This is a genomic window from Citrobacter cronae (genome assembly GCF_016893685.1).
GTDB classification, from domain to species: Bacteria; Pseudomonadota; Gammaproteobacteria; order Enterobacterales; family Enterobacteriaceae; genus Citrobacter; species Citrobacter werkmanii.
The window spans coordinates 577,564-622,805 of the sequence record NZ_CP069763.1; the positions used below are offsets into that span (position 1 = coordinate 577,564).

The following is a 45,242-nucleotide window of genomic DNA, read 5'->3' on the forward strand; positions in this document are numbered from 1 at the left end:
ATTGATGGATTCACTGCCGGATGGCGGCGCTTGCGCCTGATCCGGCCTACCAACGCACCCTTTCATCTCAGGTACAAACCACTTTAATCGCCAGGCCACCGCGCGAAGTTTCACGGTACTTGTCATTCATATCTTTGCCCGTTTCGTACATGGTCTCGATCACCTTATCGAGCGAAACGCGTGGCTCAGACGTCCGACGTAACGCCATACGCGCGGCGTTAACGGCTTTTACCGCGTTGATCGCGTTGCGTTCGATGCACGGTATTTGCACCTGTCCGGCAACCGGGTCGCAGGTCAGCCCCAGGTTATGCTCCATGGCGATTTCCGCCGCAATGCATACCTGCGCAGGGCTACCGCCAAGCAACTCTGTCAGCCCGGCTGCCGCCATGGAACAGGCTACGCCAATCTCTCCCTGACAGCCCACTTCGGCACCAGAAATAGAGGCATTCATCTTATACAGCGCGCCTATCGCCCCAGCCGCCAGCAAATATCGGGCAATCGAGTTCGCATTCACCGGGCGGCGGAATTTATCGTAATAGGCCAGTACGGCGGGAATAATTCCGCAAGCGCCGTTGGTTGGCGCGGTAACAACCCGACACCCGGCGGCATTTTCTTCGCTCACGGCCAGCGCGAACATGTTGATCCAGTCGATAACGTTCATCGGGTCGCTGGACAGGTTGTCGCTGGAAACCAGCAGTCGCCGCAGCGCCACGGCGCGACGCGGGACGTTAAGCGGGCCCGGCAGGACGCCTTCGGTGTTCATGCCGCGCTCAATCCCGGCGTGCATGACGTCCCAGATGGCGGCAAAACCAGCATCGATTTCCTCTTTGCTGCGCATCGCCAGTTCGTTTTGCATCATCAGGCCAGAAACAGACAACCCGTTGCGCTCGCACAGCTTCAGCAGTTCGCTGGCGGAATGAAAGTTGTAGGGCACGGGTGTTTCAATGTCATGCGCCTGACCAAATTGCTCCTCTTCAACGATAAAACCACCGCCGATGGAGTAATAGGTTTTACTTAGCAGTGTCTCGTTGCCGTGCCATGCGGTAATACGCATACCATTTTCATGGCGCGGCAGCGTTTCGCTATGAAAGAGAATATTTTCGTCTGGCGAGAAATCGACAATATGCGTGCCCTCAGCAACCGGCAAACGTCCGGTACGGGCCACTTCCTGAGTAAAACCAGCGATTGAATCTATATTAACGTTTTGCGGACTGTTACCGGCCAGTCCCATCATGATGGCGACGTCTGTCGCATGACCTTTGCCGGTCAGAGAGAGCGATCCATAAAGATCAACTACGATATGCGTGGTCCTGAAGAGTTCCCCGCTGCTGACCAACAGATCGATAAAGCTTTTACCTGCGTTCATTGGCCCCACGGTATGGGAGCTGGAAGGTCCAATGCCAATCTTGAAAATATCGAATGCGCTAATCATATCCACACCCTCGGATTGCCGTTCAGTGAAGACCAGGTTTCACACTCATTAAGGATCGGGGCGATCCTGCGATCGCCCCGCAAGGGATTACAGCGTATCGCCACGCACGGCGATGGCTTCAATCTCCAGCTTCACATCCTTTGGTAAGCGGGCGACCTGTACGCAGCTGCGCGTAGGGTAGATTGCCTTGTGCTCATCAAAAAACTGCTGGTACACCTGGTTAATGGTGGCGAAGTCGTTCAGGTCAGAAACGAAAACGGTGGTCTTGACGATATCGCTCACCTTCAAACCGGCGGACTCGACGATCGCTTTCACGTTTTCCAGGCTTTGACGCGCCTGATCGGCCACGTGTTCTGCCACTTCACCGGTCTGTGGACACACCGGAATCTGACCTGAGGTCAACACCATACTGCCCAGATCCACACCCTGTACGTAAGGTCCAATCGCCCCTGGCGCACATTCGGTTGCAATAACTTTTCTCATATTCCCTCCGGCGTCAGAGCGCCTGGGTGAAAGTACGTGAAATAACGTCCTGCTGCTGTTCGCGGGTCAACGCATTGAAGCGCACCGCATAACCAGACACGCGGATCGTCAGGTTCGGATAGTTTTCCGGGTGCTCAATGGCATCCATCAACATTTCACGGTTCATAACGTTAACGTTCAGATGCTGCCCACCTTCCACATGCGCTTCATGGTGGAAGTAACCATCCAGCAGCCCGACCAGGTTGGTTTTACGCACGCTATCCTCTTTGCCAAGCGCAGCCGGCACAATGGAGAAGGTGTACGAAATACCGTCTTTGGCATAGGTAAACGGCAGTTTGGCGACCGAGGTTAACGACGCCACCGCACCTTTGCGATCGCGGCCGTGCATCGGGTTCGCCCCTGGCGCAAACGGCGTGCCTGCGCGACGTCCATCCGGCGTGTTACCGGTTTTCTGGCCGTACACCACGTTGGAGGTGATGGTCAGAATGGACTGCGTCGGCACCGCATTACGGTAGGTCGGCAACACCTTAATTTTCTTCATAAAGCGTTCGACCAGGTCGCAGGCAATACTGTCTACGCGCTCGTCGTTGTTGCCGTATTGCGGATAGTCGCCTTCGATTTCAAAATCAACCGCCAGACCGTTTTCATCACGAATCGGTTTCACGCGGGCGTATTTGATAGCCGACAGTGAATCCGCCGCTACGGACAGCCCCGCCATACCACAGGCCATCGTGCGATAAACATCACGATCGTGCAGCGCCATCAGCGAAGCTTCGTAGCTGTACTTGTCGTGCATGTAGTGGATGATGTTCAGCGCGCTGATGTACTGCACGGCCAGCCAGTCCATAAAGTGGTCCAGGCTCTCCATCACCGTGTCGTAATCCAGCACTTCATCCATTAGCGGCGCCGTTTTCGGCCCGACCTGGATTTTCAGCTTCTCATCCACACCGCCGTTGATTGCGTACAGCAACGTTTTGGCGAGGTTGGCGCGCGCGCCAAAGAACTGCATTTGCTTGCCGATAACCATCGGGCTTACGCAGCAGGCAATGGCATAGTCATCGCTGTTAAAGTCAGTACGCATCAGATCATCGTTTTCGTACTGTAAAGACGAGGTGATGATGGACACCTGAGCGGCATATTTTTTGAAAGCAATCGGTAGCTGCTCGGACCACAGTACCGTCAGGTTCGGCTCAGGCGCCGGCCCCATGGTGTGCAGCGTATGCAGGTAGCGGAACGAGTTTTTGGTCACCAGCGTACGGCCATCCAGCCCCATACCGCCGATAACTTCGGTTGCCCAGATAGGGTCGCCTGAGAACAGGGTGTCGAATTCCGGCGTACGCAGGAAGCGCACCATACGGATCTTCATAATGAAGTGATCGATCAGCTCCTGCGCCTGCTGTTCGTTTAAAATTCCCGCTTTGAAGTCGCGCTCAATGTAGATGTCGAGGAACGATGCGGTACGGCCCAGCGACATGGCGCCGCCGTTCTGCGATTTCACCGCAGCCAGGTAAGCAAAGTACACCCACTGTACCGCTTCCTGCGCATTTCGCGCCGGACGGGAGATATCGCAGCCATACTTCGCCGCCATTTCCTGCATTTGCAGCAGAGCGCGACGGTGTTCAGACAGCTCTTCACGCAGACGAATCGTGGCTTCAAGATTCTGCCCCCACTCCAGATTCGACTGAAGATCGGCAAACTGCAGTTCACGCTCACGCACCAGATAGCGGATACCGTACAGCGCGACGCGACGGTAGTCACCGATGATACGGCCACGACCATAGCCGTCCGGCAGACCGGTCAGTACGCCGGATTTACGGCAACGCAGCATATCCGGGGAATAAGCATCGAATACCCCCTGGTTGTGGGTCTTACGCAGGTCAGTAAACAGGTATTCAAAATTAGCGTCCATCTCACGACCATAAGCGTCAAAAGAGCTTTTGATCATGTTGATGCCGCCGAACGGATGCAGGGCACGCTTGAGCGGCGCATCTGTTTGCAGACCGACGATTTTTTCCAGTTCTTGTTCAATATAACCGGCGTCATGCGCGGTTATCGTGGTGGCAATATTGGTATCGAAATCAACCGGCGCATGGGTCGAGTTTTCAATACGGATGCCCGCCATAACTTTTTCCCACAACGCCGTGGTTGCTGGCGTTGCTTCGGCGAGGAAAGATTCATCCCCTTCATAAGGCGTGTAGTTGTGCTGAATAAAATCACGGACATTAATTTCTTCTTTCCAGTCCGTACCTTTAAAGCCTTTCCAGGCTTCGGCATACAGCATATCGCTGGTATCGATATTTACCTTCATGAAAAATAATCTCTCTGCTGAAAATTAATTATGCAAATGCTACTGGGATATTAATTTTGCCTAACGCAATGGCATCACGAGCAATCATTTTCTCTTCATTTGTGGGAATAACCGCACAAATAACACGAGCATCCTTATTAGAAATAATTCTTTCGCCATGGGAATTTGGCAGACTATTCATCTCGCTATCGATATTTACACCTAAAACGGCCAGATGCTCGATAACCAAACGCCGAATTAATACTGAGTTCTCACCGATTCCGCCGGTGAAAATAATGCCATCAAGACGATGCAGCGATGCGGCATGTCCGGCGATATGACGCGCAATACGATGCACAAACGTTTTAATCGCCAGTTGCGCGCGCTCATGCCCTTCGTGCCAGGCTTTTTCTAACGTACGTAAGTCAGAGGACAGACCGGAAATACCCAGCAACCCGGACTCTTTATTCACTACGCGCTCAAGGTCGCCGAGCGTCTGGTTGGTTTCAGCGGCAATCCACGCCATCGCGCCGAAATCCACGTCGCCGCTGCGTGTGCCCATCATCAGCCCTTCCAGCGGCGTCATGCCCATCGAGGTATCAACGCTCTGCCCGTTACGTACCGCACAGATAGACGCGCCGTTGCCCAGATGCGCCACAACCAGACCAGAATCATCATTCTGCAGATCCAGAAGTTCATGCGCCCGTTGCGAAACATAGCGATGCGACGTGCCGTGGAAACCGTAACGACGAACCCCTAACTCCTCAAAATATTTCCACGGTAAACCGTACAGATAGGCTTCTGGGGCCATCGTCTGGTGGAAGCTGGTATCAAATACCGCGACCTGCTGCACGCCTGGGAAAAGGTGCTGAGCAGATTCAATCCCGCTCAGGTTCGCATAATTATGTAGCGGTGCTAATGGCGATACCCGGCGAATATTGTCGATAACTTCCTCAGTAATAATTGCTGATTCGGTAAAGATATTTCCGCCGTGGGCAATGCGGTGGCCAATTAAGGCCACGCTGTCCATTAAATTACGTTTTTCCAGTTCAACGGCAATCGCTTTTAATGCGTCTTCGTAGCTGTGGTGAGCCAGCTTAGCTGGCTCTCCTCCATTAATTGCTATGAACGCATTTTCAGAGTTAATACCGTCTGCAATTCCCGCCATTAAAACTTCACAGTTTGCTGCATCGAGCACTGAGAATTTAATGGAAGATGAACCACAGTTAATAACCAGTACTACCGGAAACTCATTCATTTCACTACTCCGCTCATCCTGAGCTTAAGGATTAAAACAGTTTGTAGACAATGTTCAGGATGGTCAGCAGACCAATCACGGTAACAAACACGTTATCCAGACGGCCACGGTATTTCGCCAGTGATGGCGCTTTACGGATGGCATACATCGGCAGCAGGCAGAGCAGAGAGGCAATAATCGGCGCGCCCATTGCTTCAATCAGGTCCAGGATGTTCGGGTTGGCGTATGCCACAACCCAGGTGGAACCCATGATGAAGATCATGCTGATGGTGTTGAGCTTGCCCATGGAAACTTTGGTTTTATCGCCTTTGTAACCAAACTTCAGCACCAGACCGTTCAGACCTTCCAGCGTCCCCAGATAGTGGCCGAAGAAAGATTTGAAGATAGCAACCAGGGCGATGATTGAAGCACCGTATTCCAGAATGGTGGCGAAGGTAGACTTCGTACCGGACAGTGAAGCGAAGTGGTTCGCCAGGTAAGACAGCACTGGAATGTTTTGCGCTTTCGCATCCGCCATGTTTGCCGGAGAGAGCGTGAACAGGCAGCTAAAGGCGAAGAACATTACCACCGCAACCATCAGCATACTGGCGCGGGAGATGATTTTAGAACATTTCTGCTCGGTGAATTCGCGACCGTAATCTTTCTCATATTCTTCGCGTTTAGAGACGACGAAGGAAGAAACGATTGGCGAGAAGTTGAAAGAGAACACCATGATGGAAATACCCAGCCATACGGTAACCAGGATGCCGTCATGGCCAGTCAGGGCGATATTGCTGATATCAACCTGATCGATAACCGCAGAGTTCCAGTAAGGAATCAGTGACAGAGAGATAAGTACCAGGCTGGCAATGAACGGCCATACCAGGTAGCTCATCACTTTAACCATCAGATCTTTACCAAACCAGATGACGAATGCCATCAGCAGCAATAGAAACAGCGCCACGAAGCCACGGTTCAGCGCGGGCATCTGCAGCTGGTTTTCCCAGAAGGTCATAAAGGTGTTGGTAATGGTGACGCCATAAATCCACAGCAGCGGACAAATCGCAAAGAAGTAGAGGAACGTGATTACCACGCCACCCGTTTTACCAAAGTGCTCTTCAACCGTTTCTGTGATGTTACCGGAAGGGTTAGAACCGGAAAGACACAGGCGTGCCAGCGCACGGTGGCAATAGAAAGCGATGGGGTATGCTAACACCAGCATGATCAGAATGGGGATCAGTCCGCCAAAACCTGCGCGGATAGGGAAGAACAGCACCCCTGCGCCGATGGCTGTACCAAATAAACCCAGTGTCCAGGTGGTGTCCGATTTGCGCCAGGACGACTGCTTTGTCTGGCTGGATACAATGCTATCAGTAGTACTCATATCCTATCCTCAACGAAGTATATTAAGCGTCAACTAAACCAGTAATTTGAGATACACGAGAAAGATCGATATTACCGCCAGAAATAATGCTGACTGTTTTTCTGTTCTGGATATAGCTATCTAATTTCCCGCTTAATAATGCTGCGCATGCCAGCGCACCGGCACCTTCAGTCACAACTTTATTTCGCTGAATTAATGCCACCATGCTGTTGCGAATTTCATCTTCGCTGACCAGGACAATGTCATCTACCAACTCACGAACGATTTCATACGTTAAAGTACCCGGGCGGGAGACGTCACAACCATCCGCCAGGGTGCCGGTCGTTCGGTGCGTGGTTATTTCTCCAGCGCGGAAAGAAGCCGCCATGCCATGAACGTTTTCAGACTGTACGCCAATAATTTTAATGGTCGGGTTAATCGATTTAATTGCCACTGCAATACCTGCAATCAGTCCGCCGCCGCCAATTGGCACAATCACGTTATCGACATCGTACAGATCTTCGAGAATTTCCAGACCAATAGTGCCCTGACCGGCAATGACTTTCGGGTCATCATATGGCGGAATAAAGATACGGCCTTCCGTTTCCACAATCTCGCTAACCTTCGCGATGGTGTCGTTGAAGTTGTCGCCGTGCAGCACAACTTCTGCGGAATAATCGCAGGTTGCCGCCACTTTAGACTTCGGCGCGCCTTTCGGCATCACCACTTTGCCGTCAATTCCGAGCATGGCGCAGGAGAGAGAAACCCCTTGCGCATGGTTCCCTGCAGAGCAAGCCACCACGCCTTTACATCTTTCAGCTTCGGTTAATGAACTGAGCTTGTTAAAAGCGCCACGGATTTTAAATGAACCGGTACGCTGCATGTTTTCAAACTTGAGGAAAATTTCCCCTTTGCAACGTTCACTAAAATAGTTAGAGCGAGGCATTCCCGTTTTATATATTTTCCCCGCCAGTCTTTTTTTCGCTTCGAGGATATCTTCAATTGCAACTGGGAGATCGTATGTAATGTGCATTAGAACCTCTTACCTGGGTATTAAAGTAAATAGATAGCCGTAACCATTGTCAGATATAGACAGATGGCGTTGAGTCCGTGTTAAAACAAATTCAATCTTTAATCAACTTCAACTAATTGCCTTCGTCTTCGACAATTATATGATGAATATTCCTTGGCTAATTCCACCAAAATAGATGCTGCTTTTTTAATTCGATAATTTTTCGACCACACGGCGGCATAACGCGCGACGGGTAACGTCTCTTGTACCGGGATAGTAATAAACTGGTTTGAGCCAAACGGTGTGGTCATGTCACAGGGAATTACTGTTAAGAAATCAGCATTGAGAACAAGATTATAAATGGTGACGACGGAGTCAGTATTAACGATGTTTTCACTGCTGATGCCATTATTTTGTAACGTAGTTAGAAGTTCGCGGTAGTATCCCATATTCGTTTGTGGCAACACCCACTGTTCGTTTTTCAACGCGCTCAGCGAGGTGATGCCGGTGCATGTTCGGGACTTGCTGGCGACCAGTATAAAGTCTGACTCAAAGAGCGGCTCAACATGGAGATCCTGCAGTTTCATCTCATCACTCAGCGTACCGATAGCGAAGTCGAGTCGCCCGTCACGAAGCGCGGGTAAGAACGAGGAGAGCTGCGCTTCGTACATGGAAACCTGCGCCTTCGGAAACACCTCTTTAAATTTTTTAATCATGCCGGACATGATGGTGAAGGCGATCAGTGAAGGAAAGCCAAACGACACATCAACCACTGCGTTACTCGTCATGCTGTTCATCTCATCAACCATGTTTTTCATTTCACGAGTAATGGATTCAGACCATGAGAGCATCACCTGACCTGCCTGAGTCAAGGTAACGCCGGTATTTTTACGCACCACTAACTCAATACCAAAATAAGCCTCAACATCATTAATGATTTTGCTGACCGCCGGTTGAGTTAAACCTAATTCTTTTGCAGCAGAACCGATAGAACCACTTCTAATGACTTCCTGAAAGACCACTAAGTGCTGTGTTTTAGGGAGAGAAATAGTATTCATATCGTCCTGCTCTAATAACTTTGTTGACGGCAGGAAGTTTACCAAATTAAGCAAACGAGGATATGTGCGACCACTCACAAATCCCCTTCCCTTACATTTTGTAAGATTATTATTAAATTGATAATTTCTTATTAATCATAGAGATAGAAAATATCAATCTCACTTAACCCTGACTTTAATCAAAAAAAGATGGGGGGATAACGATTTTTTATGGCTATAACGACATCATTTTTGTTGTTATTTCTTCGAACCACGAAAGGCTATATTTCAATCAATTACAGAGTAATTATCGGTAAAAATGGCGCTTAAATTTAATAAGTAATTTATCAAATATAATTATATTTTATCGTTTATGGTGTTTAAATAACGCCATGCATCACATTTTTTTGCCTTGTTTGTTTATAAAGAAACATTGCATTTATCAATATTTAAATCAATTAAAACAAATGATCACTATTAGCAACATTACATTAACACTGATTTTGCGCATTTTATCAGCAACTAATTTTGTGATGGCGATCGATTACGCGTGATTATTCTCGGTAAAAACGTATCGCGTAGCGTTTTGTGTTACACATCACAAAACAAGAATTATCCCGAGAGACATTTACTCTTATAAAAGAAGTCAGGAATATTAATAAGAACGAAATAAAGATTAGATGAATGGGAAATAAACGCCAGATTCGTGGTAAACCAAKCGCARCGCYATCAGGCATGACAATCTACTCAGAAAGCAAAAACCCCGCCGAAGCGGGGTTTTATAAAGAGTGAAGCTGAMCGATAAGCCGSGTTCTGTCGTGGACAGTCATTCATCTAGGCCAGCAATCGCTCACTGGCTCAAGCAGCCTACCCGGGTTCAGTACGGGCCGTACCTTGTGAACCCCTATTTGGCCTTGCTCCGGGTGGAGTTTACCGTGCCACGGACTGTTACCAGCCGCGCGGTGCGCTCTTACCGCACCCTTTCACCCTTACCTGATCCCACTTACGTGGGCCATCGGCGGTTTGCTCTCTGTTGCACTGGTCGTGGGTTTCCCCCCCAGGCGTTACCTGGCACCCTGCCCTATGGAGCCCGGACTTTCCTCCCCTCCGCCCGTCTCCCCCGAAGAGGACGACGACGAAGCGGCGACTGTCTGGTCAGCTTCGGCGCGCAGTATAGAGGGTTTGCGGGGCAATGTCACCCCGCACTGCGCATTCCTATCGCCAGCGTGGCGGCAATATTCCTTGAAGCACGATAAATATTATCAAATGCCCCACGGAACGCCTCTTCCAGTGTGCTGATACTGGTCAATACGCTAAACACCGCGTCGATACCATATTGATGCACCACCGCCACATCATGCGTCAGGCTGCCGCCAATACCAATCACTGGCTTGTGGTACTTCTTCGCGACATTCGCCACACCTACCGGCACTTTGCCGTGAATACTCTGGCTGTCGATCCGCCCCTCGCCAGTCACTACCAGCGTGCAATCGTGAATATGTTCTTCCAGATTAAGCGCCTGAGTCACAATCTCTATCCCACTGCGCAGATCCGCGCCTAAAAAAGCCATTAACGCTGCGCCCATCCCACCAGCCGCACCGGCGCCGGGAACGTCCTTCACGTCGACCCGCAGCGATTTTTTAATGATGTCAGCATAGTGAGACAGATTACGGTCCAGTTCGAGAATACGTTCTTCCGTTGCCCCTTTCTGCGGGCCAAAGATACGTGAAGCGCCAGTGTCGCCGGTGAGTGGATTGGTCACATCACAGGCCACACGAATTGAACAGGTTTTTAAGCGAGGATCCAGGCCCGAGATATCGATGGCGTTCAGACTCATCAGGCTACCACCGCCGTAGCCAATGTCAGTCCCGTTGGCATCACAGAGTTTCGCCCCCAGCGCCTGCGCCATACCTGCGCCGCCGTCGTTGGTCGCGCTACCGCCAATGCCGATAATGATGCTTTGTGCGCCGCTGTTCAGCGCCTGCAAAATCAACTCCCCGGTACCGCGCGACGTAGTGACTAACGGATTGCGCTTTTCAGGAGGAACCAGCGCCAGACCACTGGCTGCCGCCATTTCGATAAACGCGGTTTTACCGTCCCCGGACATGCCCCAGCAGGCATTCACTTTTTCGCCCAGCGGCCCCGTCACCCACGCGGAATGTTCACTCCCCTGCGTGGCGGCAATCATGGCTTCGACCGTTCCTTCGCCGCCGTCGGCAACCGGAACAGACACATATTGCGCATCGGGAAAAATTTCCCGAAATCCTTTTTCTATTGCCTGAGCCACCTCGGTGGCAGAAAGGCTTTCTTTATAAGAGTCTGGGGCAATTACGATTTTCATAGTTATGTAGCCTGAAAGTGCCGCGCAAGGCAAGAAATACAGGGCGCGCATCCGCGCCCTTCTTGTTAGCGAGTGACTTCCACTTTCGCCAGTTTTTCGTAGTAGCAGGCGAGCGCGCTATGATCGGCGGTGCCCAACCCCTCTGCGCGTAGCGCCTGCATCATCTCCATGACAGCAGCCGTCAGCGGCAACTGAGCGCCAACGCCATGCGAGGTATCCAGCGCATTGGCCAGATCTTTAATATGCAGGTCAATGCGGAAACCCGGTTTGAAGTTGCGGTCCATCACCATCGGCGCTTTCGCATCCAGTACGGTGCTGCCCGCCAGCCCGCCACGAATGGCCTGATACACCAGATCCGGATTCACGCCCGCTTTAGTCGCCAGCGTCAGTGCTTCAGACATCGCCGCAATGTTCAGCGCCACAATCACCTGATTAGCCAGCTTGGTCACGTTGCCTGCGCCAATCTCGCCGGTATGCACCACGGAACCCGCCATCGCTTTCAGCAGATCGTAGTACTTGTCGAAAATCGCTTTATCGCCGCCGACCATCACCGACAACGTACCGTCAATCGCTTTTGGCTCGCCGCCGCTGACCGGCGCATCCAGCATATCCACACCTTTCGCTTTCAGCGCCTCGCTGATTTCACGGCTGGCTAACGGTGCGATGGAACTCATATCGATCAGTACCGTCCCCGGTTTCGCCCCTTCAATGATGCCGCCTTCGCCCAGCGCCACCTCTTTCACGTGCGGAGAGTTCGGCAGCATGGTGATGATCACATCACACTGCTCGGCAATGTCTTTCGCCGTGGCGGCGGTTTCTGCGCCTGCGGCAATCACGTCCGCAATGGATTCCGGGTTACGGTCAGCAACCACCAGCGAGTAACCTGCCTTGAGGAGGTTTTTACTCATTGGTTTACCCATGATACCGAGGCCAATAAAACCAACTTTCATTGTCATGTCTTTATCTCTCTCTACTGTCGATGGTGGTTATTTCTTAAAAGAATCAGCCAGTTTCTGCGTGGCTGAACGGAACACGCCAAGGTCGCTGCCGACGGCAACAAACGTCGCACCCCACTCCAGATAACGCCGCGCATCCGCCTCTACCGGGGCCAGAATGCCGCTTGGTTTACCGTGGGCTTTCGCGCGGGCGAAAATGTGCTGGATAGCTTTCTGCACATCGGGATGGGACGCATTGCCGAGGTGGCCTAACGCCGCAGCCAGATCGCTGGGGCCGACGAAGATACCGTCAACGCCTTCGGTCGCCGCGATTGCATCAACGTTATCAACGCCCTGCTGACTTTCGATCTGCACGATGATGGTGATGTTCTTATTCGACTGCGCAAAATAGTCCGGCACGGTGCCAAACATATTGGCGCGGTGGGATACGGACACGCCGCGAATACCTTCCGGTGGATAGCGAGTTGACGCCACCGCATTCACCGCCTCTTCTTCGGTCTCAACAAACGGGATCAGGAAGTTGTAAAACCCGATATCCAGCAGACGCTTAATGATCACCGGCTCGTTGGTCGGCACACGTACCACCGGCGCGCTGGCGCTACCTTTAAGCGCCATCAATTGCGGGATAAACGTCGAGATATCGTTCGGCGCATGTTCGCCGTCCAGCACCAGCCAGTCGAAACCCGCCAGACCTAAAACTTCAGTGCTGATTGGACTGGCTAATGCAGACCAGCAGCCAATCTGAATCTGCTGCGCCGCGAGGGCCGCTTTAAACTTATTCGGGAAAATCGTGTTATTCATCGCCTATACCTTTGTTTATTTCTGCAATTCCATACGTTTAATGTCACCGACAATAAACAGGTAGCAAACCATTGCCATCAGCGCTGAGCACCCTACAAACATCAGCGCGGCATTAAATGAGTGCAACTCGCTCACCAGATACCCAATCACCAACGGAGTAACAATGGAGGCCACGTTGCCAAATACGTTAAATACGCCACCACACAGACCGACAATCTCTTTCGGCGCGGTATCGGAAATCACCGGCCAGCCCAACGCCCCGAAGCCTTTGCCGAAGAACGCCAGCGCCATCAGCGCGACTACCAGAGCGGTGTTATCGGTGTAGTTACACAGAATAATGGTCGATGCGAGCAGCATGCCGAGCACAATCGGCAGCTTACGCGCCAGGGTGATGCTGGAGCCACGTTTAATCAGATAATCAGAGAACACCCCACCCAGCACGCCGCCAATGAATCCACATAGCGCCGGAATAGACGCCACCAGACCAACTTTGAGGATCGACATACCTTTTTCCTGTACCAGGTAAATCGGGAACCAGGTAAGGAAAAACCAGGTAATTGTGTTAATAAAATACTGTCCGAAGAACACGCCAAGCATCATACGGTTGGTCAGCAACTGCTTGATATAATGCAGCTTAGGACCACCTGACTTCACATCGCCCGGCTTCTTATGGTCCATATCTACGACCGCGCCGTTTTCAGAGATAAACTTCAGTTCTTCTTGCGACATACGCGGGTGATCGGTTGGGTTATGAATAAACTTTACCCATAGCCCGGTGAGCACAAAACCAATCGCCCCCATCACGGTAAAGACGTGCTCCCAGCCCCAGGCGAAGGTCAGCCAGCCGAGCAGCGGCGAAAACAGCGCCAGGGAAAAATACTGTGCGGAGTTAAAAATCGCGGATGCCGTACCGCGCTCTTTGGTCGGGAACCAGGCCGCTACGATACGGGCGTTGGCCGGGAAGGAAGGTGCTTCTGAGAAGCCCAACATAAAGCGCATGATGAACATTGAAATACCTGCCCAGGCCAGCGGGAACATGTCCACAAAGCCCTGCAGGAAGGTAAACAGCGACCAGAAGAACAGGCTCCAGGTATAGACTTTCTTCGAGCCGAACTTATCGAGCAGCCAGCCGCCGGGGATTTGCATCAGCAGGTAAGCCCAACCGAAGGCGGAAAAAATATACCCCATTGAGATGGCGCTGAGGTGCAACTCTTTCGCCACTTCCGTGCCGGCAATTGACAGCGTCGCACGGTCCGCATAGTTAACGGCAGTTACAATAAAAATTATCAGTAATATTAAATAGCGGGTATGTGTACCTTTCTTTTTCTCGACAATTGTATCCAGAATCATTCTATTTACCTCGGGCACATAAAAATGTTTTTATTATTATTTGTTAGCTATCCCTGGTGATAAATTACCGATAATAAAAACACATAATAATTTATCAGACGTTATGAAACCGTGATTTAGTATAATCAGCAGAGCAACGTTAATCATTGTGCAGACGCTCACTAATTACGCATTGTTAAAATAATATTTTGGGCATATGCACACACGCATGGGCGCTAATGCACACATTTACTGATTAATCCCCTTGGTGGTACGGTCCTGCTGAGTTTAAGTGATCATGATCACATTCTTAATTTTAAACTCCTGACATTCTTATTTCACGATACCGAATATTTATTACTGATAATTAGATTCAAAATATAAATACCCACACTATTATTACCACCTTGATGGAGAATACTGGACAATGGCCGACATCGAAATCAGACAAGAATCGCCCTCGGCGTTTTATATTAAAGTTCACGCAACAGATAATGTGGCGATTATTGTCAATGACAATGGCCTGAAAGCCGGGACGCGTTTTCCGGATGGGCTGGAGCTGATTGAACATATTCCCCAGGGTCATAAAGTGGCGCTATGCGATATTCCTGTTCACGGCGAAATTGTGCGTTATGGCGAAGTGATAGGCTATGCCGTTCGCGATATCCCGCGCGGTAGCTGGATTGATGAATCCATGGTTGAGCTGCCCAAGGCCCCGCCGCTGGAGACGCTGCCGCTGGCGACCAAAGTACCGGAGCCGCTACCGCCTCTTGAGGGTTATACCTTCGAAGGCTATCGCAATGCAGACGGCAGCGTCGGCACCAAGAATCTGCTCGGCATCTCCACCAGCGTACACTGCGTAGCGGGCGTGGTGGATTATGTGGTGAAAATCATTGAGCGCGATCTGCTCCCCAAATACCCGAATGTCGATGGCGTGGTGGGGCTTAATCACCTGTACGGTTGCGGGGTGGCGATTAACGCTCCGGCCGCCATTGTGCCGATTCGTACCATCCATAATATTGCGCTGAACCCCAACTTTGGCGGTGAAGTGATGGTTATTGGCCTCGGCTGCGAAAAACTGCAACCAGAGCGACTGCTGGAAGGGACTCATGATGTAAAAAGTATCCCGGTCGACAGCGCCAGCATCGTCAGCCTGCAGGATGAAAAGCACGTCGGCTTTCAATCAATGGTTGCTGATATTTTGCACGTGGCAGAACGCCATCTGGCAAAGCTCAACCAACGCCAACGTGAAACCTGCCCGGCATCAGAACTGGTGGTCGGTATGCAGTGCGGCGGTAGCGATGCCTTTTCCGGCGTCACGGCCAACCCGGCGGTCGGTTATGCCTCCGACCTGTTAGTACGCTGCGGCGCGACCGTGATGTTCTCGGAAGTGACCGAAGTGCGCGATGCTATCCATCTTCTTACCCCGCGTGCGATTAACGAAGAAGTAGGTAAGCGCCTGCTCGAAGAGATGGCCTGGTACGATAACTACCTGGATATGGGCAAGACTGACCGCAGCGCCAACCCTTCACCGGGCAACAAGAAAGGCGGTCTGGCAAACGTGGTGGAAAAAGCGCTGGGCTCAATCGCCAAATCAGGCAAGAGCGCCATCGTCGAAGTATTGTCGCCGGGCCAGCGCCCAACCAAACGAGGACTGATTTACGCCGCGACCCCCGCCAGCGATTTTGTCTGCGGTACACAGCAGGTTGCTTCCGGGATCACCGTGCAGGTATTCACCACCGGTCGCGGTACGCCGTACGGCCTGATGGCGGTGCCGGTGATAAAAATGGCGACGCGTACTGAGCTGGCCAATCGTTGGTTTGACCTGATGGACATCAACGCCGGTACCATCGCCACCGGAGAAGAAACCATTGAAGACGTGGGTCTGAAATTGTTCGAGTTTATTCTCGAGGTCGCCAGCGGGCGTAAGAAAACCTTCTCGGATCAGTGGGGACTGCATAACCAACTGGCGGTGTTTAACCCGGCGCCAGTGACCTGATTGCTGAAAGTGAAATTCGATTACAGGTCGGGGAGTTCGAAAACTTTCCGACCTTTTTGTCAAATACTCACCAGAACAACCTCAATCCCATGCTTACGTAAGCCTTCCAGACTCTCCTCTGGAATATTTTCATCAACAATAATCATATCGATCCGCTGGGTATCAATGATCTTATGCAGACTGGAGCGATTAAACTTCGTCGAGTCGGTAACAACGATTATGCGCTCCGCGACTTCACTCATCCGGCGATTGAGACGCGCTTCATCCTCATTGTGTGTGCTAACACCACGCTCTAAGTCGATAGCATCAACGCCAAGAAACAGCATGTCGAAGTGATAATTTTGTAGCGATTGCTCAGCCTGATCGCCATAAAAGGATTGCGACTGACGACGCAAGTGACCGCCGGTCATCAGCAGCTCAACCCCTTCGGCTTCCAGTAACGCATTAGCGACATTCATACCATTGGTCATTGCAATCACATTGGTATGCTGGCGCATCAGGCGGGCAATTTCATACGTCGTGGTGCCGGAATCAAGGATCACGCGGTGCCCCGGTTTAATCAACTCTGCGGCGGCTCTGGCAATACTGCGTTTTACCGCCGTATTGAGCGAACTTTTGTCTTCAACAGAAGGCTCAACACCAGGCGTAGTGCTATCGCAAATCAGCGCCCCACCATAGGCGCGTACCGCAATCCCCTGTTTTTCCAGAAAAGCGAGGTCGTTACGAATCGTGACCGTGGAGACGCCATAAAATAAGGAAAGATCGTTAACCTGAACGCTTCCCTGCTGCCGTAACCGCTGGATGATCTGCTCGCGCCTTTCGCTGGTGCCGATAACGCGCTTGTCTGCAGAAGACTCGGTGTTACTCATAAGAAATCCTTTAGTTGTCTCTTTCGTTTTATTTCGTTTTGTCTATTAACGCCTTTCTTTTACGCGAATGCAAGCCCCACAAGCAGGGAAGAGTCGAACGGATTCACGCTGAAACCTTTCATTGCGTTTCTTTTGTGAAACAGATCGGAAAACTATTATCTTTCGTTTTATTTTTAAATCACCATGATGCAGTATTAAATGAAACAAAACGAAAGATTGATGTCGCAGTTATCTGACCTGGAGAGGAAAGTGAAACATCTAACTAAAATGGTCGAGCAACATAAACGGGGGAAGGCAAACGGGATTTATGCCGTTTGTTCCGCGCATCCAATCGTACTGGAAGCCGCAATACGCTACGCCCATGCCAATCATACACCGCTATTGATCGAAGCAACTTCTAATCAGGTTGACCAGTTTGGCGGCTATACGGGTATGACACCAGCCGATTTTCGCAGTTTTGTCTGCGGTTTAGCCGACTCGCTTAATTTTTCTCAGGATATGCTGATTCTCGGTGGAGACCACCTTGGACCAAACCGTTGGCAAAATCTGCCAGCAGAACAAGCAATGGCCAACGCTGACGATCTGATCAAGAGTTATGTCGCCGCTGGCTTTAAAAAGATCCACCTTGATTGCAGCATGTCTTGTGCTAACGACCCGGTTCCACTAACGGATGAAATCGTCGCTGAGCGCGCCGCGCGCCTGGCAAAAGTTGCCGAAGAAACCTGTATTGCGCATTTTGGTGAATCTGACCTGGTCTATGTAATTGGCACAGAAGTCCCGGTTCCTGGCGGCGCTCACGAAGCATTAACCGAACTGGCGGTAACAACGCCGGATGCGGCACGCGCAACGCTGCAGGCCCACTATCACGCCTTTGAAAAGCGCGGACTGGAAGGTATCTGGCCGCGTATCATCGCCCTGGTGGTGCAACCCGGCGTCGAATTCGACCACACCCACATCATTGATTACCAACCGCAGAAAGCCGTGTCACTCAGCAAAATGGTGGAAGACTACGACACGCTGATTTTTGAAGCGCATTCTACCGATTACCAAACGCCTCAGTCCTTGCGCCAGTTGGTTAAAGATCATTTCGCGATCCTGAAAGTCGGCCCGGCGCTGACCTTTGCCCTGCGCGAAGCGTTATTTTCATTAGCCGCTATTGAAGAGGAATTGCTGCCCGCAAAAGCCAGCTCAGGCCTGCGACATGTCCTGGAAAGCGTGATGCTTGATCGACCGGAGTACTGGCAGAGCCACTATCACGGCGATGGCAACGCGCGCCGTTTGGCCCGCGGATATAGCTACTCAGATCGGGTTCGTTACTACTGGCCGGACAGCCAGATTGATGAGGCATTCGAACGTCTGGTGCGTAACCTGGCCGACGAACCGATCCCGTTACCGCTGATTAGCCAGTATCTACCCTTGCAGTACGTAAAAGTGCGCGAGGGAGATCTCAGCGCGACACCGCGAGAACTCATCATTAACCATATTCAGGACATACTGCAGCAATATCACTGCGCCAGCCTGGGTGATTCATCCCATAACGCATAACAAGAAAGAGAAAAATACCATGCCAAACATTGTATTAAGTCGCATTGACGAACGTTTAATTCACGGTCAGGTCGGTGTGCAATGGGTCGGATTTGCGGGGGCAAATCTGGTGCTGGTCGCCAATGATGAGGTGGCTGAAGATCCGGTGCAGCAAAACCTGATGGAAATGGTTCTGGCGGAAGGGATTGCCGTGCGCTTCTGGTCACTACAAAAAGTAATCGACAATATTCACCGTGCCGCCGATCGCCAGAAAATTTTGCTGGTCTGCAAATCGCCTGCGGATTTCTACCGTCTGGTCGAAGGCGGTGTTCCTGTTAATCGTATCAACGTTGGCAACATGCACTATGCCAACGGCAAGCAGCAAATCGCCAAAACGGTTTCTGTAGACGCTGCCGATATAGCGGCGTTCAACGGGTTGAAAGCCGCTGGGGTGGAATGCTTCGTTCAGGGCGTTCCAACAGAACCCGCCCAGGACCTCTATAAACTTCTCTGAGGGATTCACAATGGAAATCAGTCTGTTGCAGGCTTTTGCGTTGGGTATTCTCGCCTTTATTGCAGGCCTGGATATGTTCAACGGGTTAACGCACATGCACCGCCCGGTTGTTCTCGGGCCGCTGGTCGGCCTGATTCTGGGCGATCTGCATACCGGTATTTTAACCGGGGGTACGCTGGAACTGGTGTGGATGGGTCTGGCTCCGCTGGCGGGAGCACAGCCGCCAAACGTCATCATCGGTACCATCGTGGGGACGACTTTCGCCATCACCACTGGCGTAAAACCGGAAGTCGCTGTCGGTGTCGCTGTACCGTTCGCGGTAGCGGTACAAATGGGTATTACCTTCCTCTTCTCCGTGATGTCCGGGGTGATGGCGCGCTGCGATCGCATGGCGGCGAATGCCGATACAGACGGAATTGAGCGGGTCAACTATCTGGCGTTACTGGCGCTGGGGACGTTCTACTTCTTATGCGCTTTCCTGCCGATTTACTTTGGCGCGGAACATGCCAAAACAGCTATAGATGTCCTGCCGACCCGCCTAATTGACGGCCTCGGCGTGGCAGGCGGCATCATGCCAGCTATCGGTTTCGCCGTACTGCTGAAAATCATGATGAAAAACGTCTACATCCCTTACTTCATCCTGGGTTTTGTCGCCGCCGCCTGGCTCAAACTCCCTGTGCTGGCGATCGCCGCCGCAGCACTGGCCATGGCGCTGATCGATTTTCTGCGTAAATCACCTGAACCTACAGCTCCCGCAGCACAAAAAGAGGAATTCGAAGATGGCATCTAATCAAACGGCTCTGCCGAACGTTTCCGAAACCGAAGAAACGCTGCTGTCCGGCACGAATGAAAACGTCTATGAAGACCAGAATATCGGTGCCGAGCTGACGAAAAAAGATATCAACCGTGTTGCCTGGCGTTCCATGTTGTTACAGGCCTCTTTCAACTATGAACGTATGCAGGCATCAGGATGGTTGTACGGCCTGTTACCTGCACTGAAAAAGATCCATACCAACAAGCGAGATCTGGCGCGTTCAATGAAAGGCCATATGGGCTTCTTCAACACGCACCCGTTCCTGGTCACGTTTGTTATCGGGATTATCCTGGCAATGGAACGCTCCAAGCAGGATGTGAACAGTATTCAAAGTACCAAGATTGCCGTCGGTGCGCCGCTTGGCGGTATCGGTGATGCCATGTTCTGGTTAACGTTATTGCCTATTTGCGGCGGTATCGGGGCAAGCCTGGCGCTACAAGGCTCTATTCTTGGCGCTGTAGTCTTTATTGTGATGTTTAACGTGGTTCATCTTGGTCTGCGCTTTGGGCTGGCACACTATGCTTACCGAATGGGCGTTGCAGCTATCCCACTGATTAAAGCTAACACCAAAAAGGTTGGACATGCGGCATCTATCGTTGGGATGACGGTGATCGGCGCGCTGGTAGCGACCTATGTTCGCCTGAGCACCACGCTGGAAATTACTGCTGGCGATGCGGTTGTGAAACTACAAACAGACGTTATAGACAAGCTGATGCCTGCATTTTTGCCGCTGGTCTACACATTGACCATGTTCTGGCTGGTTCGTCGTGGCTGGAGCCCTCTGCGTCTTATCGCTATTACCGTGGTGCTCGGCATCGTGGGTAAGTTCTGTCACTTCCTGTAAATGTAAGGGGTTGTAGATGTTAGGTATTATTTTGACGGGTCATGGCGGGTTTGCCAGCGGAATGGAAAAAGCGATGAAACAGATTTTAGGTGAACAGACTCAGTTCATCGCCATCGACTTTCCGGAAACCTCAACCACAGCCTTACTCACCTCGCAACTTGAACAGGCAGTGAGTGAACTGGATGCTCAGCAAGACATCGTGTTTCTGACTGACTTGTTGGGCGGAACACCATTTCGCGTCGCTTCCACACTGGCCATGCAAAGGCAAGGTACTGAAGTGATCACCGGCACCAATCTGCAACTGCTGCTGGAAATGGTACTGGAACGCGACGGCCTGAGCAGCGAAGCGTTTCGTTTGCAGGCGCTGGAATGCGGACATCGGGGGTTGACCAGCCTGGTGGACGAGCTGGGACGCTGTCGCGAGGAAAAACCCGTCGAGGAAGGGATATGATACAGGTGCTACGCGCCAAGCGTCTGCTCACGGAACAAGGCTGGCTGGACGATCATCAGGTGCGTATTGAGGATGGCACCATTAGAGCCATTGAGCCTATCGTCTCAGGCGTGATGGTGCGCGATGCTGAGCTGTTGTGCCCTGCATATATCGATACCCATGTGCATGGAGGCGCAGGTGTCGATGTCATGGATGATGCGCCGGATACGCTCGACAAGCTGGCAATGCATAAAGCGCGCGAAGGGGTAGCCAGTTGGCTACCCACCACCGTCACCGCCCCATTACCCGATATTCACCGCGCATTGAAACGTATTGCCCACCGCTACTATTCCGGCGGGCCTGGCGCGCAGGTGCTGGGGAGTTATCTTGAAGGTCCGTACTTTACGCCACAGAACAAAGGGGCGCATCCGCCTGAGCTCTTCAGGGAACTGGAGCTCAGGGAACTGGATGAACTGATTGCGATTTCCCAACAAACATTGCGCGTCGTTGCGCTGGCGCCAGAAAAAACCGGCGCATTGCAGGCTATCAAACATCTGAAGCAGCGCAACGTACGGGTGATGCTGGGCCACAGCGCAGCCACCTGGGAGCAAACCCGCGCCGCCTTTGATGCCGGGGCTGATGGACTGGTTCACTGCTATAACGGTATGACCGGTTTACACCACCGGGAGCCCGGAATGGTTGGCGCAGGGTTAACCGACTCTCGCGCCTGGCTGGAGCTTATCGCTGACGGACACCATGTCCACCCGGCGGCCATGAAGCTGTGCTGCTGTTGCGCAAAAGACAGACTGGTGCTGATCACCGATGCGATGCAGGCTGCTGGTATGCCGGACGGGCGCTATACGCTCTGCGGTGAGGAGGTGGAAATGCGCAGCGGTATAGTGCGTACCGCTTCCGGTGGCCTGGCGGGCAGCACGCTCTCGGTTGATGCAGCCGTACGTAATATGGTCGAGTTCACCGGGATTACCTCTGAAGAGGCGATCCACATGGCTTCGCTCCATCCTGCTCGCCTGTTGGGAATCGATCGCCAACGCGGATCGTTAGCGGTGGGCAAATATGCCGACATTATCGCCCTCAATAGCGGCCTGCATTTGCAGCAGATCTGGATTCAGGGTCAGGCTCTCCCCCTTTAGACCTTTCATTTTGTCTCGTATTGGCCTGCGGTCTTTGATCGCCGGGCCTTTCTTTTCCTTTCGCTTATAAAATTTTGATCCGCACAATCTGCAAGCGATTCTTTAAAGATCAACAAGATAATTACAGTCTTCGTTCTCACGATCACAAATTTCGTTTTATTTCATTTTGCATCATTGAACTTTCACTTTCTTTCATATAGATTTTAATCAATCGATCATATGAACAAGTGAAACGAAACGAAAGATAGCGACATTTTGCCAGCGTCTTATGTGGAATTTACGAGACTAAGGACTTAAGTTATGCCAGAAACCTACACCCCTGCTCACGCGTCGACGGGCACCTGGACAGAAGAAGAGATCCGTCAGCAACCCGCTAGTTGGATCCGCTCTCTCGCTAATATCGATAATATTCGATCCGCCATTGATAGCTTTCTCGCGCCATTGTTGCGCAAAAACGATCTGCGGATCGTACTGACCGGGGCGGGTACTTCCGCATTTATCGGCGACATTATTGCTCCGTGGCTGGCAAGCCAAACCGGAAAAAACATCAGCGCCGTGCCGACCACCGATCTGGTCACCAATCCGATGGATTATCTGAATCCCGCACATCCGTTGCTGCTGGTTTCTTTCGCTCGCTCAGGTAACAGCCCCGAAAGCGTTGCGGCTGTGGAACTGGCTAATCAGTTTGTACCTGAGTGTTATCACCTGCCAATTACCTGTAACGAAGCAGGTAGCCTGTATCAAAACGCCGTCGCAAGCGACAATGCCTTTGCACTGTTAATGCCTGCTGAAACGCACGACCGTGGCTTCGCCATGACCAGCAGTATTACCACCATGATGGCCAGTTGCCTGGCGGTATTCGCCCCGCAAAAAATCAACAGCCAGACCTTCCGCGACGTGGCCGATCGTTGCCAGACGATCCTGACTTCACTGGGTGATTTCAGCGACGGCGTATTCGGCAACGCGCCATGGAAACGGATCGTCTACCTCGGTAGCGGTGGGTTACAGGGAGCCGCGCGTGAATCGGCACTGAAAGTCCTGGAACTGACAGCGGGTAAACTGGCGGCATTCTATGACTCGCCGACCGGTTTTCGTCATGGGCCAAAATCGCTGGTTGATAACGAAACGCTGGTAGTGGTCTTTGTTTCCAGCCACCCCTATACACGCCAATACGATCTTGATCTGTTAGCTGAGTTACGCCGCGATCGGCAGGCGCTGCGGGTAGTCGCGATTGCCGCACAAACCGATGACGTGATTGAAGCCGGCCCGCATATCCTGCTGCCGCCTGCCCGCACCTTCATTGATATGGAACTGGCGTTCTGCTTCCTGATGTATGCGCAGGTCTTTGCCCTGACACAGTCAATCAGTATCGGTAATACGCCAGATACGCCTTCTGCCAGCGGTACCGTGAACCGCGTCGTACAGGGCGTTGTTATTCATCCCTGGAACGCCTAAAAGGATCGTTTTATGAGCATTATTTCTACAAAATACCTCCTGCAGGATGCGCAAAAAAAAGGCTATGCCGTACCGGCCTTTAACATCCATAACGCCGAAACGATCCAGGCGATCCTGGAAGTGTGCTATGAAATGCAATCGCCGGTGATCCTTGCCGGAACGCCGGGTACGTTTAAACATATCGCGCTGGAAGAGATTTATGCGCTGTGCAGCGCTTATTCCACCAGCTACGGCATGCCGCTGGCGCTGCACCTCGACCACCATGAATCGCTGGACGATATCCGCCGTAAGGTGAATGCCGGGGTGCGCAGCGCCATGATTGATGGCAGCCACTTCCCGTTTGAAGAAAACGTCAAGCTGGTGAAATCCGTTGTGGACTTTTGCCATGCCAAAGATTGCAGCGTGGAAGCTGAGCTGGGCCGCCTCGGCGGCGTTGAAGATGATATGAGCGTGGATGCCGAAAGCGCCTTCCTGACCGACCCGCTGGAAGCGAAACGGTTTGTCGAACGTACCGGCGTCGACAGCCTGGCTGTTGCCATCGGCACGGCACACGGTTTGTACACTAAAACGCCCAAAATCGATTTCCAGCGTTTAGGGGAAATCCGTGAAGTGGTGGATATTCCGTTGGTGCTGCATGGCGCAAGCGATGTTCCTGACGACTACGTCCGCCGCACAATCGAGCTGGGAATATGCAAAGTTAACGTGGCCACCGAACTGAAAATCGCCTTTGCCGACGCGGTCAAAGCATGGTTTGCAGAAAATCCGCAGGGCAACGATCCCCGCTATTACATGCGGGTCGGTATGGATGCGATGAAAGAAGTGGTACGGAGTAAAATTAATGTCTGTGGTTCAGCAAACAAATTGATGGCTACCTGCGAATTATCGTAATCATCATTATATTCTGCGCGAGTGCTATCTGCGTGTTGTCAGGTAGCGCTCATTGTTCGAATAATTAGGCGGGATACACGCCATCATGACATGTTAAAAACGGCTGCTCATCGTGTGATTCGCGGCATACGCCAGGGTAGAAGGACATCCTGAATGCTAAAGAGATCTTGCTACTGATAGCAGCTAAAGCGAAGCACAATGCTTTAGCTGCAACGCTTTCAGATACCGCTCTACGGTGCGAGCTGAGATTTCACACTCTTCAGCGATACTTTTGGCAGATCTGCCCGGCTGGTTCGACAAGATTTGTAGAATACGTTTTCCTTCCATCAGAGCGGTGACTTGTTCTGTAGTCAATGAATTATGCTCAATCGCTAAAGAGGCCTGAATGGTGCGAATACGATTTTCTTTGCGCAAAAGAGGAGATGCCCTACCAGCCATCGCGGCCCAATGCCCCATCAACTCACCAATTTCAATGACTTGATTAAGGATCAATGGAGTGACGACGAAAGGTGGTTGGTAGGTGCTCACTCTTACTCCCCCTGCTGGTCCAGCGCGTACTTATACAGCGCATTCTTTTTCACGCCGTGAATTTCCGCTGCCAGCGCCGCCGCTTTCTTCAGCGGCAGCTCTTTTTGTAACAACGCCAGCGTACGCAGCGCATCAGCCGGGAGGTCATCTTCCTGCGCTTTATGCCCTTCGACAATCAGCACCATTTCGCCCTTACGACGGTTTTCATCTTCCTTGACCCACGCCAGTAGTTCGCCGACCGGCGCGCCGTGTATGGTTTCCCAGGTTTTGGTCAGTTCGCGCGCCAGCACCACATAACGGGATTCGCCCCAGACGGCGACCATATCTTCCAGACTATCCAGTAAACGGTGGGTAGATTCATAAAAAATAAGCGTACGCGGTTCTGCCTCAATGGCTTTCATCGCATCGCGGCGGCCTTTCGATTTGGCAGGCAGAAAACCCTCATAGCAAAAACGGTCAGACGGCAGACCGGCAGCGCTCAGGGCAGCAATCGCCGCGCAAGGGCCTGGCAGCGGCACCACGCGGATACCTGCTTCGCGACAGGTGCGCACCAGATGGTAGCCCGGATCGTTAATCAGCGGCGTTCCGGCATCAGAAACCAGCGCGATGTTTTGCCCTTCTTTGAGCTTTGCCACCAGCGTCTCGGCTTTTTGTTGCTCATTGTGATCGTGTAAGGCAAACAAACGGGCGTTAATCGCGAAGTGTTGTAACAATAATCCTGTATGACGGGTGTCTTCAGCGGCAATTAAATCAACGGCTTGTAAAACTTCGAGCGCTCGTTGGGTAATATCAGCCAAATTTCCGATAGGAGTAGGTACAATAAAGAGTTGGCCTTGAGAATTATCCGCCGATTCGTGTTGTTTCATTGTGTCGTCCGTATTGCCGATTTAATATTGAGCATTGCGTAAAAAAATATCACTGGATACAGTATGGTACCCTCAACATTTTCTCGTTTGAAAGCCGCGCGTGCGCTACCAGTCATTCTGGCAGCATTGATTTTCGCAGGCTGTGGCACCCAGGCGCCAGACCAGAGCGCAGCCCATATGCAGGGCACTGCGCAGGCTGATTCCGGCTTTTATCTGCAACAGATGCAGCAAAGTTCAGATGATAGCAAGACCAACTGGCAATTACTCGCCATTCGTGCACTGCTGAAAGAAGGCAAGAGCCAGCAGGCTATCGAATTGTTCAACCAGTTACCGCAGAAGCTAAACGATGCCCAGCGTCGTGAGCAGTCACTGCTGGCCGTCGAGATCAAGCTCGCGCAGAAAGATGTCGCGGGAGCCCAGGCCCTGCTGGATAAACTCACGCCCGCCGATTTCGACCAAAACCAGCAGGCGCGTTACTGGCAGGCGCAAATCGACGCCAATCAGGGTCGCCCGTCGCTGTCGCTGCTGCGCGCCCTGATCGCCCAGGAACCACTGCTTGCCGCGAACGCTAAACAGAAAAACATCGATGCAACCTGGCAGGCGCTGTCGTCCATGACCCAGGAGCAAGCGCAGACGCTGGTCATCAATGCGGATGAAAACGTACTGCAAGGCTGGCTGGACCTCCAGCGCGTCTGGTTCGATAACCGTAACGACCCGGACATGATGAAAGCCGGTATTGCCGACTGGCAAAAACGTTACCCGCAAAACCCGGGAGCAAAACTGCTGCCAACGCAGTTGGTTAACGTGCAGAGCTTTAAGCCAGCTTCCACCAGCAAGATTGCCCTGCTGCTGCCGCTGAACGGTCAGGCCGCTGTATTTGGTCGTACTATTCAGCAAGGCTTTGAAGCCGCGAAAAACATGGGCACTCAGCCGGTAGCCGCTCCTGTTACCGCCGCGGATGCCTCTGCTGTGACGACCACGGATCAGCCGCAAACGACTGACGGTGTTGCCAGCCCTTCTCAGGCGTCAGTAAGCGATCTGACCAACGAGACGCCTGCGCAGCCAGGAGCTACAGCCCCACAGCCAACCCCACCAGCACAACCAACGATCGCCAGCGCGCCGGCAAATCCGTCCGCTGAGTTGAAAATCTACGACACCTCATCGCAGCCGCTGAACCAGATCCTGGCCCAGGTTCAGCAGGATGGCGCCAGCATCGTGGTAGGCCCGCTGTTGAAGAATAATGTTGAAGAGCTGATGAAAAGCAATACGCCATTAAACGTCCTGGCGCTTAACCAGCCTGAGTCCGTACAGAATCTGGCGAATGTTTGTTACTTTGCCCTGTCGCCAGAAGATGAAGCGCGCGATGCCGCACGCCACATCCGCGATCAAGGCAAACAGACGCCGCTGCTGTTGATCCCACGCAGTTCGTTAGGCGATCGCGTGGCTAATGCTTTTGCGCAGGAATGGCAAAAACTGGGCGGCGGCGTAGTGCTGCAGCAGAAGTTCGGCTCCACGGCTGAGCTGAAAATGGGTGTCAACGGCGGCGCTGGTATTTCCCTGACGGGCAGCCCGGTAGCCTCTTCTGTACCTGCGCAGCCTGGCGTGACGATTGGCGGTCTGACGATTCCGGCAGCGCCCACCGATGCGCAAATCACCGGGGGCAGTGGCCGTGTTGACGCCGTGTATATTCTGGCGACGCCGGAAGAAATCGCCTTTATTAAACCGATGATCGCCATGCGTAACGGCAGCCAGAGCGGAGCAACGCTGTATGCCAGCTCCCGTAGCGCGCAGGGAACCGCTGGCCCGGACTTCCGTCTGGAAATGGAAGGCTTGCAGTACAGCGAAATCCCAATGCTGGCAGGCGCTAACATGCCTCTCATGCAGCAGGCGCTTGGCGCGGTGCGTAACGACTACTCGCTGGCGCGTATGTACGCGATGGGTGTCGATGCCTGGTCGCTTGCCAACCACTTCTCGCAAATGCGTCAGGTGCAGGGCTTCGAAATTAACGGCAACACTGGCGCATTAACCGCAAATCAGGATTGTGTGATTAACAGGAAGTTATCATGGCTCAAATACCAGCAAGGACAGGTCGTCCCCGCCAGTTAACGAACAAACAGACCGGTGACGCGTGGGAAGCTGTTGCGCGTGACTGGCTGCACAGCAAGGGACTGCATTTCATCGCCGCCAACGTGCGTGAACGTGGCGGCGAAATCGACCTGATAATGCGTGAAGGCAACACCACCGTATTTGTTGAAGTTCGCTACCGGCGTTCAGCCCAATTTGGCGGCGCGGCGGCGAGTGTGACCCGGAGCAAACAACACAAATTATTACAGACCGCCCGCTTGTGGCTTGCGCGCCACAATGGGAGTTTTGATACTGTGGATTGCCGGTTCGATGTGTTAGCCTTCACCGGAAATGATGTTGAGTGGTTTAAAGACGCGTTCAACGACCGCTCATAGTTGAAGATTCAGAGCCTGGTTCTTAAGGATTAGCGTGTTAGATAGAATTAAAGTCTGCTTTACAGAAAGCATTCAAACTCAGATAGCTGCGGCTGAAGCGCTCCCGGATGCGATCTCCCGTGCAGCCATGACGCTGGTTCAGTCCCTGCTTAATGGCAACAAAATTCTCTGTTGTGGTAATGGGACGTCCGCTGCCAACGCACAGCATTTTGCTGCCAGCATGATCAATCGTTTTGAAACGGAACGGCCAAGTTTACCTGCTATTGCACTAAATACTGATAATGTGGTCTTAACTGCGATTGCCAACGATCGCCTGCACGACGAAGTTTATGCAAAACAAGTCCGTGCGCTGGGACATGCAGGTGATGTTCTGCTGGCAATCTCTACGCGTGGTAATAGCCGCGATATCGTGAAAGCCGTTGAAGCCGCCGTGACCCGCGACATGACAATCGTCGCGCTGACCGGGTATGACGGAGGGGAGCTGGCCGGGTTGCTGGGGCCGCAGGATGTTGAAATCCGCATTCCCTCACACCACAGCGCCCGCGTTCAGGAAATGCATATGCTGACGGTCAACTGCCTTTGCGATCTCATCGATAACACGCTTTTTCCTCACCAGGATGATTAAGGAGTACACATGAAGGCATTTTCGCCGCTTGCTGTGATTATCGCTGCACTGCTGCTGCAAGGCTGTGTAGCTGCCGCCGTGGTCGGAACCGCAGCCGTCGGGACTAAAGCCGCGACGGATCCGCGTAGTGTCGGCACTCAGGTAGACGACGGAACCCTGGAATTACGCGTCAATACGGCGTTGTCGAAAGATGCCCAGATCAAGAAAGAAGCGCGTATCAACGTTAGCGCGTATCAGGGCAAGGTTCTGCTGGTCGGTCAGTCACCAAATAGCGAGCTGTCTGCGCGGGCAAAACAGATTGCAATGGGCGTAGAAGGTACCACTGAGGTCTTTAATGAGATCCGTCAGGGCCAGCCAATCGGTCTGGGCGATGCGTCCAACGATACCTGGATCACCACCAAAGTACGTTCCCAGTTGCTGACCAGCGATCAGGTGAAATCCTCTAACGTGAAAGTCACCACCGAGAACGGGGAAGTGTTCCTGCTGGGCCTGGTTACTGAACGTGAAGCGAAGGCGGCGGCGGATATCGCCAGCCGGGTAAGCGGCGTGAAACGCGTCACGACGGCCTTTACGTTTATTAAGTAATACCGATGCCGGATAGCGACGCATAAGCGTCTTATCCGGCCTACAGGACGTCATCGTTTGTAGGTCGGATAAACGTCAGCGCCACCCGGCATTTTATTTTGCCCTTTCGCGTAGCTCGGAAGAGGTCAGGATCGTAACGCCCTCATCTCCTGGCGCCAGCGCTTCTGCCAGCATTGCCCGTGCAACATCACGCGCTTCAATCGACTTCCAGTTACCCGGCAGCAGCCTGAACAACGGCGCTAAAAACTTCTCATTCGTCCGCTGTTTATCCCGTTCCCCCAGTAGCATCGAAGGTCGGACAATCGTCAGGCGCGGCCATTTCTGCGCGATTAACGCCTGTTCCATTTCCCCTTTCACCCGGTTATAAAAAAACGGTGAATTCGCATTCGCGCCCATCGAACTCACCACCAGCATATGCTGGGCGCCTAACCGGCGTCCCGTCAGGGCGGTGTCCACCACCAGCGTATAGTCAGCGTGGATAAACGCCTCTTTCGAGCCGGCTTCACGCCGGGTGGTTCCCAGACAACAAAAAACGATATCGACCGGATCGGTGACTTGCGCCAGAGCATCAGTTAGCTGCGGATCATGGGGATTATAAACGCCAACCGTATCAGCCAGCGGTCGACGCGTCGGCGCCGTAATGGCGTTGACCCGGGGTTCATTAAGCAGCATACGCAGCAAATTTCCGCCTACCAGCCCCGTTGCGCCTGTTATTAACACCTGACTCATCCTCGCTCCTTTACAGATTTGTCCGTCTTGCACTCTCAGCCTTAGCGACCAGACTTAATAGTTCGTGAGGTAATTATCCGCCAACATGGAAATTCTGCCTCATTCGCAAGCAACTCAACGGAGGAAACATGAGCAAGAAGATTGCCGTTTTAATCACTGATGAGTTTGAAGATTCAGAATTTACATCACCAGCAGCAGAATTTCGCCAGGCCGGGCATGAAGTCATCACCATTGAAAAACAGGCAGGCAAAACGGTGAAGGGGAAAAAAGGAGAAGCCAGCGTCACTATCGACAAAGCGATCGAGGATGTGCGCCCTGCCGATTTTGACGCCCTGCTACTGCCAGGCGGTCACTCGCCGGACTACCTGCGCGGGGACGATCGTTTCGTGACCTTTACCCGGGATTTCGTTAACAGCGGCAAACCGGTGTTTGCTATTTGCCACGGTCCACAGTTGCTGATCAGCGCGGATGTCATTCGTGGCCGTAAACTTACCGCCGTGAAACCTATCATCATTGACGTAAAAAATGCGGGCGCCGAATTTTACGATCAGGAAATGGTGAATGATAACGATCAGCTGATAACCAGCAGAACACCGGATGACCTGCCAGCGTTTAACCGTGAGGCATTACGTATTCTCGGGGCGTGAGTCTCGTAGCCAGAGCATTTTTTTGCCAAAGCCCAGCGTGTTGTCCGTAAATTTGACTTCATCCAGCCGAATTTCCCACACGGGTGCGGACAGCATTCTGGCCACCGGGAAGCGGCGATTATACGCTTTACGCGCAACGTCGCTCTCCTCCCCCTCAAGACGGCGGATTTCCCCTTTAAACTGTACGCCGCGAATCAGGGCTACCGTTTTGGGCTGGCCGTTTACCGTACCGGCAACAGGCGCACGTGGCCCGGACATCTGAGCATGACGCGTTTTCTCTTCGGTCAGCACATAGAACACCACCTTTTGCGCATCAAACAGGTAAAACGCATTGGCGCACCACAATTCACCATCCTGGTGTACACACCAGGTTACGACGTGCTGTTTTGCCAGCCAGCGGGTCACCGCAGTCAGTGTTTCCATTTCTGTTCTCTTTTATACTGTAGGCCTGAAAATTATCACGTCGATGGTGACAATGACACCCTGGTATCTGTATCTGATCCGTACCGCGGACAACGCTTTATACACCGGAATAACCACCGATGTGGAGCGTCGATATAAGCAACATCAGAACGGGAAAGGCGCGAAGGCGCTACGTGGAAAGGGAGAACTCACCCTGGCATTTGCGGCGCAGGTCGGCGACCGTTCGCTGGCTCTGCGCATCGAGTATCGCGTCAAACAGCTCACAAAGCGTCAGAAAGAGCGCCTTGTAGAGGGCGGAGGGCTTGAGGCTCTGCTGAGCAGCCTGCAAACCCCGGATGTTAAAAACGATTGAAGTGGTCGTGGTATTCCACCAGGCCCGTCACGCCCTCCAGCGCATCGTCCGCCAGGCGATGAACCTGGAACGCGCTTTCGGTGCCCGGCCAGCGGCAACGCAGGTCATGATGTGCAGCCAGCTCAAAGCCAAAGCGGCTGTACAGTGCCGGATCGCCCAGCGTAACCACCGCGGCGTAGCCAAACTCGTTCAGGGAGTCGAGTCCTTCATAGACCAGTTGACGCGCCAGGCCCTGACCACGGTAGTTTTCATCCACTGCGAGCGGCGCCATGCCGACCCATTGCAGATCTTCACCCTGAACATCGACAGGACTGAACGCGACGTAACCCACTACCTGACCTTCGTCATCTGTCGCAACCAAACCCAGCGTTAAGAAACCATCTTCACGCAGGTCGTGCACTAATTTCGCTTCCGCATCGCTCTCAAATGAACGACGCAGCAACGCATCAATACCGGGGGCATCGATGGGAATCTCAACTCGAATCAGCATGGCTCACCTACCGAAGTCTGTTTGGTGTCTGGCGTCGTTTTCATTCCCGCCTCAACAAAATCCGCCAACTGCATCAGCATGACGCGCAACGCTTTAGGCATCTGATCCAGTTCGATGGCGTCCATCAGATTTTTTACGTATAGCCCTAATTCTGTGTCACCTTCAATCACCAGGCGACGCTGGAAGAAAAGCGTATCCGGATCCTGCTTACGTGCAGCAATCATCAGTAAATCGCTGGCGTCAGCGCTAAAACTCACATCCGCATCGGCACTCTGTCTGACGATAAGTTTATCGTTCTCAACAGAGGTATACCATTGGAGGCCAATATCACGCACATGAATACTCAGCCAGCGGCCTTCGAGGAACTCCAGCTCTCCATCAGCCAGCGCCTGGCTAAACTGCCAGCTCAGAACCTGCTCCAGGACCTGGCGCTTCAGCGCAAAGGGCGTCAGTTTAACCGGTACACTCATCAGAGAAGGACCAAAATGTACTAAGCGTGAACGCAGTTTATCCAACACGAGCTTTACTCCCTGTTTCAATAGTCCTGCTATTTTGCCATATCCAATAAACGACATAGCGGCATAAATCAACAATTCGATGCGAAATTGTTACCTCTTTATTGCTATCACCAATACGACTTTAACTGCCTCAAATCAAAAATTGTCTCAGCAAGGTTAACTAAAATCCCTCTTCGTTAACATTTCTGCGCCCTTCACGGCGCTACGTTCAGGATAAATTATGGAGCTGCTCTGCCCTGCCGGAAATCTCCCGGCGCTTAAGGCGGCCATCGAGAACGGCGCTGATGCTGTCTACATCGGGCTGAAAGATGATACCAACGCCCGTCATTTCGCCGGCCTTAATTTTACCGAGAAAAAATTGCAGGAAGCGGTGAGTTTTGTCCATCAACACCGTCGTAAGCTGCACATCGCGATTAACACCTTTGCGCATCCGGATGGTTATGCGCGCTGGCAGCGGGCCGTAGATATGGCGGCGCAACTGGGTGCGGATGCACTAATCCTCGCCGACCTCGCCATGCTTGAGTATGCCGCAGAGCGCTACCCGCATATTGAGCGCCATGTCTCTGTTCAGGCATCTGCTACCAACGAAGAGGCGATTAATTTTTATCATCGCAACTTTGATGTCGCGCGCGTGGTGCTGCCGCGCGTGTTGTCTATTCATCAGGTGAAGCAGCTCGCTCGCGTCACGCCCGTTCCACTCGAAGTGTTCGCCTTTGGCAGCCTGTGCATTATGGCGGAAGGGCGGTGTTATCTTTCATCCTACCTGACGGGTGAATCGCCTAACACGGTTGGCGCTTGCTCTCCCGCGCGTTTTGTTCGCTGGCAGCAGACCCAACAAGGTCTGGAATCGCGTCTGAATGAAGTGCTGATTGACCGCTATCAGGACGGAGAAAATGCCGGTTATCCGACACTGTGTAAAGGCCGTTATTTGGTTGACGGCGAGCGCTATCATGCGCTGGAAGAACCCACCAGCCTGAACACGCTGGAGCTGCTGCCGGAGCTGCTGGCGGCCAATATTGCCTCGGTAAAAATCGAGGGACGCCAGCGTAGCCCGGCCTACGTCAGCCAGGTGGCGAAAGTGTGGCGTCAGGCGATCGATCGTTGTATAGCCGACCCACAGAACTATGCGCCACAGGCGGCATGGATGGAAACGCTCGGTTCCATGTCCGAAGGCACGCAGACCACGCTTGGCGCGTATCACCGTAAATGGCAGTGAGAGAAGCAATGAAATATTCCTTAGGGCCGGTGCTGTGGTACTGGCCAAAAGAAACGCTGGAAGATTTTTATCAGCAGGCCGCCGCCAGCCAGGCCGACATTATCTATCTTGGCGAAGCGGTATGCAGCAAACGTCGCGCCACTAAAGTCGGCGACTGGATTGATATGGCGAAGTCGCTCGCCGGCAGCGGTAAACAGGTGGTGCTGTCAACGCTGGCGCTGGTGCAGGCCTCGTCTGAGCTAGGCGAATTAAAGCGCTATGTCGAAAACGGCGACTTCCTGCTGGAAGCCAGCGATCTGGGCGTGGTAAACATGTGCGCGGAGCGTAAGCTGCCGTTTGTCGCCGGACATGCGCTCAACTGCTACAACGCGGTGACGCTGCGTTTGCTGCTCAAACAAGGGATGGTGCGCTGGTGTATGCCGGTAGAATTATCTCGCGACTGGCTGATCAATCTGCTCAACCAGTGTGAAGAGTTAGCTATCCGCGATAAGTTTGAAGTGGAAGTGCTGAGCTACGGCCATCTGCCGCTGGCGTACTCTGCCCGTTGCTTTACGGCGCGTTCCGAAGATCGGCCAAAAGACGAGTGTGAAACCTGCTGCATCAAATACCCGAACGGGCGAGATGTGCTGTCGCAGGAGAATCAACAGGTCTTTGTTCTCAACGGGATTCAGACCATGAGCGGCTATGTTTACAACCTCGGCAACGAGCTGACATCCATGCAGGGGCTGGTGGATATTGTACGTCTGTCCCCTTCAGGCACGGAAACATTTGCCATGCTGGATGCCTTCCGCGCCAATGAAAACGGCACTGCCCCATTACCGCTTACCGCCCATAGCGACTGCAACGGTTACTGGAAACGTCTGGCTGGGCTGGAGCTGCAATCCTGATAAAACCTCGCCGGATGGCGGCATAGATGCCTTATCCGGCCTACAAATCGCGATCCCTAGGCCCGATAAGCGCAGCGCCATCGGGCATTGTTTTTGCCGTCAGTCTCATAAAGCTCACTTTGTTAACAACGTTAATCAAATTTTAATGCAGTATTAAATGATTAACCGGTAACAAAGTGAGCCGTTATGACTGACAAAACTATTCCGTTCTCGGTGCTGGATCTGGCACCGATCCCTGAAGGATCTTCGGCAAAAGAAGCCTTTACGCACTCGCTTGATCTCGCACGGCTGGCTGAAAAGCGCGGCTATCACCGCTACTGGCTGGCAGAACATCACAACATGACCGGCATCGCCAGCGCCGCAACCTCTGTGCTGATTGGTTATCTGGCTGCCAATACCACCAAGCTGCATCTGGGTTCTGGCGGCGTGATGCTGCCCAACCATTCGCCGCTGGTGATCGCCGAGCAGTTCGGTACCCTGAACACGCTGTATCCGGGACGCATCGATCTCGGGCTTGGCCGCGCACCGGGGAGCGATCAGCCAACGATGCGCGCGCTGCGCCGCCATATGAGTGGCGATATCGATAACTTCCCACGCGACGTAGCAGAACTGGTGGAGTGGTTCGACGCCCACGACCCGAACCCCCATGTACGCCCGGTGCCTGGCTACGGCGAGCAGATCCCGGTCTGGTTATTAGGTTCCAGCTTGTATAGCGCACAGTTGGCGGCGCAGCTTGGCCTGCCGTTTGCCTTCGCCTCGCACTTTGCTCCGGATATGCTGCATCAGGCGCTGCATCTGTATCGTAGCCAGTTCACGCCTTCGGCGCGCCTGGCAAAGCCGTATGCAATGGTATGCATCAACATCATTGCCGCCGACAGCAATCGCGATGCCGAATTTCTTTTCACCTCAATGCAGCAGGCGTTTATGAAACTGCGTCGTGGCGAAACCGGCCAGCTACCGCCGCCGGTAGAGAATATGCATCAACTGTGGTCCGCTTCTGAACAGTATGGCGTGCAGCAGGCGCTACGCATGTCACTCGTCGGTGATAAGGCGAAAGTGCGGCACGGGCTGGAGGCTATTTTGCGTGAAACCCAGGCTGATGAAATTATGGTTAACGGCCAGATTTTTGATCACCAGGCGCGGCTCCACTCATTTGATTTGGCGATGGATGTGAAGCAGGAATTGTTGGGATAGTGCTATTTGTGCCGGATGGCGGCTGCGGCTTATCCGGCCTACGCAATCTCTGTAGGCCCGGTAAGCGTAGCGCCACCGGGCAATTGTTCTACTGGTACACCGGCAGCAGGTTAACGCTCGACAGAACATGGATAACCGCGTTGCCGACGCCGAAGACCAGAATCAGGGCAATCATTGGTTTACCGCCCCAGACGCGGAATTTCGGACTGCCGAAACGTTCGCGAGATTTACGTGCCAACAGCGCTGGCACAATGGCAGCCCAGATAGTTGCAGCTAAACCTGCATAGCCAATGGCGTACAGAAAACCGTTCGGCCACAGCAGGCCACCGACAATTGGCGGCACAAACGTCAGCAATGCGGTTTTAAAACGCCCCATTGCTGAGTCATCAAAACCAAATAAATCAGCCAGATAGTCAAACAGGCCCAGCGTCACGCCGAGGAAGGAACTGGCGACCGCAAAGTTGGAGAACACCACCAACAGCAGATCCAGACTACGGCTGTTCAGCACACCGCTCAACGCCTGCACCAGCACATCAATGTTCCCACCCTGCTGCGCAATACCAATAAATTCCGGACGCGGAATATTACCCATCGTTCCCAGCAACCATACGGTATACAGCACCAGCGCCAGCAACGTGCCGTATACCAGGCACTTAACGATGGTCTTCGGATCCTTGCCGTAATACTTCATCAGGCTTGGGACGTTGCCGTGATAACCAAATGAAGCCAGACAGAATGGCAGCGTCATCAGCAGGTACGGCGTATATGAAGCGTTGCTCTGCGCCACGTTAAACAGCGTTGCGGGCTGCACGTGTCCCAGCAGACTGCCGAAGGTCAGGAAAAAGGTAATGACCTTTGCCCCCAGCACAATCGCCGTCATGCGGCTAACCGCTTTGGTGCTTAACCACACCACAAACGCGACCAGCAGCGCAAAGCCAAGACCTGCCGCGCGCGCCGGAACGTTCAGCGACATCTCGGCAAAGGTGTGATGCAGAATCGAGCCGCTTGCCGAAATATAGGCGTAGGTCAGAATGTAGAGCACAAAGGCAATGGAGATGCCGTTAACAACGTTCCAGCCTTTGCCCAACAGATCTTTGGTAATGGTATCGAAGCTGGAACCAATCCGGTAATTGAGGTTGGCTTCAAGGATCATCAGCCCGGAGTGCAGCATGCAGAACCAGGTGAAGATCAGCGCCGCCATTGACCAGAAGAACCACGCCCCGGACATGACCACCGGCAGAGAGAACATCCCCGCGCCAATAATGGTGCCGCCGATGATCACCACGCCGCCAAGCAGCGAAGGTGACGTTTGGGTGGTGGTTAGTGTTGCCATTTAGCCATCTCTCCAGTCATTTATATTGTGACTACTTATCAATGTGCTGCACTGTACCAGTACACGAGTACAATTGAAATAAAAAAAGCCCCGATTGTTGAGATCGGGGCTGTATACTTTATTTTACGCTTTTAGCCGTTTTGGCTTATGCGTCACCGCCGAAACGACGACGACCGGCTGAGTCATCACGACGCGGAGCAGAAGAATCGTCACGGCGCGGGCCACGACCACCTTCACGACGTTCGCCGCTGAAACGACGACCATCACCACGACCGCCTTCACGACGCTCACCGCCAAAACCACGGCCTTCACCGCGACCGCCTTCACGACGCTCGCCGCTGAAACGGCCACCGCCACGACGCTCACCACCGGTATGCGGTACTGCATCGCCAACCAGCTGCATGTTCATCGGCTTGTTCAGGATGCGGGTACGGGTAAAGTGCTGCAGCACGTCGCCCGGCATACCTTTCGGCAGTTCGATGGTCGAGTGGGAAGCAAACAGCTTGATGTTACCGATGTAACGGCTGCTGATATCACCTTCGTTAGCAATCGCGCCAACGATATGGCGGACTTCAACACCGTCATCACGACCCACTTCAATGCGGTACAGCTGCATATCGCCAACGTCACGACGTTCACGACGCGGACGGTCTTCACGGTCGCCACGCGGGCCACGATCGTTGCGGTCACGCGGACCACGATCGTCACGGTCGCGGAATTCACGCTTAGGACGCATCGGTGCATCTGGTGGTACGATCAGGCTACGTTCGCCCTGAGCCATTTTCAGCAGTGCGGCTGCCAGGGTTTCCATGTCCAGCTCTTCGCCTTCAGCGGTAGGCTGAATCTGCGCCAGCAGAGCACGGTACTGATCCAGATCGCTGCTTTCCAGCTGCTGCTGTACTTTCGCGGCGAATTTTTCCAGACGGCGTTTGCCCAGCAGCTCTGCGTTCGGCAGTTCTACTTCTGGAATAGTCAGTTTCATGGTGCGTTCGATGTTACGCAGCAGACGACGTTCGCGGTTCTCAACGAACAGCAGCGCACGGCCAGCACGACCCGCACGACCGGTACGGCCGATACGGTGAACGTAAGATTCGGAGTCCATCGGGATATCGTAGTTAACGACCAGGCTGATACGCTCAACGTCCAGGCCACGGGCCGCAACGTCGGTTGCAATCAGAATATCCAGACGGCCATCTTTCAGACGCTCCAGAGTCTGCTCACGCAGAGACTGGTTCATGTCGCCGTTCAGCGCAGCGCTGCTATAACCGCTACGCTCCAGCGCTTCTGCCACTTCCAGAGTCGCATTTTTGGTACGGACGAAGATAATCGCCGCATCAAAATCTTCTGCTTCCAGGAAACGCACCAGCGCTTCATTTTTACGCATGCCCCACACAGTCCAGTAGCTCTGGCTGATGTCAGGACGGGTAGTGACGCTGGACTGAATGCGTACTTCCTGCGGCTCTTTCATAAAGCGGCGGGTAATACGACGAATCGCTTCCGGCATGGTGGCAGAGAACAGAGCGGTCTGATGACCTTCCGGGATCTGCGCCATAATGGTTTCAACGTCTTCGATGAAGCCCATACGCAGCATTTCATCAGCTTCGTCCAGTACCAGACCGCTCAGTTTGGAGAGGTCCAGAGTACCGCGCTTCAGGTGATCCAGCAGACGACCCGGCGTACCGACGACGATCTGTGGTCCCTGACGCAGGGCACGTAATTGCACGTCATAACGCTGGCCGCCGTACAGGGCAACCACGTTCACGCCGCGTATGTGTTTAGAGAAATCCGTCATGGCTTCTGCAACCTGAACCGCCAGTTCGCGGGTCGGTGCCAGCACCAGAATCTGAGGTGCCTTCAGCTCAGGATCAAGATTGTTGAGCAGCGGTAAAGAGAACGCTGCCGTTTTGCCGCTACCGGTCTGGGCCATACCCAGAACATCGCGACCGCCCAGCAGATGCGGAATGCACTCTGCCTGGATTGGAGATGGTTTTTCGTAACCCAGATCGTTAAGGGCTTCAAGGATAGGAGCCTTCAGGCCCAGATCTGCAAAAGTGGTTTCGAATTCAGCCATGTAGTACGTGTGCCTCAAAATTAATGGCGGCCAGTCTACATAACTCATCATGAAATTGATCTGCAATTTTCATTGAAAAGTGTGAACCGGCTCAAAGTAGGTGTATTAACGAACAACAACGCCCTCACCCGTGAAGGTGATGGCAATCAAAAAAGATTACGGGCTGATGTGTACGTCAGCTATTGCTGGTCCGATTCTGCCAGGTCATCTTGGTCCTGGCCCAGGAGCGATAATTCCAACAATGCGTATCGGTGCTCAACAAAGTTATGAACGTTGTTAGCCACCGCCAGTTTGAACAATGCCGTAGCGTTGTCCAAATCCCCCAGACTTAGGTAGTACTTACCTAAATAGAAGTTGGTTTCACTGAGATGCTCAGCGAGCGAGGTGTTATCCGTTGCGTCCGCCTTCAGGCGTTCCATCAGCGTTGCTTCGCTAATGTTGCCCAGGTAGAACTCGACAATGTTCCATCCCCATTGCTCTTTATCCGATTTCTCGAAGCGTTGGTTTAACGCTTCTTTAGCCTGCTTCTCATCGAGCTTCTGCTCGGCAAGATAAAGCCACAGACTGCGGAAAGGATCATTGGGATCGTCTTGATAAAACGCCAGCAGATCATCTTGCGCTAACTTATCGCGACCGCCGTAATACAATGCGATACCGCGATTTAAGTACGCGTAGTTGTAAGTTGGATCAAGCTCAAGTACAGAATCAAACGCTTCATAGGCAGCATCAAAATTGCCTGCCTGCGTTAAATATATACCTAAGTAATTGAATACTTCAGGCATATCTGGTCGGATTGCCAGCGCTTGTGAAAAATCATTTCGCGCCAGTGCCCTCAGACCGAGACTATCATACAACACTCCGCGCTCATATAAAAGCTGTGCGCGTTCGTCATCGGTTAAAGCCCGACTGGCAAGAATTTGTTCCATACGTGCCAGAATCACTTCCTGCTGCAAAGTCGGTTGCAATGGTACTGCGAGGACTTCACTCTTACGCCAGGCGGAATTACTACATCCAGCCAGCGTGAGTGCTGTCGCAACGAAACACCAGCGCAAAAAAGGCTTCATTTCCCACTCCCGAAGACAACGATTGAATGAACGTCCAGGTTCCCCGGTTGCTAACAAGGCGTCCTGCCGGGTTAAAGGCCCTCCGTTCTCACGGAGGGCAATGGCAACCTTACTCGCCCTGTTGGCTTACCGGAGCTTCCGGTTCGCCTGCAGGCTGAGACTGCTCAGTTGCTTCTTTAATGCTCAGACGTACACGGCCCTGGCGATCAACTTCCAGAACTTTAACCGGTACTTCCTGGCCCATCTGCAGGTAATCGGTCACTTTCTCAACGCGCTTGTCAGCGATCTGAGAAATGTGTACCAGACCTTCTTTACCGCCACCGATGGCAACGAATGCGCCAAAGTCAACGATACGGGTCACTTTACCCGTGTAGATACGACCTACTTCGATCTCTGCGGTGATCTCTTCGATACGACGGATAGCATATTTCGCTTTCTCGCCGTCGGTCGCTGCGATCTTCACAGTACCGTCATCTTCGATTTCGATAGTAGTGCCAGTTTCTTCGGTCAGGGCGCGGATAACAGAACCGCCTTTACCGATAACGTCTTTAATCTTGTCCGGGCTGATCTTGATGGTGTGGATACGTGGAGCGAATTCAGAGATATCGCCACGCGGCGCGTTAATCGCCTGTTCCATCACACCCAGGATGTGCAGACGCGCACCTTTAGCCTGGTTCAGAGCAACCTGCATGATCTCTTTGGTGATACCTTCAATTTTGATATCCATCTGCAGTGCAGAGATACCGTCGCGGGAACCCGCTACTTTGAAGTCCATATCGCCCAGGTGATCTTCGTCGCCCAGGATGTCAGACAGAACAACATAGTTGTCGCCTTCTTTCACCAGACCCATCGCGATACCCGCAACGGCCGCTTTGATCGGCACGCCTGCGTCCATCAGCGCCAGGGAAGCGCCACATACGGAAGCCATGGAAGAAGAACCGTTAGATTCGGTGATTTCAGAAACCACACGCACGGTGTACGGGAATTTATCCAGTTCCGGCATCACTGCCAGCACGCCACGCTTCGCCAGGCGACCGTGACCAATTTCACGACGCTTCGGAGAACCGACCATACCGGTTTCACCTACGCAGTACGGAGGGAAGTTGTAGTGGAACAGGAAGTTGTCAGTACGCTCGCCCATCAGTTCGTCGAGGTTCTGGGCATCACGGGTGGTGCCCAGGGTCGCAGTGACCAGCGCCTGAGTTTCGCCACGGGTGAACAGCGCGGAGCCGTGGGTACGCGGCAGAACGCCAGTACGCACGTCCAGACCACGAATCATGTCTTTTTCACGGCCATCGATACGCGGCTCGCCTGCCAGTACGCGGCTACGAACAACGTTTTTCTCAATGGCGTGCAGGATTTCGCCCAGTTCGTTGGCGTCCAGGGTTTCATCTTCTGCCGTAAGCTGAGCGATGGTTTCAGATTTGATCACGTCAACCTGAGCGTAACGCTCTTGTTTGTCGGTGATACGGTAAGCATCGCTCAGGCGAGCTTCTGCCAGTGCGGCAACGCGCGCGTTCAGTGCTTCGTTGACGGCTTCTGGCTGCCAGTCCCAACGCGGTTTGCCGGCTTCTTTCGCCAGCTCATTGATCGCCTGAATAACAACCTGCTGCTGTTCGTGACCGAATACTACAGCGCCCAGCATCTGGTCTTCGCTCAGCAGTTCAGCTTCGGATTCAACCATCAGTACGGCACCTTCGGTACCGGCAACAACCAGATCCAGCTTGCTTTCTTTCAGTTCGTCCTGAGTCGGGTTCAGTACGTACTGGTCATTGATATAACCAACACGCGCAGCACCGATCGGGCCGTTGAATGGGATGCCAGACAGCGTCAGCGCAGCGGATGCGCCAATCATTGCCACGATATCCGGGTTAACCTGCGGGTTAACGGACACAACGGTCGCGATAACCTGAACTTCGTTAACGAACCCTTCCGGGAACAGCGGGCGAACCGGGCGGTCAATCAGACGCGCGATCAGGGTTTCACCTTCGCTCGGACGGCCTTCACGACGGAAGAAGCTACCCGGGATACGGCCAGCAGCGTAGGTACGCTCCTGATAGTTAACGGTCAGTGGGAAAAAGTCCTGGCCTGGTTTCGCTTTTTTCTGGCCGACAACGGTAACGAATACCGCAGTGTCATCCATGCTAACCATAACAGCGGCAGTCGCCTGACGCGCCATCATGCCGGTTTCCAGCGTAACGGTATGCTGACCGTACTGGAATTTACGAACGATCGGATTAAGCAAAATAATATCCTTTCTCTATTTTTTGACGGCACATTTTTGCGCCATCGTTAATACCCGATCTTCTGCGCATCCTCGCGACTAATGACAACCCTAACCCATACGCATGAGTAAAGCCTCTCATTAGCCGCGCGAACCTCTGCAACGGAAGATCATTCATAGCAACAATACATTAGTTTCCAGCGAATTGCTGCCATCTGCTGGAAAAAAGGGGCCATGAAGGCCCCCTCTTTCTGAAACTCGAAAGAATTAGCGACGCAGACCCAGACGCTCGATCAGCGCGGTGTAGCGTGCAACATCTTTACGTTTCAGGTAGTCGAGCAGTTTACGACGCTGAGAAACCATGCGCAGCAGACCACGACGGCTGTGGTGATCTTTTTTGTGCTCTGCAAAGTGGCCCTGCAGGTGGTTAATCTGTGCAGTCAACAGAGCAACCTGAACATCGGTAGAACCGGTGTCGTTTGCATCACGACCAAACTCAGAAACGATTTTAGCGGTAGCTTCAGTACTTAGAGACATTTTAAAACTCCAAAGTGTTAAGAATGAAAGGATGCCGATCTCTAATTCAGCTATCCCAGTGTATACACTTTATCCTTCAAACTGACTCTGCGTTGGCTGCGTCCGCTCACCTCAGTCACTTATCTAAGTAAGCTCCTGAGGATTCTCAGACTTGCCGCCTTGATGCAGCTCGAATGATTTTGTGTATACGCCACGCAGATTGTTAAACAATTCACGCGACGTTAAGCGGCAGTATTCTACTCGCAGCGCCCTTTTATCGCAAGACAGAGAGCGCTATGCAGGATACTCAACCACCAGGCGACGGGGGGCGACACGACCTTCATCGTCGATCTCCCCCATGCCGATAAATTTGCCGTCATCGCCTTCCGTCACACGCACCAGGCCTTCCAGCGGGACACCTGTCGTACGTACCGGGTTACCATTTTTAAAGTAAACCGACGATGTTAAAGGCAAATTAACAACAGGATAGTCCGATGCTGGACTGTCCATTGGCATCAGCAAGGGATCAAGCAACTGAGCGGCCGGAATGTTCTGCTGCTCAGCCTGTTCAACCAGCTCGCGCAAGTGTTCCAGCGTCACCATACGATCCACCGGATACTTGCTGACCGTCAGACGACGCAGGTACGTTACATGCGCACCGCAGCCGAGCTTCTCGCCCAGATCGTCGATAATAGTGCGAATATAGGTGCCTTTGGAGCAGTGAACTTCCAGCTCCAGCTCGTTACCTTCATGGCGAATAAACAGCAGCTCATAGACGGTAATCGGGCGCGCTTCACGCGGCACTTCAATGCCCTGACGCGCATATTCGTATAGCTTTTTACCCTGATACTTCAGCGCCGAATACATTGACGGAACCTGCTCGATATCGCCGCGGAAAGTCTCCAGTGCGCTCGCAAGTTGCTCTGCGCTGAAGGTTACCGGACGTTCCTGCACGATTTGCCCGTCAGCATCGGAGGTGTCAGTACGTTGCCCCAGGCGGGCTACTACGCGATAGCGTTTGTCAGAATCCAGCAAATACTGTGAAAACTTCGTCGCTTCGCCGAGGCAGATAGGCAGCATGCCCGTCGCCAGCGGATCCAGCGCGCCGGTATGACCCGCACGGTTGGCATTGTAGATGCGCTTTACTTTTTGCAGTACGTCATTGCTGGACATGCCCTGCGGCTTATCCAGCAGCAGGACACCGTGAATGTCGCGACCACGACGACGAGGACGGCTCATCAGTCCTCCTTGCTGTCGTCCGCTGGGTTCACACGACGTTCATCGTCATGTTTCACCACGCTGGTCACCAGGTTAGACATACGCATCCCTTCAACCAACGAGTTGTCGTAGAAGAAGGTCAGTTCAGGCACGATACGCAGACGCATCGCTTTCCCCAGCAGGGAGCGGATAAAACCAGAGGCTTCCTGCAGGGCCTTAATGCCGTTTTTCACAGCCGCTTCGTCCTGGTCGTTAAGGAAAGTCACGAATACTTTGGCATACGCCAGATCACGGGACATCTCAACACCAGATACGGTAGTCATCATGCCTACGCGCGGATCTTTGATTTCGCGTTGCAAGATGAGTGCGATTTCTTTCTGCATCTCCTGCGCCACACGCTGCGGGCGACCAAATTCTTTCGCCATAATAAATTCTCCAGAATAATGACAAAAAAGGGGCCATAAGCCCCTTTTTAAATTTCTTGCCGGGTGGCGCTTNNNAGCCTGATGGCGCTACGCTTATCAGGCCTAC

General features: G+C 52.9%; 44 protein-coding genes, 1 other RNA gene and 1 pseudogene. 18 read left to right on the forward strand and 28 right to left on the reverse strand.

Annotation, left to right across the window (positions count from 1 at the left end):
• Positions 1-67 precede the first annotated feature (67 nt).
• The 12 genes from tdcG to garP form a co-directional block, all read right to left on the reverse strand.
• Positions 68-1,432 (reverse strand): L-serine ammonia-lyase, encoded by a 1,365-nt coding sequence (tdcG, locus tag JSN25_RS02345; RefSeq protein ID WP_038634099.1) that lies wholly within the window; start codon positions 1,430-1,432, stop codon positions 68-70.
• Positions 1,433-1,519: 87 nt separating this feature from the next.
• On the reverse strand, positions 1,520-1,915 hold the full coding sequence (locus JSN25_RS02350) for an enamine/imine deaminase (RefSeq protein WP_038634102.1): 396 nt from the start codon (positions 1,913-1,915) through the stop codon (positions 1,520-1,522).
• A 13-nt stretch (positions 1,916-1,928) separates the two neighbouring features.
• A complete protein-coding gene (gene tdcE / locus JSN25_RS02355) occupies positions 1,929-4,223 on the reverse strand; it encodes a 2-ketobutyrate formate-lyase/pyruvate formate-lyase (protein WP_085048674.1) in 2,295 nt (764 codons plus the stop codon).
• Between the two features lie 28 nt (positions 4,224-4,251).
• Positions 4,252-5,460: a propionate kinase gene (gene tdcD, locus JSN25_RS02360; RefSeq protein ID WP_038634108.1), complete on the reverse strand. Its 1,209-nt coding sequence runs from the start codon at positions 5,458-5,460 to the stop codon at positions 4,252-4,254.
• A gap of 31 nt (positions 5,461-5,491) precedes the next feature.
• Positions 5,492-6,823 (reverse strand): threonine/serine transporter TdcC, encoded by a 1,332-nt coding sequence (tdcC, locus tag JSN25_RS02365; RefSeq protein ID WP_006687934.1) that lies wholly within the window; start codon positions 6,821-6,823, stop codon positions 5,492-5,494.
• Between the two features lie 22 nt (positions 6,824-6,845).
• Entirely contained in the window at positions 6,846-7,835 is a 990-nt protein-coding gene (gene tdcB, locus JSN25_RS02370) for a bifunctional threonine ammonia-lyase/L-serine ammonia-lyase TdcB (protein ID WP_042311192.1), read from the reverse strand.
• Positions 7,836-7,933: 98 nt separating this feature from the next.
• Positions 7,934-8,872, reverse strand: a complete 939-nt coding sequence (gene tdcA, locus JSN25_RS02375; RefSeq protein ID WP_038634113.1) for a transcriptional regulator TdcA — start codon at positions 8,870-8,872, stop codon at positions 7,934-7,936.
• A gap of 765 nt (positions 8,873-9,637) precedes the next feature.
• An RNA gene (gene rnpB / locus JSN25_RS02380) (RNase P RNA component class A) lies at positions 9,638-10,014 on the reverse strand.
• Positions 10,015-10,046: 32 nt separating this feature from the next.
• The gene (gene garK / locus JSN25_RS02385) at positions 10,047-11,192 is read right to left on the reverse strand and encodes a glycerate 2-kinase (protein ID WP_069324377.1); all 1,146 of its coding nucleotides are present in this window, start codon (positions 11,190-11,192) and stop codon (positions 10,047-10,049) included.
• A 65-nt stretch (positions 11,193-11,257) separates the two neighbouring features.
• Positions 11,258-12,148 carry a 2-hydroxy-3-oxopropionate reductase gene (garR, locus tag JSN25_RS02390; RefSeq protein WP_199966633.1) on the reverse strand — a complete coding sequence of 297 codons (891 nt, stop codon included), beginning with the start codon at positions 12,146-12,148 and terminating at the stop codon, positions 11,258-11,260.
• A 30-nt stretch (positions 12,149-12,178) separates the two neighbouring features.
• Positions 12,179-12,949 carry a 2-dehydro-3-deoxyglucarate aldolase gene (garL, locus tag JSN25_RS02395; RefSeq protein WP_038634122.1) on the reverse strand — a complete coding sequence of 257 codons (771 nt, stop codon included), beginning with the start codon at positions 12,947-12,949 and terminating at the stop codon, positions 12,179-12,181.
• 15 nt (positions 12,950-12,964) lie between these two features.
• Positions 12,965-14,299 carry a galactarate/glucarate/glycerate transporter GarP gene (gene garP, locus JSN25_RS02400; RefSeq protein ID WP_038634125.1) on the reverse strand — a complete coding sequence of 445 codons (1,335 nt, stop codon included), beginning with the start codon at positions 14,297-14,299 and terminating at the stop codon, positions 12,965-12,967.
• A gap of 406 nt (positions 14,300-14,705) precedes the next feature.
• Here garP and garD point away from each other — a divergent pair, with 406 nt between their 5' ends.
• A complete protein-coding gene (garD, locus tag JSN25_RS02405; RefSeq protein ID WP_085048669.1) occupies positions 14,706-16,277 on the forward strand; it encodes a galactarate dehydratase in 1,572 nt (523 codons plus the stop codon).
• Positions 16,278-16,336: 59 nt separating this feature from the next.
• Here the strand turns inward: garD and JSN25_RS02410 are convergent, their stop codons facing one another.
• Entirely contained in the window at positions 16,337-17,146 is an 810-nt protein-coding gene (locus JSN25_RS02410; protein ID WP_038634132.1) for a DeoR family transcriptional regulator, read from the reverse strand.
• 219 nt (positions 17,147-17,365) lie between these two features.
• Here JSN25_RS02410 and kbaZ point away from each other — a divergent pair, with 219 nt between their 5' ends.
• The 8 genes from kbaZ to kbaY all read left to right on the forward strand — a co-directional run bounded on the left by kbaZ (position 17,366) and on the right by kbaY (position 24,766).
• Positions 17,366-18,691, forward strand: a complete 1,326-nt coding sequence (kbaZ, locus tag JSN25_RS02415; RefSeq protein WP_071888042.1) for a tagatose-bisphosphate aldolase subunit KbaZ — start codon at positions 17,366-17,368, stop codon at positions 18,689-18,691.
• A 19-nt stretch (positions 18,692-18,710) separates the two neighbouring features.
• A complete protein-coding gene (gene agaV / locus JSN25_RS02420; protein ID WP_038634137.1) occupies positions 18,711-19,184 on the forward strand; it encodes a PTS N-acetylgalactosamine transporter subunit IIB in 474 nt (157 codons plus the stop codon).
• A 10-nt stretch (positions 19,185-19,194) separates the two neighbouring features.
• The gene (gene agaW / locus JSN25_RS02425) at positions 19,195-19,974 is read left to right on the forward strand and encodes a PTS N-acetylgalactosamine transporter subunit IIC (RefSeq protein ID WP_038634140.1); all 780 of its coding nucleotides are present in this window, start codon (positions 19,195-19,197) and stop codon (positions 19,972-19,974) included.
• Positions 19,964-20,842, forward strand: a complete 879-nt coding sequence (gene agaE / locus JSN25_RS02430) for a PTS N-acetylgalactosamine transporter subunit IID (RefSeq protein ID WP_038634142.1) — start codon at positions 19,964-19,966, stop codon at positions 20,840-20,842. The genes agaW and agaE overlap by 11 nt, the downstream gene beginning before the upstream one ends.
• A 16-nt stretch (positions 20,843-20,858) precedes the next feature.
• Complete coding sequence (agaF, locus tag JSN25_RS02435) at positions 20,859-21,293, forward strand: PTS galactosamine/N-acetylgalactosamine transporter subunit IIA (protein ID WP_038634146.1); 435 nt, start codon at positions 20,859-20,861, stop codon at positions 21,291-21,293.
• Positions 21,290-22,423 (forward strand): N-acetylglucosamine-6-phosphate deacetylase, encoded by a 1,134-nt coding sequence (gene nagA, locus JSN25_RS02440; protein ID WP_137347324.1) that lies wholly within the window; start codon positions 21,290-21,292, stop codon positions 22,421-22,423. The genes agaF and nagA overlap by 4 nt, the downstream gene beginning before the upstream one ends.
• 300 nt (positions 22,424-22,723) lie before the next feature.
• Positions 22,724-23,878: an AgaS family sugar isomerase gene (locus tag JSN25_RS02445; RefSeq protein ID WP_069324380.1), complete on the forward strand. Its 1,155-nt coding sequence runs from the start codon at positions 22,724-22,726 to the stop codon at positions 23,876-23,878.
• Between the two features lie 12 nt (positions 23,879-23,890).
• The gene (gene kbaY / locus JSN25_RS02450; RefSeq protein WP_087856879.1) at positions 23,891-24,766 is read left to right on the forward strand and encodes a tagatose-bisphosphate aldolase subunit KbaY; all 876 of its coding nucleotides are present in this window, start codon (positions 23,891-23,893) and stop codon (positions 24,764-24,766) included.
• A 183-nt stretch (positions 24,767-24,949) separates the two neighbouring features.
• Here the strand turns inward: kbaY and JSN25_RS21965 are convergent, their stop codons facing one another.
• The 3 genes and pseudogenes from JSN25_RS21965 to rsmI all read right to left on the reverse strand — a co-directional run bounded on the left by JSN25_RS21965 (position 24,950) and on the right by rsmI (position 26,160).
• Entirely contained in the window at positions 24,950-25,093 is a 144-nt protein-coding gene (locus JSN25_RS21965) for an HTH domain-containing protein (protein ID WP_233593225.1), read from the reverse strand.
• Positions 25,073-25,294 (reverse strand): annotated as a pseudogene (locus JSN25_RS21970) (Fic family protein); the annotation flags it as partial. The gene JSN25_RS21965 and the pseudogene JSN25_RS21970, both read right to left, overlap by 21 nt.
• Before the next feature lie 2 nt (positions 25,295-25,296).
• The gene (rsmI, locus tag JSN25_RS02460; protein ID WP_038634156.1) at positions 25,297-26,160 is read right to left on the reverse strand and encodes a 16S rRNA (cytidine(1402)-2'-O)-methyltransferase; all 864 of its coding nucleotides are present in this window, start codon (positions 26,158-26,160) and stop codon (positions 25,297-25,299) included.
• A gap of 63 nt (positions 26,161-26,223) precedes the next feature.
• On the opposite strand from rsmI, the gene JSN25_RS02465 reads away from it, so the two are divergent.
• The 4 genes from JSN25_RS02465 to dolP are packed head-to-tail and all read left to right on the forward strand — an operon-like array spanning position 26,224 to position 29,829.
• Complete coding sequence (locus tag JSN25_RS02465) at positions 26,224-28,266, forward strand: penicillin-binding protein activator (protein WP_204525419.1); 2,043 nt, start codon at positions 26,224-26,226, stop codon at positions 28,264-28,266.
• Entirely contained in the window at positions 28,224-28,619 is a 396-nt protein-coding gene (locus tag JSN25_RS02470) for a YraN family protein (protein WP_087856882.1), read from the forward strand. The genes JSN25_RS02465 and JSN25_RS02470 overlap by 43 nt, the downstream gene beginning before the upstream one ends.
• Positions 28,620-28,653: 34 nt before the next feature.
• The gene (gene diaA, locus JSN25_RS02475) at positions 28,654-29,244 is read left to right on the forward strand and encodes a DnaA initiator-associating protein DiaA (RefSeq protein ID WP_003024948.1); all 591 of its coding nucleotides are present in this window, start codon (positions 28,654-28,656) and stop codon (positions 29,242-29,244) included.
• Between the two features lie 9 nt (positions 29,245-29,253).
• The gene (gene dolP / locus JSN25_RS02480) at positions 29,254-29,829 is read left to right on the forward strand and encodes a division/outer membrane stress-associated lipid-binding lipoprotein (RefSeq protein ID WP_003024954.1); all 576 of its coding nucleotides are present in this window, start codon (positions 29,254-29,256) and stop codon (positions 29,827-29,829) included.
• A 93-nt stretch (positions 29,830-29,922) separates the two neighbouring features.
• Here the strand turns inward: dolP and JSN25_RS02485 are convergent, their stop codons facing one another.
• Positions 29,923-30,558, reverse strand: coding sequence for an NAD(P)H-binding protein (locus JSN25_RS02485; protein ID WP_038634162.1), 636 nt, complete (start codon positions 30,556-30,558; stop codon positions 29,923-29,925).
• 128 nt (positions 30,559-30,686) lie between these two features.
• On the opposite strand from JSN25_RS02485, the gene JSN25_RS02490 reads away from it, so the two are divergent.
• Positions 30,687-31,205 (forward strand): type 1 glutamine amidotransferase domain-containing protein, encoded by a 519-nt coding sequence (locus tag JSN25_RS02490; protein WP_038634164.1) that lies wholly within the window; start codon positions 30,687-30,689, stop codon positions 31,203-31,205.
• On the opposite strand, the gene JSN25_RS02495 is transcribed toward JSN25_RS02490, so the two are convergent.
• The gene (locus tag JSN25_RS02495; RefSeq protein WP_087856883.1) at positions 31,185-31,628 is read right to left on the reverse strand and encodes a YhbP family protein; all 444 of its coding nucleotides are present in this window, start codon (positions 31,626-31,628) and stop codon (positions 31,185-31,187) included. The two genes, JSN25_RS02490 and JSN25_RS02495, sit on opposite strands and share 21 nt — an antisense overlap.
• Positions 31,629-31,680: 52 nt before the next feature.
• Between JSN25_RS02495 and JSN25_RS02500 the strand changes: the two genes are divergently transcribed.
• On the forward strand, positions 31,681-31,980 hold the full coding sequence (locus tag JSN25_RS02500) for a GIY-YIG nuclease family protein (protein WP_159121508.1): 300 nt from the start codon (positions 31,681-31,683) through the stop codon (positions 31,978-31,980).
• Here the strand turns inward: JSN25_RS02500 and JSN25_RS02505 are convergent.
• Positions 31,967-32,470 carry a GNAT family N-acetyltransferase gene (locus JSN25_RS02505; RefSeq protein WP_003024966.1) on the reverse strand — a complete coding sequence of 168 codons (504 nt, stop codon included), beginning with the start codon at positions 32,468-32,470 and terminating at the stop codon, positions 31,967-31,969. The genes JSN25_RS02500 and JSN25_RS02505 overlap by 14 nt on opposite strands.
• Positions 32,464-32,988 (reverse strand): ubiquinone anaerobic biosynthesis accessory factor UbiT, encoded by a 525-nt coding sequence (gene ubiT, locus JSN25_RS02510; RefSeq protein WP_204525420.1) that lies wholly within the window; start codon positions 32,986-32,988, stop codon positions 32,464-32,466. Before ubiT ends, JSN25_RS02505 begins: the two co-directional genes overlap by 7 nt.
• A 220-nt stretch (positions 32,989-33,208) precedes the next feature.
• Here ubiT and ubiU point away from each other — a divergent pair, with 220 nt between their 5' ends.
• The 3 genes from ubiU (at position 33,209) to JSN25_RS02525 (ending at position 36,285) form a co-directional block, all read left to right on the forward strand.
• Entirely contained in the window at positions 33,209-34,204 is a 996-nt protein-coding gene (gene ubiU, locus JSN25_RS02515; RefSeq protein WP_006687898.1) for a ubiquinone anaerobic biosynthesis protein UbiU, read from the forward strand.
• Positions 34,205-34,212: 8 nt separating this feature from the next.
• Positions 34,213-35,091: a U32 family peptidase gene (locus tag JSN25_RS02520; protein ID WP_422678871.1), complete on the forward strand. Its 879-nt coding sequence runs from the start codon at positions 34,213-34,215 to the stop codon at positions 35,089-35,091.
• A gap of 186 nt (positions 35,092-35,277) precedes the next feature.
• Positions 35,278-36,285 (forward strand): luciferase-like monooxygenase, encoded by a 1,008-nt coding sequence (locus tag JSN25_RS02525; RefSeq protein WP_204525421.1) that lies wholly within the window; start codon positions 35,278-35,280, stop codon positions 36,283-36,285.
• 88 nt (positions 36,286-36,373) lie between these two features.
• Here JSN25_RS02525 and mtr read toward each other — a convergent pair whose 3' ends face one another.
• The 8 genes from mtr to rbfA all read right to left on the reverse strand — a co-directional run bounded on the left by mtr (position 36,374) and on the right by rbfA (position 45,136).
• Entirely contained in the window at positions 36,374-37,618 is a 1,245-nt protein-coding gene (gene mtr / locus JSN25_RS02530; RefSeq protein ID WP_038634179.1) for a tryptophan permease, read from the reverse strand.
• A gap of 145 nt (positions 37,619-37,763) precedes the next feature.
• The gene (gene deaD, locus JSN25_RS02535) at positions 37,764-39,689 is read right to left on the reverse strand and encodes a DEAD/DEAH family ATP-dependent RNA helicase (protein ID WP_204525422.1); all 1,926 of its coding nucleotides are present in this window, start codon (positions 39,687-39,689) and stop codon (positions 37,764-37,766) included.
• On the reverse strand, positions 39,682-39,762 hold the full coding sequence (gene yrbN, locus JSN25_RS02540; RefSeq protein WP_010723222.1) for a protein YrbN: 81 nt from the start codon (positions 39,760-39,762) through the stop codon (positions 39,682-39,684). The genes deaD and yrbN overlap by 8 nt, the downstream gene beginning before the upstream one ends.
• A 106-nt stretch (positions 39,763-39,868) precedes the next feature.
• Complete coding sequence (nlpI, locus tag JSN25_RS02545; RefSeq protein WP_038634184.1) at positions 39,869-40,753, reverse strand: lipoprotein NlpI; 885 nt, start codon at positions 40,751-40,753, stop codon at positions 39,869-39,871.
• 109 nt (positions 40,754-40,862) lie between these two features.
• Entirely contained in the window at positions 40,863-42,998 is a 2,136-nt protein-coding gene (gene pnp / locus JSN25_RS02550) for a polyribonucleotide nucleotidyltransferase (protein ID WP_038634187.1), read from the reverse strand.
• Positions 42,999-43,244: 246 nt separating this feature from the next.
• Entirely contained in the window at positions 43,245-43,514 is a 270-nt protein-coding gene (rpsO, locus tag JSN25_RS02555; RefSeq protein ID WP_000059465.1) for a 30S ribosomal protein S15, read from the reverse strand.
• Positions 43,515-43,787: 273 nt separating this feature from the next.
• Positions 43,788-44,732: a tRNA pseudouridine(55) synthase TruB gene (gene truB / locus JSN25_RS02560; protein ID WP_199966641.1), complete on the reverse strand. Its 945-nt coding sequence runs from the start codon at positions 44,730-44,732 to the stop codon at positions 43,788-43,790.
• The gene (rbfA, locus tag JSN25_RS02565; protein WP_003024988.1) at positions 44,732-45,136 is read right to left on the reverse strand and encodes a 30S ribosome-binding factor RbfA; all 405 of its coding nucleotides are present in this window, start codon (positions 45,134-45,136) and stop codon (positions 44,732-44,734) included. The genes truB and rbfA overlap by 1 nt, the downstream gene beginning before the upstream one ends.
• Positions 45,137-45,242 lie beyond the last annotated feature (106 nt).

Excerpts from the sequence above, each read along its gene's own strand:
- agaE (WP_038634142.1), top strand. The coding sequence starts at position 19,964 with ATGGCATCTAATCAAACGGCTCTGCCGAACGTTTCCGAAACCGAAGAA.
- garP (WP_038634125.1), bottom strand. The coding sequence starts at position 14,299 with ATGATTCTGGATACAATTGTCGAGAAAAAGAAAGGTACACATACCCGC.
- JSN25_RS02465 (WP_204525419.1), top strand. The coding sequence starts at position 26,224 with ATGGTACCCTCAACATTTTCTCGTTTGAAAGCCGCGCGTGCGCTACCA.
- deaD (WP_204525422.1), bottom strand. The coding sequence starts at position 39,689 with ATGGCTGAATTCGAAACCACTTTTGCAGATCTGGGCCTGAAGGCTCCT.
- JSN25_RS02505 (WP_003024966.1), bottom strand. The coding sequence starts at position 32,470 with ATGCTGATTCGAGTTGAGATTCCCATCGATGCCCCCGGTATTGATGCG.
- agaW (WP_038634140.1), top strand. The coding sequence starts at position 19,195 with ATGGAAATCAGTCTGTTGCAGGCTTTTGCGTTGGGTATTCTCGCCTTT.
- JSN25_RS21965 (WP_233593225.1), bottom strand. The coding sequence starts at position 25,093 with ATGGAAGGAAAACGTATTCTACAAATCTTGTCGAACCAGCCGGGCAGA.
- nlpI (WP_038634184.1), bottom strand. The coding sequence starts at position 40,753 with ATGAAGCCTTTTTTGCGCTGGTGTTTCGTTGCGACAGCACTCACGCTG.
- tdcB (WP_042311192.1), bottom strand. The coding sequence starts at position 7,835 with ATGCACATTACATACGATCTCCCAGTTGCAATTGAAGATATCCTCGAA.
- rpsO (WP_000059465.1), bottom strand. The coding sequence starts at position 43,514 with ATGTCTCTAAGTACTGAAGCTACCGCTAAAATCGTTTCTGAGTTTGGT.
- rsmI (WP_038634156.1), bottom strand. The coding sequence starts at position 26,160 with ATGAAACAACACGAATCGGCGGATAATTCTCAAGGCCAACTCTTTATT.
- JSN25_RS02490 (WP_038634164.1), top strand. The coding sequence starts at position 30,687 with ATGAGCAAGAAGATTGCCGTTTTAATCACTGATGAGTTTGAAGATTCA.
- JSN25_RS02520 (WP_422678871.1), top strand. The coding sequence starts at position 34,213 with ATGAAATATTCCTTAGGGCCGGTGCTGTGGTACTGGCCAAAAGAAACG.
- mtr (WP_038634179.1), bottom strand. The coding sequence starts at position 37,618 with ATGGCAACACTAACCACCACCCAAACGTCACCTTCGCTGCTTGGCGGC.
- ubiU (WP_006687898.1), top strand. The coding sequence starts at position 33,209 with ATGGAGCTGCTCTGCCCTGCCGGAAATCTCCCGGCGCTTAAGGCGGCC.
- JSN25_RS02525 (WP_204525421.1), top strand. The coding sequence starts at position 35,278 with ATGACTGACAAAACTATTCCGTTCTCGGTGCTGGATCTGGCACCGATC.
- agaF (WP_038634146.1), top strand. The coding sequence starts at position 20,859 with ATGTTAGGTATTATTTTGACGGGTCATGGCGGGTTTGCCAGCGGAATG.
- garK (WP_069324377.1), bottom strand. The coding sequence starts at position 11,192 with ATGAAAATCGTAATTGCCCCAGACTCTTATAAAGAAAGCCTTTCTGCC.
- tdcE (WP_085048674.1), bottom strand. The coding sequence starts at position 4,223 with ATGAAGGTAAATATCGATACCAGCGATATGCTGTATGCCGAAGCCTGG.
- JSN25_RS02485 (WP_038634162.1), bottom strand. The coding sequence starts at position 30,558 with ATGAGTCAGGTGTTAATAACAGGCGCAACGGGGCTGGTAGGCGGAAAT.
- nagA (WP_137347324.1), top strand. The coding sequence starts at position 21,290 with ATGATACAGGTGCTACGCGCCAAGCGTCTGCTCACGGAACAAGGCTGG.
- JSN25_RS02470 (WP_087856882.1), top strand. The coding sequence starts at position 28,224 with ATGGCTCAAATACCAGCAAGGACAGGTCGTCCCCGCCAGTTAACGAAC.
- yrbN (WP_010723222.1), bottom strand. The coding sequence starts at position 39,762 with ATGAAAATTGCAGATCAATTTCATGATGAGTTATGTAGACTGGCCGCC.
- JSN25_RS02350 (WP_038634102.1), bottom strand. The coding sequence starts at position 1,915 with ATGAGAAAAGTTATTGCAACCGAATGTGCGCCAGGGGCGATTGGACCT.
- dolP (WP_003024954.1), top strand. The coding sequence starts at position 29,254 with ATGAAGGCATTTTCGCCGCTTGCTGTGATTATCGCTGCACTGCTGCTG.
- kbaY (WP_087856879.1), top strand. The coding sequence starts at position 23,891 with ATGAGCATTATTTCTACAAAATACCTCCTGCAGGATGCGCAAAAAAAA.
- tdcC (WP_006687934.1), bottom strand. The coding sequence starts at position 6,823 with ATGAGTACTACTGATAGCATTGTATCCAGCCAGACAAAGCAGTCGTCC.
- JSN25_RS02500 (WP_159121508.1), top strand. The coding sequence starts at position 31,681 with ATGACACCCTGGTATCTGTATCTGATCCGTACCGCGGACAACGCTTTA.
- tdcG (WP_038634099.1), bottom strand. The coding sequence starts at position 1,432 with ATGATTAGCGCATTCGATATTTTCAAGATTGGCATTGGACCTTCCAGC.
- JSN25_RS02495 (WP_087856883.1), bottom strand. The coding sequence starts at position 31,628 with ATGGAAACACTGACTGCGGTGACCCGCTGGCTGGCAAAACAGCACGTC.
- kbaZ (WP_071888042.1), top strand. The coding sequence starts at position 17,366 with ATGTCGCAGTTATCTGACCTGGAGAGGAAAGTGAAACATCTAACTAAA.
- garD (WP_085048669.1), top strand. The coding sequence starts at position 14,706 with ATGGCCGACATCGAAATCAGACAAGAATCGCCCTCGGCGTTTTATATT.
- agaV (WP_038634137.1), top strand. The coding sequence starts at position 18,711 with ATGCCAAACATTGTATTAAGTCGCATTGACGAACGTTTAATTCACGGT.
- garL (WP_038634122.1), bottom strand. The coding sequence starts at position 12,949 with ATGAATAACACGATTTTCCCGAATAAGTTTAAAGCGGCCCTCGCGGCG.
- JSN25_RS02410 (WP_038634132.1), bottom strand. The coding sequence starts at position 17,146 with ATGAGTAACACCGAGTCTTCTGCAGACAAGCGCGTTATCGGCACCAGC.
- truB (WP_199966641.1), bottom strand. The coding sequence starts at position 44,732 with ATGAGCCGTCCTCGTCGTCGTGGTCGCGACATTCACGGTGTCCTGCTG.
- JSN25_RS02445 (WP_069324380.1), top strand. The coding sequence starts at position 22,724 with ATGCCAGAAACCTACACCCCTGCTCACGCGTCGACGGGCACCTGGACA.
- garR (WP_199966633.1), bottom strand. The coding sequence starts at position 12,148 with ATGACAATGAAAGTTGGTTTTATTGGCCTCGGTATCATGGGTAAACCA.
- tdcA (WP_038634113.1), bottom strand. The coding sequence starts at position 8,872 with ATGAATACTATTTCTCTCCCTAAAACACAGCACTTAGTGGTCTTTCAG.
- tdcD (WP_038634108.1), bottom strand. The coding sequence starts at position 5,460 with ATGAATGAGTTTCCGGTAGTACTGGTTATTAACTGTGGTTCATCTTCC.
- rbfA (WP_003024988.1), bottom strand. The coding sequence starts at position 45,136 with ATGGCGAAAGAATTTGGTCGCCCGCAGCGTGTGGCGCAGGAGATGCAG.